This is a genomic window from Chitinophaga niastensis (assembly GCF_003014755.1).
Lineage (GTDB): Bacteria > Bacteroidota > Bacteroidia > Chitinophagales > Chitinophagaceae > Chitinophaga > Chitinophaga niastensis.
Genome location: NZ_PYAW01000006.1, coordinates 288,356 through 335,354 on the forward strand (window position 1 = coordinate 288,356; position 46,999 = coordinate 335,354).

The window sequence follows — 46,999 nt, forward strand, 5'->3', positions numbered from 1 at the left end:
TTCCCGCAAAGGATTGCGGAGCCGCAGGCATTGCCCCCAGGTATTGTATTCCCAGGTGGTTTTGCCGCCATCAGGCAGCGTGATACTATTTAAGTTGAAGTCTTCATCATAAGCCAGCAGGGTATGATTTTCGGTTTCGTCTTCTATTTTACGAACCAGGTTGTTATCGTTATAACGGAAGATGCGTATGCGGCCATCTGCTTCGGTAAGTGTATGCAGCAATCCTGTTTTTTCATAGTAAATATAAGTACGGCTGTTGCCTTCCGGATCAGCACTTAACACCAGTTTGCCCTCCCTGTTATAAGTGGCGCTGGTAGCTGATCCATCGGGAAATACTACACTGGTACGGTTACCCAGTTCATCGTACGTATAGCCGGTAACGTTACCTTCCGCATCTATTACCCGGTATATTTCCATATCGGCTGTATATGCGAAGAAGATGGAGTTGCCCAGCGGAGCTTTGATCTGCGTAACAACAAAATCAGGGGTATAATATAAGGTAGTACTATGTCCCTGTGAATTGGTGATACGATTGAATCCTTCTTTGGGATGATATTCGAGTGTTCCTTCCATTAAGCCGCCATCGCCATAGGTGTGGGTGCAGCGTTTTTTTTGATCATACTCCCAGTAAAAAGATTGTCCGTTGCGGTCTGTCTTTTTTATCATGAGATGATCACGGTATTGGATAAACGTAGTTTGATCCAGTGCGTCGGTGATCCCGGTCAGGTCGCCGGTTTCATTATAAGTATAGCGCACCAGCAAACGCTGTTCCCCACGATGCTGCGCTGTAACCTGTATGATCCGGCCTCCTTCATCGTTCAGTATCAGCAGGTGCCTGCCGGCGCTGTCTATTATGCGCAGCAGATGCCCATTGGCGTTGTAATGAAAGCTGATCATAAACCCGGCTTCATCTGTAATGTTGATGAGCCGGTATTGTTCATCCCGGGGATGTGACAGGCGGAAGGTGTATGTTAATCTGCTTTCATAATCAAACAGCGCGTATTCGTCGGCGTGTGAGCGTGTCAGCAATAGTTTTTCATGACGGTTATATTCACTGTTGCCATTATATGGCAGGGCGTCAAAAACAGCACTGCGGCCATCACCCAGTAATACTACCGTAGCATTTTCCGCAGGGAATTCCTGCACGCGCATATCATAGCAGCCGTGATTGCCATGCCCGAGCAGGCCTTTAAACGGACTGTCACTGTTCCAGGAACGCATCCATTTCAACGGAATAGGTCCTGGCAGCTCAAAGTCAATCCCATCGTAGATAACGATGCCCTGCACCAGGTCTACCGGTTCAAAGCCTTTTTTGCAGAGGGCTTTACTGAGCTTATTACTGCCCAGCTTACCTTTCAGGGCATGATTAAATTTTGTGAGCACTTTCTTGCCTAGCTTGCCTAGTCCTTTCAGGGCAGCACCAAAACCATAAGACATGATAAGATTCATAATCACACCGGCCCAGTCAGGTACAAAAGGACCGCCCACCATTACGGGTTTACCAAAAGACAGCGGGATGGAATAGGAGGTAGGCAGATACAGGCTGGGAATAGGAATGAATTTTTTCCCCGGTGTAAGCGACAAAGGAATACCAATGTCGTTGCACGTCATCAGCATATGCCCCGAAGGACTCATGAGATTACCCTCTACTTTCACCTTTTTGCTACCGAAAAAATTAACGGAATCATGTCCTATCATGGGGGCCAGCAGGAATGGTCCGCCCATAGGAATATGAAACAGGAAAACCAGTTTGCCGTTGGTGTCACTTTTTCCCCTTGGCACATGATTTATTTTGGTGGTAGCACCGATAAACGGTATCCAGTCCATAGGATCTATTACCAGACCTATATACGGGTGTGGCAGTGGAATGGGAAATCCAAACAGGATAACAATGTGTATGTCCAATCCAATAACAGGTATGAAATGTTTATTGCTGACAAGCATGAAGACATGGTTTCGTCGCCCTTAGGCAGGTTTAACAAATATTAATATTTAAACTAAGCGTCAGCTAATATAAGAATTCTTGTTTAATGTGCGATATGTTAGATATACTTATTGTTTAGGTATTTATCGCTCCTGAAACAGGGGATTTTACTGTTTCTTAAATGCCATCATTACCGGCAGCACAATCAGTTTTGCAGCTGCCGGTATGGTTTGTTATTTTCCTGCTAAATAATCTTTAAATTCTCCTTTATCGTTGAGTGTTTCTATTTTCGGATTTCCTTTATCGTCTACGTAAATCTTCATTCTTACTTTTCCGGTCGGATCAGCTAAGAAAAGCCCGGAACTGTTTTCCCTGGTTCTTCCGATGAATAACCTGTTTTTTACGCCAATGGCCTGTGCCAGCGCTTTTAGCTTTTCTGCTCTGACGGTGGTATCCTTTATTTGCTGAATGGCTTTAATTTTCTCTACTCTTTCATAGATATCACCTCCGGCAGGATAGTCGTTGATCACTACTCCACGTTTGATAGTTACTTTATCGTTGTCAAATTCTTCTGCGTTTAAGATCTGTACTACCTGATCTTCATGATATTGATCCATGGTAAAAGACAAATCGTTACTGGCTTTCCCGTTTTTTGTTTCAGCGGTATAAGTGAGTCCTCCACATTCATCTCCTTCATTATTAAAAAAAATTAATCCGGCCGGCCGGTCTCTTTTGGGGAGGTTTTTTCCCACCACTCTTCCGGGATGTTGTCTTACCTCATTACTGATCACCATTCTGTAACTTCCATCTTCTCCAATAACATTAATACGTTTTACGGTTAGTTCATCCAGCTTTTGCTCTTTGTCTTTTTCACGGAAGGAGGATACCATGAAGAAAATGAATACCAGTGAACTGACAACTGTATAACCCATTAAGAAGCTAAGTTTCTTTTCTGTAGTTAATTTCATGATTTTGGTTTAGGTGTTTTTAAACTGTTACGGTCTAAATTAAAAAAAGTGCATCTGTTTTAATTCATCCCTTTAATGGAATTTTGTGATCAATAAACATACAATAAAAAAGTTATCTATGAGAATTGAAAACAGCACATTAGCGGATGTTGACACTATCTTCAAGCTGTATGATGAGGGTACCCATTATCAAAAATCAGTAGCAAAGAAGCATTGGCAGGGCTTTGAGCGATCATTGGTAGAAAATGAAATTAAGGAAAAAAGGCAATGGAAAATAATTGCAGATGAGCAGGTAGTTTGTGTTTTTGCTATCGCATTTAATGATCCTTTGATCTGGAAAGAAAAAGATAACGATCCGGCTGTTTATATTCATCGCATAGCCACCAATCCGCTGTTTCGTGGTAATAGTTATGTAAAACATATCATTACCTGGGCAAAAGAGTATGCCCGGAATATTAATAAGGATTTCATCAGAATGGATACTGGTAGTGGTAATGAGCGATTAAATAATTACTATATCAGTTGCGGATTTACTTACCTGGGTATTACAACACTGGGGGATAGTGATGGTTTGCCTGCTCATTACAGGGGTGGTTCTTCGAGTTTGTTTGAGATAAGATTAAAATGAGGATACTAATAAAAACTCACCCCTCCTGCCAAAGAGAGGTGAGTTTTTAATGATGTTAAGAGAAGATAACATTTTGTGAAGCAAAACTATTTATCTTACAAAAAATTATGAAATAAACGCAGGTGGTGGTGTATCACTTTCGATATAAGCCCTTGTTTTAGGCAAACAATCCGGATAATTTTCTTTGACATATTTGATGAGATTTTCCCGGACATAACAACGCAGATCAAAAGCGTTTCCCGAATTAGCAGCACTCATCAAAGCCCTTACTTCTATGGTACGTTCAGTTGTATTAGTTACCTGCAGTGTATTCACCCGTTTATCCCAAAGGGGAGAAGCATTCAGCAGCCTGTCCAGTTCCATTCTTAGTTTGTCAACCGGAATGGTGTAATCCATATAGAAAAATGCAGTACCCAGTATTTCAGCACCGGTACGGGTCCAGTTTTGAAAGGGCTTTTCTATAAAATAGTTGATAGGTAAAATCAGTTTACGCTGATCCCATATATTCAACACCACATAAGTTAGGGTAATTTCTTCCACACGTCCCCATTCTCCTTCCACTACTAACACATCATCAATACGGATAGGTTGTGTAAATGCGATCTGAAAACCAGCGAGTAAGTTACCGAGCGATTTTTGTGCAGCAAAACCAATAATAATACCGCCTACACCCACACCCGTAAGTAAACCAGCGCCCAACTTACGCATACTGTCAAAGCTCAATAATATAATACAGGCTGTTAATATCAGGATGATGGCAACGGATAGTTTCCGTATAAACTGTAGCTGGGTGCGTATTTTCCGCTCTTTGAGGTTGTTGGCTTTGTTGAGGTCATACGCATGATACACATAATCTTCCATTACTTTTATGATGCCTATTACCAACGCGGCAAATGACAGGGTTAAGGCTATCTCTGCCAGTTTGCTCAATGTGGGGATGTACTGTGGACTTACCCGCATCAAAGGCATCATCATATTGAGTATGAGCAAGGGTAAGAAATAATTGAAAGCCTTGCCCAGGTGGTACATTACACTATGTACCAGGGAAAATTCGCCCTGGGACTGTGCTGGCCGGCGTAAGAATAAAGACAGCAAAAACTTGATCAGCCATCCTACTATTACTGAAATGCCAACCAGCATCAAATCCCACAAAAAATCCGGCAATTGGTCTGTTTTTTCTAAAAATTGAGTCCACATGGCCAGCAGGGCGTCAAAAAAGGTGCCGGTTAATGTTTGTCAATAGAAGAATCCGACACCATTTCATGTTGGTAACCGCACCGTTGCCACTGACCATGATGCATGAAAGCCATCCGCATCAACATCACATTTGCAGCAATAAACAACACAATAGCCAGGATAGTGGCGATTTTTGTAATGGTAGTCAAGGATTTTTTCTTTGAGAATCCTCCGAAAACGTACCCGATAATGAACACCATACAAGTAATAAACAATATTCGTATGATGATGATGAATGCAAATCCCATGGTATGAAATTTTTAAAGATGAATTATTTGTATTTACTCAGGAGCTCCGTATCTTCTGCTTTACCCCAATGTGGGTTAACGCCTGCGGATGCATTTCCCAGATGCTGTAAACTCTCTGTAGCCAGTTGTTTAGCCAGTTGCTTATCTCCACCCCACATTTTTGGTGTATTATATTTTACCCATGCTGCCACATAAGCAGCCCTCGGATTTTGTGGATACAGCTGTGTTGCCTGCCGGAGGTACTGATCTGATAACATGCCATATTTTCTGCCATAAGTCATAGGATTAATGAACACCTTAGTGCGATATACCATGCTCAGCACCGTGTATACTTCAGACAATTCATTTTTCTGACGAACAGTATCCAGCAATGACGCTGCTTTTTTAGCCTGCTCTTCACCACGGTTACTATAGGGTTCAATCTTATCGCCATCATCCTGGTAAAGAAATCCGATTTTGGCATTGCAGAAAGCAGCGTAATAATAAGGCAGCCAGGCATTACTTTGTGCGGCAATACCGGCAAACGTTTTTTCCAGGACTTCGTAATCTCTGGCAGTTTGCGCCTGGTCGAGTTTTGTTACGGCATTTTGCAAAGCATCGGCAGCTGCTGTTGTTTGAGCAAAGCCGGCAATGCTGAATAATACAAGGGCCAGGGCAGTAATGATTTGTTTTTTCATTTTTTTTGTTTTACGATTTGTTATAAATTTTTATTAAGAAAATCATCTGTACGATCTATGCCGAAACTCATCCATAAACCTATAAAAAAGCTTCGTGTAGCCGGTAGGGTTACAGGCACTTTATTAGTGCCATCAAAACTGTAGTTATAGCCAAACACCTGTTTGGTACCCAGCAGGTTATTCACGCCAAAGGCAAACCCTGAGAAGTCTTTTCGTTTCCAGTTTTTAAAGAAAGCGCACAAATAGGCTACATGCAGGTTCATGACGCTATAGGCCCTGGTAGTTCCCTGATCAGAAATTTGTGTGCCCTTGTCGGCGGCATTGTAGCGGATGTCGTAATAGGGCCTGCCGGCGGCCAGCGAATAAGACAGGTTAAAGCTGGTGGAGATATCCGCGAAAAACTTTTTAATGGCTACTGTAGCGGTATGCGGTGCGGCAAAAGAAGGGCGCATCACCTCCGGATAATCCAGGTAATCCCGTTTGGTATCCAGGTAGGTGTACGTTACCCAGTAGTCCAGGTTTTTGACCGACTTTTTATCCCGCCAGAATAATTCCACCCCCTGCGCATATCCCTTCCCGTTATTACTGAGTACCGGAACGGTTTTAACCAGGTTTTTGTACTGCTTATAATAGGCTTCCACTCTAAAGAAGCGGTTGCTGGCCTTCCTGGTGTAATTGAGCACATAATGGGTGGCATTGGAAAAAGTAAGCTGATGGGTTTGATACAGAAAATCGTTCAGCGGTTCCTGGTAAAAAATACCATAAGCCAGATTAAACTGACCACCATCAGGAAGACGATAAGCGAGGCTCAGTCGCGGTGCCAGCACTGTTTTACCCAATACCCCGGAGTATTCCAGCCGTAGCCCTGCTTTAGCGGCCAGGTTATCTGCTAAATAAATATCTCCTTCCACAAAGGCGGCGGTTAAATGATCGGTGAGCCGCAACGCAGTATCATCAGATATGCCATTGTCTTTGGAATAAAAATGTTCTCCACCAAAACGTAATGCCTGGTTACGGGAAAAGAGCCGGGTAAATAACACCCTGGCCTGTGCAAAATCAGATGCTACATGCAGGTGATTATTTTTATCGCTGAATGGGGCATAAGGGATACTGATAGTATGTCCTGCGCCATCCCTGAGGGTGTTGGTTACATCACGCTGGTTATAGCTATAAGCTACGCCTGCATCCATTCTCCAGTCATCCGTGAGATAAGTGCGATAGCTGAGATTGTTATAATTGTTCCTGCCTTTAACCTGGTACCCGGCGCGTAAAGCAGGGCTGTCTATATCAGGATTATTCATGCCAACATTGCTGATGTTCCAGTTGGTATAAAACTTCAGCATACCTGTTTTTCCCGTTTTAATCCGGAAGTTGGCATCGCCTTCCAGGTATTCCGGTCCGCTGAAATAATCAGGCTTTTGAGATACGATGGAATTATAAAGCGATTGATTACTGTAATTAATATTTACGCCATAACTGCTTTTATTATTGGTAGCCAGGTGTTGAAATCCGGTGCCGATGTTAGCAGGGAAGATGTGTAAAGAAGCAGATGTTTTTTCCGGCAGATCAACGCTTTCCAGAATTAAAGCACTGCTCATTGCCTGACCATACAACGCAGAGTATCCTCCGGAGCTGAACAATATGCCTTTAAACAGGAAGGGGTTAATCCGCGCATATTGTTGTATGCCGGGTACAGAAGGATAGTTGGGGTTTTTCAGCAACGTGCCGTCAATGAATTGTTTTGTTTCATCACCGGTACCACCGCGTACAAACAGGCCTTCCTGTTCCCCGATTTGCTGTGCGCCAGGCAACGAGCGCAGTGCCTGGCTGATGTCTCCATAACTGCCCGCAACGGTAACGGCGTCTATAGGTGTGAGAGCGGCGCCTTTGGCCTTGTCGCTCGCTTCAAAAGCACCGGCACTGATAATTACTTCATGTAAGGCATGCGTAGCTTTATGAATAACAGTATCTGCTTTAATAGCAGAATCGGACGGGATCGTATCTTTTTTTATGGAGGTATCACCATTCACGGTAGCTGCTACCTTATGTTGTGCGAACACTACCTGGCTGAAGAAGAGTAGTAAAATTGCCGGTATCCGGTATTGTTTTGCATTTGTTTTCATTACCTGTGATATGATTTACAGGCAAAGCTATAGCGAAGAACAAGCACTATTTTGGAGAATAGACCCGACAGGAAAGTGTAGCGACAAAAAAGGAAATTGCGGGAATTTAATTTTCAAAACGGTTAAGAATACGGGTCACATTTTCTTTATAAAACTCACTTACGGGCACTTCCTTTTTCCCGATACAAACGAAATCACGTTTAACGGTAGTGATCTTTGCAACAGCTACGAGGTAAGATTTATGCGTGCGTATAAAAGCCGTTGGAGAGAGCTTTTCTTCCAGTGCTTTGATGGTCATGCGGGTAAGCACCGGCTGAGGGGAGGAGGATAAATGGATTTTGATATAGTCTTTTAAGCCTTCTATGTATTCAATATCTGCTACTACAATTTTTACCAGCGTGTATTCCACGTTCACAAAAAAATCGGATACTTCATTTGTGGCCGCTGCCTGTACCTGCTTTAACCGGAATAATTCGTTGGCGCGATTACATGCTTTCAGGAAACGTTCAAAGGAGAAAGGTTTCAACAGATAGTCTACCACATGAAGATTAAATGCCTCCAGGGCATATTGTTCGTAAGCGGTTACCAGGATAACCATGGGCGGGTTTTGCAGCGACTGCAGAAACTGCAATCCGTTCAGCCTCGGCATCTGTATGTCCAGGAAAATGAGGTCTACCTGCTCCTCTTGCAGTACTTCGTATGCCTCCAGTGCATTTTTGCATGTTTTGATGAGCTGCAAAAATGGTAGCTGCCGGATATTATCTTCCAACAGTTCACGAACCAGTTGTTCATCATCTATAGCAATACAACGTATCATGTCAGTTCCAAAGTTAAAGTAATATGAAACAAATTATTCTGATCGCTGATGATTAATTTATGCCGGCCTTTATACAGTAAATCCAAGCGGGATCTGACGTTGGAAAGGCCAATACCGGAATTTTCATCTTTACTGCTATCCGGATCATTATCAAATTGATTCCATACTTCAAAAGTCAGTATATCGTTAGCAACAGCTAATTGTATGTTGATCTTTGGTTGTTGAATGTTACCCATCCCGTGTTTAAAGGCATTCTCTACAAAAGGGATCAGCAGCATAGGTTCTATGGTATAATGACTATCTGTATCCTCCAATTGCATATTGTTTTCAATCTGCACATCGCTGCCAAAACGCAGTTTTTGTAATTCAATATAACTGTTGAGATATGCTATTTCTTTGGTGAGCATTACTTTTTTACCCTGTGTATCATACAACATATATCGCATCAGCTCAGAAAGTCTTATCAGCGCAGGTTCCAGCTGATCAGACTTTTTTCTGGCGAGAGAAACCAGGTTGGTCAAAACATTAAACAGGAAATGCGGACTGACCTGCGACCGAAGAAATTTTAGTTCTGTGGTAAGCTGCTCTGCCTGTTTTTCTTTTTGTTCTTTTTCATAATTTATTTTATCAAGCACTTTGCGATAAACAAGGCTGATGATGTATGTACCAATAGAAGGAGCAAAAACAAATTTATAGGCGGCAATATTTCCCAGTAGTTCCGGGAACCAGTGCGCCATTATAAAATATTTCAACTGGAACGATCCCGCAATAAGCAGGATCACACCGGGGATATAAATCCACCAGCGCCGCCGGTTTAAAAAATTAGGACATAAGAAATAGGCATTGGTATAAAAAATAACCATATGGATGACGCCACATACGGTAAAGAATAATCCGGGTAAGCTACCTATTTTATAGGCATGGTCTGCTGAAGAAACAAAATAGGGTAGCGACAACAGGATGCCCCATATCAGAATATGGAGCGAAATACTGATACTTTTTGATTTAAGAAGTCCTTTCATTTGTCGTAGCGATAAAGCTACTGATTTTTTTATACGCTTTACTACAATTGGTACCATCACTTTCCAAAACTACCCGTATCAAATGTTTTTCGGGAAGATGAATCGACAGGAAGGGTAATTGTAGCGACAACCCCTGTAAGTATCAATTTTTAAAATTCAATACCAAACCCCATACATGACGTAATCAGCACCTTAATTTGCCGCTTTCACACCCTATTTGTTATGCATAGGGATACTAGCTTTGTAACAGTTCTTCAGTTGCAATTATTCAAACAGATATCCAATGAATACAAATAGTTTAGTAATGACGGAATTAAAGGCCGGTAGACGGGAATGGCTGGGATTAGCCTCACTGGCTATGCCAACGCTGCTGCTCTCAATAGATACCAGTGTGCTGTATCTTGCGTTGCCGCATCTAAGCACCGACCTCGGGGCCAGTAGCACACAGCAATTATGGATCATGGACATCTATGGATTCATGATCGCCGGATTTCTGATTACAATGGGTACCCTTGGTGATCGTATCGGTCGCCGTAAATTATTATTAATCGGGGCCGCTGCTTTTGGCGCTGCATCTGTGATGGCAGCTTTTTCTACAACAGCCGGGATGTTGATTGCAGCCCGTGCACTAATGGGTGTTGCGGGTGCTACATTAATGCCTTCCACACTGGCTTTGATCAGTAACATGTTCCTGAACGCACGGCAAAGGGCCACCGCTATTTCTATATGGATGAGTTGTTTTATGGTGGGCATGATTGCCGGTCCGTTGATCGGTGGAGCGATGCTGGAAAAATTCTGGTGGGGATCTGTATTCCTGCTGGGAGTACCGGTAATGGTTATACTACTGGCTATTGGCTCCGTTATATTGCCCGAATACCAAAATCCACAAGCCGGGCAACTTGATCTGTTAGATGTTGCATTGTCTTTGGCGGCTATCCTGCCGTTTATATATGGGTTCACGGAAGTAGCCAGGGAAGGTTGGTTGCTTGTGCCGTTGGCTGCTATATTGGTAGGTGGAATTTTTGGTGTGGTCTTCGTTTACCGGCAACTAAAATTAAAAGACCCGCTGCTGGATTTACATCTTTTTAAAAATCATGCCTTTAGTGCTACCCTCATCCTGATGCTGCTTACGGCCGTTCTGATGGGCGGAATTGGGTTTTTTATTGCGCAGTTCCTGCAAATGGTATTGGGGCTTTCACCGTTACAGGCAGGACTATGGATGGTGCCACAATCCATCGGGATGATCATTGGTGCGATGTTAACACCGGTGATGGCACATCGTACGCGGCCGGCTTATGTTATCACCGGTGGATTCTTACTCACCACAGCTGGTATGATATTGCTTACACAGGTACCGGTTAGCGGCGGATTGCCCTTTTTAATAACAGGATTTGTTTTTGCTGCTATTGGCGTTACACCGATCGTAGTACTGGGAACAGACCTGGTGATAGGTTCTGCACCACCGGAAAAGGCAGGTTCTGCAGCATCTATGTCGGAAACAAGTAATCAGTTAGGTATTGCATTAGGCGTGGCCGCTTTGGGCAGCATCGGCATCGTTATATACCGGGCGCAGATAGTACATCATTTCCCGGATGGTGTGCCTGCTGCTACTACAAAGGTCGCGCAGGAAAGTCTTGTTGGTGCTTTATCAGTAGCTGGAAAAATTCCCGGACCATCGGGCAGTTCACTGTTGCTGGCTGCCCGCGAAGCCTTTACTGCCGGACTCCACGTTGCAACGCTGATAGCAGCACTTATTTTTGCGCTACTGGCAGTATTCGCATTTATTTCACTCCGGCATATACGCCCTGGCAGCAAGGCGCAACAATGAGTTTAAAGGAACAGGTCTGCCTGCAATTTTCCACCGGGTGTTACAGCATATTTTTCCAGGTCGGTAATACCTGCTGCCTTCAGCACTTCTTCATCAATGAAATTATTGCCGGTGCAGGTGGCGGAGGGCCTGCTGAGAATATAGGATACTGCATCCGCAATAATTTCCGGTTTGCGGCTTCTGTTAATGAGTGCTTCACCTCCCAGCAGGTTCCTGACAGCCGCAGTGGCAATGGTGGTAGCCGGCCAGAGCGAATTGGCGGCAACACCATACTGTTTTAATTCTTCTGCCCAGCCTAAGGCCAGCAGGCTCATATTATACTTGCTGATGGTATAGGCTACATGTGCACCCAGCCACTGCGGCGCAATGTTAACAGGAGGAGATAAAGTAAGGATATGCGGATTGGTACCCTTTTTTAAATAAGGGATACAGTGCTGGGTTACAAGGAAGGTGCCCCGCACATTAATATCATACATCAGGTCAAATCGTTTGGCGGGAGTTTGTTCTGTATTGGTTAACTGTATGGCAGATGCATTGTTGATCAGTACATCTATCCCGCCAAATTTATCGGCAGCTTGTTGCACGGCTGCCTGTATCTGTGCTTCATCACGTATATCTACCTGTATCGGTAAAGCTTTACCGCCGGCCTTTTCTACTGCTGCAGCTACAGAAAAGATGGTGCCTCCCAGGCGAGGGTCTTCTTCTACACTTTTTGCTGCAATAACTATATTGGCTCCTGCTGCGGCAAGTTTTAGCGCAATCGCTTCGCCGATGCCCCGGCTGCCGCCTGTAATGAAAATAGTACGATGCTGAAACGTCATGTATGCTGCTTTTAAAGGTGAAATAAATTTTATTTTTAAGCCCCAACTTTTAACCGCCAGGTAGCCCTTATTTTGCCCATCTGCCGCATCTTTAATAACTGTGCTTCAGTGGCGTTGGCTGTTAAATGAGTTAAAGCGGAGAGCCTGGAAGGGTCTGCAGCGGCTTCTTTATCAATAACAAATCCTGCTTTCGTAAAAAATGCGGTGGCTGCCTCAAAGCTGTCGAACATCTTTTCATGGATTTGGTGCTGTGCATAAAATTCCTTCCACTGCTCATCTTTTACTGCACTATCTCTTACCTCTTTTCGTTTAATGTAGATATCTGCTGTTATCCAGTATCCGCCGCGTAGCTGCAATATTTTATGAATAATGCGGCAGAGTTTTTCTTTTTCTGCATCGTCCAGGTACATCAGCAGCCCTTCATTTACAATAACAATTTCTCCCTCAGGGAAGCGGTCAACTACGGCTGTAAATGCTGTTTCATCCAATGCATTTAATGGCAGCAATTCCAGGATGCTGGTGGTATGCAGCGTTTTATCCTGTAAAGGAACAATGAAATCCTGCTTGGTAGTCATCAGCTCCGGGAGATCTGTATCGATATAATGATAGCCATCCTGTTTGATGGTTTCCAATCCGCGGAAGGAAAATCCTGATGATAATTCGAGAATATTTTTTATCGGTAATTCCGTCAGCAGCTGGTTGATGCTCCAGTACCTGTTTTCAAAATGTACCACCCTTGCCCAGAAAGGCACTTCTTTGTTACTGAAGTCGGGATGATATTGTTCGGGAGATAACATGAGTGCAGCAGCCTCCCTTGCAAAAGGAATATTTGTAAGCCCTTTCAGCAGCAGTAATGATTTGGCAGAAGGGCTGATTGTACTGTAGTCGCGATGTGTGGTTTCCATACTGTCCAGTTAACGGCGTAAGATAATCATGTCTGTAAATGCTAATGTACTGAATTTGCGCCATTGAGAAATTGCATGCCCTGAACCTTCGGCTACAACCTGCAAATGGTGATCTTCGCATTAATTATACTGATGTGTGAATACGATACGCTTTGTTATTTTCGTTAAATGCAACGCTATTTCACCGGACTGATTAATCATTAGCTGAAACCCTCAAAATAATCAAGCTTATGTCCACATGGAAAACTTCCTTTTCAGGCAGCGGGGATACTGCACCGGGTATTATTATGACCGCTGAAGAAAAAAATACCATCCTTTATGAATTTAATGATACGTTTTGGAATTATGCACCACAGGAAACCCTTGTTTCATTATTTGAAAAACAGGTGAGTAATACACCTGAGCACACCGCAGTAGTATTCCGCGGCTTGCACATGACCTACAAAGAGCTGGATGAGAAAAGTAACCAGGTAGCACATTACCTGCTTTCGCGGGACGTAAAGCCCGGTATGTTTGTGCCCATTTGGCTGGATCGCTCGCTGGAGTGGCTCGCAGCTGTTATCGGTATATTAAAGACAGGTGCTGCCTATATCCCCATTGATCCTGTTTATCCGCTAAAAAGAGCCGTGCATATAATAGCAGATGCACATGCCCGGATTGTTATTACCAGTGCTGCATCAGCAATCCTGTTAAGAGATACGGCGAATGCGGCAATTTTTTGCCTGGATAGCCTTGCTGCGGTTAGTTCGCAGCCGGTAACGTCAACGGGCATACGATTGCAGGAACAATCGCTGGCTTATATTATTTATACTTCCGGTTCTACCGGTAATCCCAAGGGCGTCATGATTACGCACCAGTCAATTCAGCACCTGGTTACCTGGCATAATCAACGGTTTAATGTAAATGAAACATGCAGACTTGCCCTGGTGGCAGGGCTCTCATTTGATCTATCTGTGTGGGAGATCTGGTCTGCATTACTATCGGGTGCTACCCTGTATGTTGCAGACAATGAGGAAAGAACGGATGCTGTTTCCCTGCTGGCATATTTCCGCAGCAACTATATTACACACGGTTTTGCCCCCACGGTATTGGTGCCGGCTATTGTAAAGCACAGCAAAGAGGAAACCGGCTTGCGTTTAAAGTACCTGTTTACCGGAGGTGAACAGTTGAAACCTGTTTATACCAACGGGCTGCCTTACCAATTGATAGATTATTACGGACCTACAGAATGTACCGTCTTTGCTACTTATCGCGAGGTAAAGGAAAAAGACGGACAATTCATTGCTTCCATAGGAACACCTGTTGCCAACACGCAGGTGTATATCCTGAACCAGCAACAGGAAGTGCTGCCGATAGGTGCAACAGGAGAGCTTTGCATCAGCGGAGCCGGTTTGGCTGCTGGTTATCTGAATAATGAAGCACTTACTAAAAATAAGTTTATAACACATCCCTTTCTGCAGGGTCAAAAGCTCTATCTCACCGGTGATCAGGCCCGCTGGTTACCCGATGGGAATATTCAGTTTTTAGGCAGGACAGATAACCAGGTTAAAATAAGGGGATGCCGGGTAGAGCTGGGAGAGATAGAGCGGGCATTGCTCAGGCTCCCTAACATCAGTAATGCTGCTGTCATTGTGAGAGAGAATGCAGGGAATAATAAATACCTCATTGCTTTTATTGTATTTGAAAATTTACAGGAAGAACCTGATATCACCTTTATAAAGCAGCAGCTCAAACTGGAGTTACCAGGTTATATGATCCCGGCAAGATTTGCTGTGATACAGGAAATAGCGCTAACCGAAAACAGCAAGATAAACAGCACACAGTTAGCTGACATAGCAGCACAGTACAGCGCGGAAGCATTTGCGGCTGAACCGCCCACAAATGAAACAGAGCGCGTTATTGCAGCGGTATGGTCGCAGGTGCTGGAGTATCCGGTGAGGAATATCTCTGACAATTTTTTCGATATCGGAGGAGACTCTTTACTGGTGGCCACTGTTGTGGCGGCTATCAATAGCAGACTATCTGTCAAGGTGTATATAAGAGATCTGTACCAATATCCTGTTTTACAGGAATTGGCGGCTGTATTAATAAAGAGGGGAGAACAGGTATTATCCAGTGAAGATGTGGAACCCTATGTAGAATTGCAGCAGGACGTATACCTGGCGCCGGGGACTATCATTACCAAAGAATTTGACGAACATCATTTAAGCCATCCGTCCGCCATATTGCTTACCGGTGCTACAGGTTTTGTAGGGATTCATTTATTGCAGGAGCTGTTAGACAAAACAACGGCTGATATTTACTGCCTGGTGCGGGCGCAGGACGAACATCATGTAATGGAAAAGATTAACAGCTGTTTTACTGAATTCAAAATTACCATAACAGCAGAACACCGGCAGCGGATCATTCCGGTGGTGGGAGATTTCTCCAAAACATGCCTTGGGTTGACGGAAGCACAGTTTAGCTTTTTAGCTGAAATGATAGATGTCATTTATCACTCCGGCAGCTCAGTGAATTTTATTGAGCCATATTCATACATGAAATCACCCAATGTAAATGGGCTACGGGAAATCATCCGCTTGGCTACTGCACGCAAAACAAAATGCCTGGTGCTGTTGTCTACTATTTCTGTATATAGCTGGGGGCATGTGTTCACCGGGAAAACATTGATGAAGGAAACAGATGATATTGCACAGAACTTGCTGGCAGTAAGTAAAGACATTGGTTATGTAAGAAGCAAATGGGTAATGGAGGCTATTGCCGATCTGGCAGCTGCTCAGGGTTTGCCGGTAATCACCTGTCGTCTCGGGTTAGCTATGTGCCATAGTGTATCCGGTGCCAGCGCGCCTTATCAGTGGTGGGCAAGACTGGTAAAGAACTGTATTGAATTAGGATCTTATCCTTTGCTCACGCAGCTGAGGGAAGGGCTCATCACAGTAGACTATATGACTAAGGCCATTGCACACATCTCTAAGAACAAAGCCGCTATAGGCATGAAGTTCAACCTGATCGCTTCTCCGCAAACAAATCTTACACTGGAAGATTTTTTCTGCCTGTTACAGCAATATTATCCTTTCAAATTAAAAGGGCTGCCATATAAAGAATGGAGGAAGCAGTGGGAAGACGATAGCAGCAACCGCCTGTTTCCCTTAACCAGCCTGTTCAGGGATAATATGCATGAAGGTCTTTCTACAATGGAGCTTTATCAGCATACTTATATATGGGATTGTCAGAACGTAATTGATTTTCTTAAAGACACTGATATAAAAGAGCCGGTATTTAATAAGCGCTTGCTGGGTAATTATTTAAAATATTTGGATATTCCTGTCGCCCGGTAGAAGGCTGCTCAATTTAACCCGGTATTTTTTGCTTTGGAGCAGATCAAAACAATGTATTTTTTATTTATTGAACGATTAGTCATAAATTGGCTGCATGAACAAAAAGCAACAGGCAGCTGCTTATGATTCGGGGCATGAACGTGGGCGCCCGCGGGAGTTTGATGTAGATAAAGTGATTGCGGCAACAAGTAATACCTTTTTTCAGCAAGGCTATCATGCCACTTCTATTGATGATCTCTGTAAAGCTACAGGACTGGCACGTGGAAGCCTGTACGGTGTATTCGGCGACAAGAAAAAAATGTTGCTGGCAGCCCTGGAGCTGTTTACACAAGGTGCACTGACGCGGCTCTCCGATAATCTTAAAAGTGAACCCGGAAGGGAAGGCATACATAAAGCATTGCTGCATTATACACGTGTAGCCACCTCCGTTACCCGCAAACGGGGATGCCTGATTACCAATACCGCCCTGGAAATGTTGCCACAGGATGAAGAGATTAGCGGGAAAATTGAAGCAGTTTTCAGGAAGATGTCTGCGTTGCTTGCAGATGCTATCGTACAGGGGCAAACTACTGCTGCGTTTAATGCCGGATTGGATAGCAAGGCCACCGCCAATTTCCTGTTATGTATGATCCAGGGTATGCGGGTAGTAGGGAAGGTATATTCAGAGCGGGAGCTAAAGCAGGTGGTGGCGTTGACATTAAAAATACTCGATTAATTTTTTTCTCTATTTATTGAACGATCAGTCATTAATAGCATAAACTAAATAATAAATGATATGGCAATGATACCAGTATTGGAATACCTCGAAAAACAATTAGCAGGTACATTAACAACGGACATGGAAACATACATGAAATACCCGACAGCCATTTCCCAAACGCTGGGCATCCGGTTGGTTGATATCGGCACAGGAACAGCCACTGTGGCAATTGACGCCAATGATGAGATTCATGGCAATCAGCAGGGAACGGTGCATGGCGGGCTTTTAAGTGAGTTGGCAGATGCTGCCATCGGTACAGCACATTCTACCCTGATGAGTGAAGGCGAATCTTTTACCAGCATTGAACTGAAAATAAATTTTTACCGCCCTGTATGGAAAGCCACCCTTACGGCAATGGCAAAACCTATACAGAGCGGTAAAACTATCACTCATTATTTGTGCGAGATCAGGCGCGAAGACGGCAAAACAATAGCAGTGGTAACCAGTACTGTGATGACGTTAAGAGGAGAAAAAGCAAGCGGCCGATAAAACAATGCTTTAGTAACTATAATTATCCGTATGAAATTTTTATGCATTCAATTTTATTTAAACCTGGCAAAACGTACGGTAGTAGCTTATATGTTTTTCATAGATAATTGAGAAATCATTACAGTATAACAGAAATAAACAGCCATATGATAAAGATCACCATGCTGTGTATTTAGGTTATAGTAATATAATTTTGCCGGATAAAATTAGCGCTATGGGGAAAGCCGGAATAGTAAAAAATCGCAATTATGACTGCTGGCGATGAGATTTAATAGCCATCTACAGTCTTAATAAAATTTTCCCTTGGTGGTGGAAGCTGTTGTAGAAATGAGCGGGGAGAATGTCCGGAAAAGACTTTGAAATCTTTTACCAGGTGCATCTGGTCAAAATAGCCACAGCTATGTGCAATATCTGTCCAGTTTTTATGCGGATGCATTGTTTTTAATAGCAATACTTTATTAAACCTTACTACTCTGGCAAACAACCGGGGTGTAATGCCTACCTGCTCAGCAAAATGTTGTTCAAACCCTCTCAGGCTCATATTTACCTGTTGGGCCAGGGCTTTGATATTCACGGTATCATGATGTCTAAGGATCGTATTAGCGGCAGCGGTAATATTGTCTACAGTATTCTTCGCCTTGTTTTTTAATAATGCCGTTAAAAAATATTGATCAGCAGCGCTTGTCATTTCCTCCATGTTACCAGCTTCCTCTAATTGCTCCTGTAAAAATTGTACATTTTTCCCGATTAAATCATCACTATGTAATAAATGATCACTCAAATGACACATGGGGATGTTGAAAATGCGGAAGAAACCATTTGCCCTGAAATGCACGGTAAAAAAACAGTACTTGCCATTGTAAGTCTGATGCCCCTGAAAGCAACTCGGAATACCCAATAATTGACGCTGCTTAATGTTGATTTGCTGTACACCTTTATCGGTTTCATATAATAACGGGGTATTGCTTAACCAGAAAGTCATAAAGGATTGATCAATAGCATGAATGGCTTTCAGCAGATCTGTACCGTGGGTATCAATTTCACGCAAACAATAACATCGGATATAATTACGCAAAGGTAAAGCTGGCAGGTGTTCTATCGTTGTTACCATATGATTTGCAATATGCTGTATTTTTTTGGGATAGGGGGATTGGTTGACGGTCAGGTAAAAATACAATATTTATTTAGTTTACATACTTGCAACAAAGCACGGGGAGCATTATCTTCCCTTAAAATACGCCCGAATGATCAGATCGATCTCAGGAGTGACTGGCTTTTATCAACCCAAATCAGCTGCTATAATTGGTGATGTGTTTTATGTAGGGACTAAGTACTAATTATTCCCCGATAACAGATCTTCCTTATATTTGAATATTATCTATATAAATTCACTTATGAGGACATTGTCAATAGCCTGTTTCCTGCTCACCATATGCATTACTACCAAAACACAAGCACAACAGCACAACGATTACGACATTAATAAATTCATTACCACACTTAAAAATGCCAACGATTATACAACAGCCGGATCGTGGAAAGAAGCTGCTATGGCCTGGGGAGAGATAGTTACTATAAACCCCCTGCAAGGCGAATACTGGGATAACCTGGGGGAAGCCTGCATGCATGAACATCATTATGAATACGCCATCGTCGCCTATGAACAATCTTACCGGCTGGGGTATGATCTTCCCCATATGGCGCTGTATCATATAGCGGGTTGTTATGCTCAATCGGGGCAACCGGAAAAAGCATTGGACTATCTCGAAAGAGCAATGAAAGAAGGTTCCTACTTGCGGGAATATGCGCAGCATGATACTCTTTTCACCTCATTGCAGCAGCAGCCCCGGTTCAAAAAAGTGCTTGACATCTGTCCTGTCAATAAACTTTCGCGCAGAGAAGGATGGCTGTCGGATATCCGGCTTTTTGCCAAAGAGTACAAAAGGCTTAGCTATGCGCCTTTTCAAAAAATGCCGGAGAAAGATTTTGATGAAGCGATCGCTGTTATTAACGATCATATTAATCACCTCACAGATGCAGAGATCACGATTGAACTGGCAAAGATACTGGGCAAATCAGCGGATGGACACACCCGCTTTTTTGCGTTCTTTAATATGATGAAGATACCGCCACAGCCGGGATTCGATCAATATCTTCCTTTAAAGTTCTTCCTGTTTAAAGAAGGATTGTATGTGATTCAGGCAGATAAAAAGTATGAACACCTCGTAGGTGCCCAGGTACTCAACTTTGATCATACATCAGTCAGTAAAGTCCTGGAGGCAGTGTATCCGCTTATTGCCACCGACAGACAAAACAGTATGTGGTTAAAACGGATGGCGCCCAATTATATGCGTGTAGCGGGTTTGCTGAAAGGATTACATGTCATTGATTCCATTGGTGAAATAACACTCACTATCAAAGATATCAATGGTATTTTGCAAACAGTGAAGGTACAATCGCAGCCGGATGATTTTCTGGCCTTTCACCATACACCGGCAGGCTGGACTAACGTAAACGCCTATCTGAAAGATAAAACACCGTTATACCTGCAACACATCGAAAAGCCATACTGGTTTCAATTGATACCGGAAAATAAAACAGTATATTTTCAGTTTAACCGCGTGAGACAAGACACCGCAGAGGCTTTTAAAGATTTTATAACCAGGCTGTTTAAGTTCATCGATGATAATGATGTGGATAAACTAGTGATTGACCTGAGATGGAATGGTGGTGGTAATACTTTTATGCTGAAGCCACTTATCCAGGGATTGATCAAAAGCAAGATCAATCAGAAAGGTAAACTCTTCGGTATCATTGGCAGGGGAACTTTTTCTGCTGCACAAAATCTGACCACGCAGCTGGAACGTAATACAGAGATCACTTTTGCAGGAGAGCCTTCCGGCTCAAATCCAAATTTTATCGGAGAAGATCATCCGTTTACATTGCCTTACAGTAAACTAATAGTAAATTTTTCTACCTTATACTGGCAATCTTCGCATCCGCTGGATAACCGCACATGGACGGCGCCGGATATTTACATAGAACCTACTTTTGCGGACTTTATCACCGGCCAGGATCGTGCGTTGCAAATGGTATTGAAAATAAAATAATATCAAATGATGCGCAATATATAATCAGCCCAATGCTACTAATCAGTCGTGGGCATGCCATGATATTGGCTTTTCTTTTTACTTTCAGGAGCCGCTGTTTTTTTGCAAATAAGTATCTATGGTTTCTCCTAAACTTTGTATTTGCTCGGTTTCATTGTCTTTACCATCTTCAAACCAATGACTGGCACCTTCATTGTCCTGTCGCCTTACGATATGTATCATTTTTTCAGGAATCCGGACAATAAAAACGTTTTCACTTTGCACCCGGACTTCCAGTTTATTTCCCTCGAAGGTAATTGTGAATGGTCCCATATTGCTAAGTTTAAGAAATAACCACAATCATTGTGCCTGTGTTTTATTAAGAAACCTTAGCAAAGAGGCTTTAAGCATCATGTAAGGGATTTCCTATGCCATCTGCCTTCCAATACACTTTTCAGCATATTATACAGCCCTTCAAACGTATTTGGTTTGGTGAGAAATAATTTGGCCCCAAGTTCCATCACATCATCTATATCCTGCTTTAAATCAGACGTGCTTAGAATGATGATCTGGGTAAATTTTTCACAGAGGATTTTTTTGAGCTCAATGAGGCATTCCTTGCCATTCATTAAGGGCATATTTAAGTCAAGGAAGATATAATCGGGCATGCCGGTTTTGCTGTCCTGGAGCAATGCCAGCGCCTGTGATCCACTATCACAAATATGTGTTTGTTTTATGGATGGTAACCGGCTGACAGCTTCCTGGAAAAAGAACCTGTCATCTGCATCATCGTCAATAATCATCACTGTTTGCGGCTTCATGATGGTTAAAATTTATTGGTTAATCAATGTAGCGAATCGCATTCACCATAATTTATAACATAGGAGGGCCTATGAAATTAAGAAAACATTTGATAACAACCGAATTAAATATATCACAATATTTTTTCGATGTTTAATTGATGCTGTATAAGGAGTTTGCACATATTTGTTTAACTTCAGATATTTTAAATAAGCCGGAAGGGATTATCATCTTACAATATAAATATTCAACCAAACCTATACGAACAACATGTCTGGTCACTCCCACAAATCAAAAACAGCCACTCAGATTGAACGAATGATATTCTTTAGTGATGCAGTATTTGCCATTGCCATTACCTTGCTGATCATTGAAATCAAAGTACCACATCTGCAACCGGAATATAGTAATAAGGCTATCATAAACGCTTACATGGAACTCGGTCCTAAATTCCTGGGATTTTTTACCAGCTTTTTCTTTATAGGATTATATTGGACAGTACATCATCAGTTAATGAGTTACCTGGTGAATTATGATCAGCGATTGTTATGGATTAATCTGCTGTATTTGGTTTCCATTGTATTGCTGCCGTTTAGTACAGCATTGGATAGCGAATACTCAGGAAGTAATTTAAGATCTCCTTTTTTAGTGTATACCTTAAATATATTATTTGCCGGGTATATGATTGCGGCTTTGTGGGGATATATAAGTAATCAAAAACGTAGACTGAGTGAGGGGTTGGAGAATGTTTTATATGTGAAATACATGCAAAAAAGAGCATTGACAGTGCCGGTTGCTTTTTTAATTGTTTTTTTGATAGGTCTTTTAATTCCTTTCCCTTATTTTGGAATGAGTCGCATATTACTGGTGACGATCCCATTTATCATGCTGGCCTTGCGTAAGCAATATGAAAAAAAACCGGCAGTGCCGGTACTACAAGCAGAAGAAGTTTTACCTGATCCGGAATGATTTCGTAAGGCGACGCTTTTTTATTCCCATTTAAAAAGCTTCACGGATAGTATCGCTATTATACCGCCCCATATCACCAAACCCGCCACCTGTACTGGTATTTGCCATATATGCAAACCTTCAAAAGCGATCTTTCGTAGTCCGTCTACAAAAAAAGTGAGCGGTAGCAGCTCGCAGAAAGTGCGCAGCCACACCGGGTAATTTTCTATTGGAAAGAACAGTCCGCATAATAATATTTGTGGCACCGTGAGGGTATTAGCTACCGGTGCAATAGAACTCTCGTTGCGGATCAGACCACTGATAATAAAGCCGATGCCCATAAAAATGATCAGCCCGAAAACAGATAACACCAACATTTCTATGAAGGTGAACAGACCATTGACTAAGGTAAAATCAAAGGCAAAATATCCCAGGCCGGTGATAACGATGAAGCAGATTACCTGGAACAACAGGCGGCTGAGCATTTCTCCCAGCAACAGGTAGGGGCGTTTAATTGGTGTCACAAAAATCCGCTTCAGCACCAGTGTATGCCGCAGGTTAAACAGCAGGAAAGCAGACCCGAAAACCCCTGCCATCAATAAGGAAAAACCTAATTGTCCGGGTAAAATAAAATCAATCTGCCGGTATACTCTTCCCGGTACCTTTACCATTCGCAACGCCGCTGCCACAGGCTGATCAGGCAGCACCTGCCGGTTTACCTGATTGGTGGCTTCCTGCAAGGCAGCTTGTATCAAGGGCAACTTATCTGCCACAGAGCTGGAACTCAGCAGGTCCACATCAAAGCGTGGCAAACCATTTAATTGTGCCGGCGGATGTATATAGAGGATGCCGGCTATCCTTCCCTTTTTTAATTCAGCTATCATGGCAGCAGAATCACTGCCTTGTGAAAGATGGAATATTTTTATGGCTTTTACCGCTTTGTAAACCGGGCTGCTGGTATCACTATGAGGCGACAACATGATCTTTACATTCACGGCAGTGTTATCTACCATCGCACCAAATACTGTCACGAAAATAATGGGAAACAACAACGCAAACACTACGGAGGTAGGACTACGCAAAGTGGCAATCAAACTTGCCTTTGCTAAAACCGAAGCTGCTTTGAACTGACTATACTTTTTGGACATACGTACCAAATCTAAATAATTCTACCAGATAAAGGGTAATAATGCTTTCCGCCCGGCAGGATAACCAGGGAACGTTTGCTGGTACCAGCGATGATTTGCCAATGCCCGAGGTATCAGGTTGGCGCAGGTCCAGATGAAAAAGGCCAGCGCCGGTAAGCTCCAGGTAAGCAGGGTGTAACCTCCCCATTCCATGATTTCTCCCAGCAGGTTAGGAGAGGAGACATACCTGAAAAGAGCACCCGGTGGTATCTTGTAGCCTGTTTCGCCTTTTTTTCGTAAACGTATCAACCGGTAATCAGCGCTCCAGTTGATGATCATCCCTGCAACAAAAAAAGCGCTGCCTGTTATAAATGCAGGCGTAGTATACCAGCTATCCGGATAATGCGCAAAAGCAGTAAACCATATGCCCAGCAACGAGCCGTTTACTGTGTTGAATAATATGGCAGAGAGCATAATCACCAAAGGCATTCTTTTACCTTTGGTACGTATCATGAACGGATATACGAAGCTGCGATGCAGATAGTGGATTACAAATAACAGGATCATCGTACCCGCCGGCGAACACCAATGGTACTGTTGCCATGGAAGCCAGATGAAAAAAGAAACCAGTACCGTGGCTTCCATCAGTAGCCATCCCAGTTTATTGCTGACCATAGGGCCCCATTTTTCGCTGGTATAACGGCCATATGGAGCTTCCCTTTGCAGCAGATAAATGCCGGCACAAATGCCTGTTGCTGCCCAGCAATATATAAATACGAAGTATCCTTGTAGTGGTATATGTGCTATCATTTTAATGCGCCTGTTAATATGAACCAATCAATGGTATCCTGTAAGGTTTCCTTTAAAACACGCGGCCGGAATAGTAATGCAGCACGTGCTTTGGCATTATCAATTTTTTTATTACTGTAGATAAGATTGTATACAGATGTCCGCGTATAAAATGGTGGCCCGCCGCTGATCCTTGCCAGCGCACCTACCAGCGGCAACATACCCATTACGAGCCATACCGGCAGCACAGGCAGCGCAATTTTTTTTCCTTTTATCACACCAATCAGTTCACTGAAAGCAGTCAGCGAATACCATTCACCACTGAGCAGATAGGCCTGTCCGGGTACGCCCATGGTTAATGCATTTGCAATGGCTTGTGCCACATCCCGCACATCTACAAAGTCAACACCACCGGGAAACAGTGCCGGTAATTTACCGTTATAAATATTCACCACCGCTTTACCGATCAGCGAAGGCCGTTGATCGTAAGGACCAATTACTGCTGTCGGAGCCAATACAATTACTTCCATGCCATTGCCATTATGTTCCAGTGCTATGGCCTGTGACACGGCTTTGGAGTGATCGTAGCTGTATTGTTGGGCAGATACCGGCCGGCGGTTTTCATCGAGCCGTTCGTCAAACGGCGACTGATCATATGCGGTAATGGAACTCACATGGATCAATCTTTTTACACCTGCTGCCCGCGCAGCAGCCGCCAGTAAACGGGTGCCGTTGGTATTAACCCGGAAAAGCTGTTCATCCGGGCGATCACTGACAGATATCATAGCGGCCAGGTGTATTACCACATCGGCGCCACTAACCAGCCGGGTCACCGCATCCTCGTCTAACAGGTGCCCATATACGAATTCAACACCTGCCTGCCCAGGTACCTGTTGGCGTACCATTAGTCGCAATTGGTGCGCTGCTGTCTGTAACAGCGGTGTTAATACTGATCCTATATAGCCTGTTGCTCCTGTTATCGCTATTTTCATCTGGAATACGCTTAGCCGGGACTTGCAAATAATTGTAAAATATGATATTTTTCAGAGAGTACTGAGAAACATTACTGAAGCAAGAAAACCGCTTAAATAGTCAAAGATTTATAAAGACAAGAGAAGGGGAAGTTTTCCTGGAAAAGTAAAGAGAGTGAAAAAGAATGTCTAAATTTATCAGTTATAATCTGCTTTTATGAAAATCAATATCCTTACAGTACTCTTTGTTTTTGTGGCCGGCATTGTATCCGCACAGCGGGTTAAGCCAGATGTTATTCCAACCGCTACGGGCTCACTCACCATACAGCCTATTGAACATGCCAGCCTTGTATTGCAGGCAAACGAAAAAACTATTTATGCTGATCCAAGCGGTAGCGCCGAAAAGTATAAAGGCCTGGCGGCGCCGGATATTATCCTGATCACCGATATACACGGCGATCATTTTGATCCGGTTACCATTGCAGCTATCAAAACTGCCAAAACCATCATCATTGTACCCCAGGTAGTGGCAGATAAATTGCCGGCTGCCTATAAAGCCAATGTGGTAGTGATGAAAAACGGTGATCAGCATACGGAATCTGATATCGCTATTACTGCTATCCCTATGTATAATCTCCCGGAAAGTGCTAATGCCATGCATACAAAAGGCAGGGGCAATGGTTATATATTGACTATCGGCAAAAAGTTGATCTATCTTTCCGGAGATACACAAGGCATTCCGGAAATGCGTGCCCTGAAGAATATAGATGTAGCCTTTGTATGTATGAACCTGCCTTACACCATGGATGTAGCCGAAGCAGCAGATGCAGTGCTGGCATTTAAACCCAAAATAGTATACCCGTACCACTACCGTGGAAAAGATGGATTAAGTGATGTAAATAAGTTTAAAAGCCTGGTAGATGCAGGCAACAAAGGTATAGAGGTACGCCTGCGCGACTGGTACAGAAATTAAGCATTAAGCATTTGTGTGGAGATAATAGCGGATGATCTCACGTTTACTATCTGCAATAAAAATGGGGTGTATCGTACTTTTGATACACCCCATTTTTTTATTGGATTACTGCCATAACTTTCCATCGAGTCCCCATGCAGGATTCACAGGAATATTGAGCCAGGTAAGGATGCGCACCGGGATGTCTACTATTTTAGGTACATCACTGGATACCGCATTGCCGCAAATATCTTTGCCTGTTTCTTCCCAGGGCGTATTTTTATCCAGTTGCAGATCTGCTTTTTTAGGGCTGGCATCTTTTAGTACGTTGCCTTTGCCTTCATTGCCTTTCCACCATCCGATAAGATTACTGTAGTAAGGATGATCTGTTGTGATAGTAGTATCGCATTTTGAATAGTCTTTAATTGTTTGTGCATCTACTTCCGCATTCCATAATCTTATATCAGCGATACTAAAAATTGCGTTGCCATTATCATCGCCATAGGTAGTAGTAATGTCTTCCGACATAGTGAGTTTAATGGAGGATCCGGGATCAAGTGTGCTGAAACCTGTCATGTTGCCTGATTTCAGGAAAGCGCCATCCTGATAAAGTTTTACTAAACCGGCACGATTAACGCTTACGGCTATATGATGCCAGTTGTTATCATTGAGAGGGGCGCCGCCGGAAGATACATCTACGCGCTTGCTGCCATCGCCTGCATTAAATTTCCAGCTCTGACCAGCTACGCATATTACCCAGCCTTTGTTCCTTCCGCTGTTCCAGTTTTTATTTGTAATAAATGGCGGATCGCTGCTAAGGCCGCTGCTGCGCACTTTGAATTCAACAGTGAATTGTGTAAAATTATCAAAGTTGTAGAAGGGGTTGCCAGTCCAGGCGCGTTGACCAGATTGCAGGAATTTTACAAAAGTGGATGCTGTCTGTGGTTTTTTTATCTCTTTTGTTTCAAAATTTTTATTGTAATAAATGGTAAAGATATTTTGTTCTTCGTAAGAGTTGCCTCCGTGGCCAGCCATATTGCCTCCATGGTCTGTAGAGAGAATGATGAGCCAATCTTCTTTATCAATATTATTTCGTTTGCCTAAAGCCTGGATGATGCTACCTACATAGTCATCAATTTTTGTAATTGCCTGCAGGTATTGTGGTACGGAAGTATCGAATCCGAATTTATGCCCTGCGTCATCTACGCCGTTGAAATCTACGAACATTACATCCGGGTTGTCGCTGGCTAAATGGGCGACAGCACTGTCTTTTACGGCCTGGTCGTTATCATTTGCTGTAATGGTGACATCCGCATTATTCACAATTTTATCGTTGATAGGAGGCCAGGATACAATAGAGATGGTGCGTAGTGATGGCCTGGTAGCTTTGATGTATTTAAAGATCATGGGATACTGTGAAAAATTGCTGCCGGAAAAGCTGTTATCACTTACCCCATGTTTATTACCCCACACACCTGTTAACATAGATGACCAACCCGGACCACTCCAGGTAGGTGGTTGTGTGAGGGCATCATAACTATACACTGCATGTGGTAGTAAGGCTTGTATATTTGGTGCTGTAGCGGCTTTCAGGGCATTAGCCTTGCAGCCGTCTATTCCTATCAGTAATACTTTTCTTTGAGGCGCTGTGGTTATCTTATATTCTTCCGGTGCTTTTACAGTTTGCATGACCGGCTTGTTACAGGCCATGGTAAAGGCTATCGTAGTTGCAAACAGCAAAGAATGGTGTAGCAATTGTTGGTAGCGGTGAAGCATATTATTGTTTTTGAAATCGTGTGAGATGTGAATTTTGATACATGCGCCTTGTTTAGTGGTGTTAAGTTATGCTAAATATTTGTTTGTGCAAATATCTCCTCTGTACTTTTAATACAAAATGCATTTTTGGTTTTATTTTAGCATTACTATACAATTATCCCCGTTTTACTGTTAATAGTTATAAAAAAGTTTAGTAAAACTAAAATTTGATTATTACATTTGAATCTACCTTGTTTAGTATAAGTGAAATTCTTAACATTGATTTAATCAGCAATATCAACCGGATTATTTTCAGCCAGACTATATTTGATCTGCCTTGTTTAGTAGAAGTGAACAATTCTTAACAGCGATTTAAACAATTTATTAGCCAGACAATTTTTTCTTGACCTTGTAAATTTTCATGCATGACGACTCTGTACACTCATGCATTCAGGGGAGCATTATTAATGCTGCTATTAGCTACTGCTTTGTCCGTTCCTTATGCCTATGGACAGGAAAAAACAGTTAGCCGGAGCAACACTGCTGATACAACTCTCCCTGTAAATGGTACACCCATCGTGCCGGAATCCCCTATTCACGGAACCGTCATGCCAGGAGCCATTTCAGTAATGGATGCATCACCTGTTAAACTATTACCTTATTCCAGCATCGATCAGCTATTGCAGGCACGCATTAGTGGTGTGGAAGTAAGAAATACCACCGGAGAACCGGGTATACCTGGTCTCACTATTATTCGTGGTACTGCTATTCCGCTGAATGGCGCTAAGAGCAGCTATTATGCGCAACCACTGTATGTAGTAGATGGTGTACCATTAGTAATGGAACATCCCTATGCGTTTGATATCAAACAGTATGATTACACACGCCCGGGACCCAATATCAACATGGCTGCTGCCATAGATATAAACAACATTGAATCAATTGAAGTACTGAAAGATTTTGGTGCAACTGCTATGTATGGCCCTCGTGGTGTAAATGGTGTTATCCGTATCACCACCAGAAAACCACAGGCAGGCAAACAAAAGGTTAGCATCAACACGTACTTTGGCGTAACTGCCAAACCATTTGTACATACCATTAACGCTGCATTTGAACGGGATTTTCGTTTGCCCTTTTATAACAAATATGCAAACGCCGGTCAATGGGCCGCATTTCCCCGATACCTCGCAGATTCCATGCAGCCTGCTTATTATGGCCCGTCCAACTGGGATGATACTTATTATCAGAACCGCATGGTGCAGGGTGTCAGCGCAGCTATCAATGGTGGTGGGCCAAGGTCCAACTTTATCTTTGGCCTGGGAGAACAGCATGATCCGGGCATAGCTGATAAAAGTGGCCTCAATAAATACAATGTTTATTTTAAACTGAACATTGAACCGGTGAAAAATATGCAGGTACTTACCAGCATCAGCGGTACACTCATGGATCGAAAAAATAATCATTCGCTGCGCGACCGCTTTGCGGAAGAAGAATACCTGCCTTCCCTCACAGATCCGCTGCCACCCAATAAAGATTATCTCAGTAAGTATATTACAGAATATGATCGTGTGGTAGATAAGAATAAAAGCAATGCCATACAGGCATCTCTATCTGTAAACTATAATTTTATACCACATTTCACTTTCACCTCTTTGCTGGCAATAGATTATAATGATCAGAACCGCGATTATTTTATACCCGGCAGCATCAATGAAGGCAATAGTTATATCTCTTATTATACCGGTCTTAACAGGCGCATTACGGTTGATAACGCTATTGCCTACACGAATAATTTTTCCGCAAAGCATACCATCTCTTTGAAGCTGGGCCAGTCGGTACAGCTGGATAGCCGCAAATATGACTATACCAAAGGGTATCGTGGTCCATCTGATTTTATCAAAATCATTCGCGCAGGAGATAAGGTTACGCCGGAAAACAATACCTACGATGCCCGTATGGTGTATAGTTACAAAGACTATATCAATTTTAACCTGGTATCTTTTTATGGCAGTGCCACCTACGATTTTAATAATAAGCTCAACCTCAGTATGCTGCTTCGCAGCGATGGCTCCTCCAATATTAACGCCAATGGATATACGTGGTTTGTATCTCCTACAATAGCAGCGTCCTATAAATTATCAGAAGAAAATTTCCTGCGTAACAGCAGTACGATCAGCCGCCTTTTGCTGCGTGCCAGCTGGGGACGTGAAGGCAGGTTATTCCTGGATGATAATATTGGTAATGGCCCCTATTATACTGTTGACATTGGCTGGTCCGGTAACAGGAATATTGCAGGTTACAATGGTATTCCCACACTCGGACTTCCTTTCGGAAAAGGCTACAGTGGCTGGGGTACACGCTGGCCTTATACCGATCAATGGAACCTGGGCGCAGACCTTTCCCTATGGCATGATAAAATTGCTATCAGCGGGGACATTTATTCCAAAACCGATAAAAACGGGGTAATAGCTGTACCGGTACCTTCTGAATACGGTTTTAAACAAACGAATAAAAATGGCATGAGTGTACGGAACTATGGCGCAGAACTCAGTATAGCCGCCACCGTTAGTAATGGTGCTTTCTCCTGGCAACCCCAGCTGATCATGCAAACCAACCAGAATAAACTATTGGCCCTGCCTGATAATTTATCATCTATCACTTATGGTAACCGCAGGTTGAAGGTAGGTAAGCCTATAGACCGTTACTGGCTGCTGCAGAACAACGGGATCTATACAAAAGAAAGTGACATACCGGTAAAAAACGGACAGCCACTCAGTTTCAACGGTATTCCTTTCAAAGTTGGTGATCCTAAATGGGAAGATATGACCGGAGATAATGTAATCAATGATGACGACCGTATTATGAAAGGGCATATCAATCCTGCGATAAGCGGAGGCTTCAGCAATACGTTTACTTACAAACAACTATCACTCAATGTTGTAATGGCGTATTCCCTGGGCCGCCAGGTGATTAATGCACGTATGGCCGGTCGCTTTGACTTTGTAAACCGGGAAGGTGTGGATAATATCAATGGTGTAAAAGAACTCACCTTTTGGCAACGCGTTGGTGATTACAGCAAATACCCGATGTATAATCCATGGAGTTATGTAAATCCTTATCAGGCCGATCAGACGTTGTTTCTCGAGGATGCTTCCTTTGCAAAACTCCGCTCACTTACCCTGTCTTACAGCCTGACAGGCATGAAATGGGCACGTAAACGCAGTTTCACACAATGCAAAGTATATGCTACCGTCAATAATCTTTTTACCATTACGAGGTATAGCGGCGCAGATCCTGAACTGGCAGACTTTACAGGTTACGACAACGGCTATGGCATGCCCATTCCTAAAACTTATACGCTGGGCTTTACCCTGGAATTCTAAAAACAGCATTCATGAGAAACAGATTTTCTTTTATCATCCTGCTGACAATTACCTGCAGTGTACTTTCCTGCAAGAAAACGCTCACCACGGATGTTACCAGCCTGGTGCCCGAGGCCAATATGTGGCAGGTAAAGAATGACGCACGTTCTGCCGTATTTGCTACCTATGGGTTATTGCGCGCAGCACTCGCAAACAGCAACGCCTTCATGGCTTACGGAGAGCTACGTGGCGGCGACTTCCGGATCAGCAGCAGACAGGATCTGAACGCCGTACTGTCTAATAACTTAAATGCAAACTATAGCGCACTGGAAGAATGGAAAGATTGGCAGCGCTTTTATGCAGTGATTGCACAAGCCAACCTCTGTATAGAAAAATTGCAACTGGTCAGCAAAAATGATTTCCGTTACCGGCCGGAAGACCTGAAACTCGATATCGCTAATATCCGCTATCTAAGAGCGCTTACCTATTTCTACCTGGCCCGGATATGGGGAGATGTACCGCTCATTACCACTAATGCTGCCGGATATTTTAAAGGGTTACCTGCCACTCCGCAGGCCACTGTACTAGCCTTCGCTGCCAATGAAGCCGCCGCCGCTGTTACTGACCTGCCCTGGCGATATGATGGTACCTGGCCGGAACAACAAGGCAATTACTGGAATCAGAATGATGATTACTGGCATTCGACCGTTGGTACCAAAGCCTCCTGTTATGCACTGCTGGCACATATTGCAGCATGGCAACAGGATTATGCCATGACAGAAAAATACTGCCGGCTGGTAATGGATAATAGTGGAAATGGCGGATACACCGTAGCAACTACCAGTCAGCTTACTGCGGAAGATGGCGTGTTTAAAGGTAAAGGCCTTGATGTGATCTTCTCTCTGAGTTTCTCCGCTGATTATCAGGAAGCTTCTGTTAGTGGTCATGTGGAAGACTGGACATTGAGTGAACCATTTGTACCAAAGAAAACTGCGGATATATATGTGCCTAAAGACAGTGTGCTGGCTATTTTTGATGAAGCAGGAGATGAGCGGTTCTCGTTAAATCAAGATGGAACCTCCAGCGGTAATTTTTTTACCAATTTCAATAACTCGGCTCCCATGTTCAGTAAAATAAAAGTGCGTGCAATAACACAGGCACCTGTTTTACGCAGCTATGAATCTGCTATTATCATTTTCCGCTACGAAGAAATCATCCTGTTACGCGCTGCAGCTGCTATACGTATCAACGACGTGTCGCATGCGCAGGATTATCTGAATATGATCCGTAGTCAGCGGGGCCTCGGAAATCTTGCATCAAAAGATGGCAATGAAATACTGAGCTATATCCTGAAGGAAAGGAGAAGAGAGCTGCTGGGAGAAGGCTGGCGCTGGTTTGACCTGGTTCAGTTTAAGCAGGTAGCTGCGTATACCACCCTGTCTCAGACAGACGTAGATAACGGCGCCACTTTGTGGCCTGTTTCAAAAAGTGCGCTGGCTAATAATCCTACACTGATACAAAATAATTTCTGGAAAAAATAAATCGTTCCTTATGTTTTTAAAACATGTTTTATGCTTTTGCGTGCTGTCGGGAATGATGTTAGGCAACAGTGCATGCAGGAAAGATAATACTTATCGTACCGTGAAAACGGCGGCGAAAGTGAATACAAGCATCTATGATTACCTCAGCAAACAGCAGGAGAATTTTGATACACTTATCTATATCATTAACAAAGCCGGGCTGGCAGATACGCTAAAGAATAGTACGGTCACTTTTATAGCGCCCATAGATCAGAACATCGCTGTAGCTATGCAAAACCTGAATTTATACCGCAGGGCACAGCACCTCGCAAATGCCACGCTGGACAGTGTTGCACCCTTTGTATGGCGTACATTGCTCCTGCGTTATATGATCACCGGGAATAAAACAGCTGCCAGCTTTTCTTTAAAAGATGGGCTGGATGTAAATACACTTAACCGGCGCAGGTTGCATGTAGACGGTGTGCAATCCAATACAGAAGGTGTTGTACAATCCGGCGCCTACCTGCTTAAATACAGCGACATGAACGGTTCCCGTTTTGTGAAAGACTGGATTTTCTCCTATGTCAATACAGCAGATATTCAGTGCACCAATGGGACCTTGCATATACTGGAACCTACCCACGTATTTGGTTTTAAATCATTCGTTGAAAAAGCAACTATACTGCAAAATAAATATTCGGATTATTACCTGGCTACCGGCACGATCTTTTTTCCTACGGGTACTAACCGTCCCTGGTACGACCGGCTGAAAGTGGTAACAGCAGTGGATAGTGTGACCTGCGATGTGGAAGGTGCCGATTTATTGAGCAGCAGTTATATCATCCGCCTGACCGTGGCACCGGATAATACGGTGACGGTTACACCTGCACCGCAATCTGCCAATCATACACTGCGTAACGATGGGAATTGCAAATACGATGATGCATTGCAGGCATTTGTTCTCCATTATAAATATACAGGATCCAGCGGTAAACGTCATATCGATGAAGTCATCAGCCTGCGTAATTTCTAATTTTTTAATTGACAGAAAATTTTTTATGATGCTGAAAAAATATCGCTCAATATCATGTTTGATCTTATGCACAGGGATACTTGCGGGCAGCATTTCATCATGCAAAAAAGCACCGCAGGAAAGAGATTACCTGAGCAATAAAGCAGGATTTGAACAGGTGGATACATACTCGCCTGTCCTTGGCAGAACTTTTTTATATAAGACAAATTTCCAGGCAGATGGTTCCAGTTTTCCTTTACTGTTCACACTCCAGAACCTCCGCCATGCCGATGGTACCCCTGCTCCTGAATTAACACAGAACGTTACGGTAAAAGAATGGGTAAAGGATTATGATGGCGCAGAGAAAACATACCAGGAAATAGAAGATAAAAGAAAAACGGTGCAGCACCCTTTCTTTGAAATACGCCCCGGTGCCGGAGACTTTATCTTCCGCCAGACTACTTCCGCCCAGATCCGGGCTTATCCGGATAGCGGGTATTTATTTGATGTGAAAGTGCAGAACAAAGGTAACGAGCTTTTATTCACAAAGCTACGGCTGCAGCCCCTCCAGGAAGTGCCCTATGAACCATATGAGTATGATTATGCTACCCGTCAGCGTAAAACAGAAACGCGTACAGATGTCCGTGGTAACAACTACAATGCACCATTTTCCATTCACCCTAACTTAGTGAATGTGAATGTGTCTAAAGATACCCTGATGGCCGATTCTGCGGCAGTGGTATATTTCCGTAAAACCGGAAATGGTCATTCGCTTACCTTCAAATTCTACGACCAGGACTCTATGCCTATAGATCCGCTGAAATTAAACGCTACCAAATGGGATGTACTGCTACATGGTTTTGATGCGCAGTTTACCAAAACACAGGTGACTTATAACGTAGCTTATCCTATCCCTTTAACATCACTGGATACCAAATACGCTGTTGCCGGCAATGCAAATGTAACATTCGGCTATACCCGCAAGGGAACCGGAGGTTTCCGTAACACTTCTTCCTTCGGGCTCAGCTTTGCAATATGGCAGGAGGGTGATTGGGAGATGATTTTCCGGTTTTATCGCACACCGCGTTTCCAGGACGAATGATCAAAACTGCAACAGACGCAAATCAATTTTTTAATTACCTAATCATTCCATATGCTGTTAAAATTTACAATACGCAGGTGGCTATTCATAGCAGTGTTGCTGACGCTGCCGGCGTTACTGCATGCACAGGCAATTATAGTAACCGGTAAAGTGTTGACAGATGATAATGCTCCTATGCCGGGCGTTACTATCATGCTAAAGAAAGACGCTACACACAAACAGGGTATAGGTATTACTAACAACAACGGTGAATTTACCGTGAGCGTATCGGCTACGGATATACTGGAATTTACCTACGTGGGATTTGAATCCAGGCAGATACCGGTAAAGGGAAAAGTACACCTGGTTGTAGCCATGAGGCCTTCCTCTAAAAGCCTGAAAGAGGCAGTGGTAGTAGGCTATCAGCGCAAAACAAAAGAAGTGATAACGGGATCGGTTACACGTATTACGGCTGATGAGATTAAAGATGTACCGGTATCTAATGTAGAGCAATTATTGCAGGGTAAAGTAGCCGGACTAAGTATCCAGAACAATACCGGTTCTCCGGGGTTCAGGGGGAGCACGGTTTTGCGTGGCCTTTCGCAGATTGCTGTTTCCGGTTCCGGCAATAATGCCTATCTCACACCTGCCTCCCCGTTGTATGTGATAGACGGGGTACCGGTGGATGCCAATGCGGGTTATGAATACGGCTTTCAGTCCAAAGGACCTGGTACCAGCCCTTTATCTATGATTCCGCCTGAAGACATTGCTACCATAGACATTATGAAAGATGCCGATGCTGCTGCACTTTACGGTTCACGTGGTGCAAATGGTGTCATTGTTATCACTACCAAACGTGGTAAATCTGCGGTACCTATTGTAAGGTTATTCAGCAGTTTTTTTATGAACACCACACCACCGCTGCGCAAAACTGTTGGCGGGCTTTCAGAGCGCGATTTTTTGGTGAACGAGATCCTGTCTACCTACAGCCAGGATGAGATTAACAAGATTTCCAAAACACCTTTTTTATCAGATAGTCTGAACCCGTTTTTTAATAACTCTACTAACTGGCAGGCACTATATTACAAGCCTACTTTCAACCAGACACATAACCTCTCCGTAAGTGGAGGCACGCAGGTATTGAGTTATAAAACCAATTTTAATTATTACCGGGAACGTGGGGTGATAAAAAATACCGGCTTTGACCGTTATGCTGCATCACTGAATCTTGATTACAATCCCAGCGAAAAATTTAAGATTTCCGGATCCGTTACTGCCGGTCTTGGTAAAAAACTGAAAGGTAGTGGCAATGGTTTGACAGATGTGGGAGCGGGCTCCGGTGTGGCTTCTTCTCTGTTGCCAGGGCCATCTTACTTTTTGAATGTATCACGTTTTACCGGGGCTATCAATCGTAAGAGTGATTCCAAAACGTATAACTTCCGCACTTATATTGATGGTACCTATGAATTTCTGCCGCATGTGCGCATAGGTAATAATATCAGTTACGACTATACGGATGATACGGAAGATAATTTTATTCCGGCACTGGCAAATGGTGATCAAAGCGCTGTGTATGGTTACAGCGGACATACTGCCAACTTATATGACCGCAGTTCTCTTACGTATTCAAATACTTTTAAAGAGAAGCATACATTATACGCATCTGTCTTTTCAGAACTGATTGTTGGCCAGACACAGGCCAGGGAAATTAATCTTAATAATGGCCCTAATGATGTGTATCATGGTCCGTTAGGTTTTTCCTCTTATTATGGTGGTTATTCCGGAATAGAAGTGAATGGGGGATACCTGGAAACACATTCTGTGGGCCTGGCGGCTAACCTTACCTATGACTTTAGCAAGAAGTACGTCATCAACTTTAACTATCGCGCTGATGGTAATTCTTATGCCGGTGTGAAAGATCGTTGGGCAAAAAGCCCTTCCCTGGGGTTGAAATGGAATTTTGATAAAGAAGAATTTATGAAAGGTTTGAGCTGGCTGGATTTTGGAGATCTGCGTGCTACCTATGGCGTAAACTTACGTCCTTCCACGAATGTATTTGCTTCCCTTGGTTCTTATCTCGTTAATGGAAATTATAACAACGTTTCGCGTATCACACCCAAACTGGGCATCATGCCAAACCCTTACCTGAAGCCGGAAAGAGTGGAGCAATATAATCTGGGTATAGATCTGAGCCTGCTTAAAGGACGTTTTGCTTTTACCGTAGAAACTTATCAGAAAGTCATTTCCAATATGTTGTATGACAGGAATCTGTCTACTTCTACCGGTTTTACCAAAACAGTTACCAATGAGTCATCTATGATGAATAAGGGGTACGAAGTGACTATCAGTATCCGCCCGTTACCCGCATCCTCTAAATTTTTCTGGAACCTTAGCCTCAACTGGGCGGTTTCAAAAGATATCCTGCTGGAACTGCCAGGAGGCGCCACACAGGTAATTTATTCTTCTGATAACGGTCCTGTTATTAATAAAGTAGGACGTAATACCCTCAGTAACTTTTTGTACTTAACAGATGGTGTGTATAGCAGCAATGATGATGTGCCCATTGATCCGATTACAGGCCTGCGTATGCGGAGTAGCAGCGGTGGCTATTTTCACGCCGGTGATACAAAATACAAAGATGTAGACGGAAACTATATTGTTGATACCCGTGATCTGCAGATAGCAGGAAACCCGGTACCACGTCTGAATGGAGGATTTTATTCTACCATGACCTATAAGAATTTCAGCTTTGCTGTCAGCGGTACCATTTTGTATCATCGTGATCTGCTAAACAATGCATTGTCTGAGCGTTTAGGGAACCTGTATTACCCGTTTGGCAATAAGCCAAATACTGACGGGCCGCTTACCTTACCTGATGTGAGCCAGTATAACTATTGGAAGAAAGCAGGTGACCAGGCAAAGTATCCGAACCCGCTTAATTACAATGGGAACACAGATAACTATAATCCTTCCCAGAGCTTATTCCAGGAAGACGGATCTTTCTTCAAAATTAACAGCGTTACGCTTGGTTACACCTTTAACAGGGAACTGATCAAAAAAGCAAAATTGAATAATGCCCGTGTATACTTTACCGGCGCTAATGTGCTCATGTTATCAAAGTATTCAGGACCTAATCCGGAGAATGTAACTACGTTGGGTCGCGACCGTCTTGATTCTTATCCCTCATCACCATCTTATACCCTTGGTTTAAATCTTGAATTCTAAACTATTACCGTTATGCATAGCAAAAAGTGGATATGGACTTTGCTGTTGACCGGTACTTGTGTACTGGTAAGCTCCTGCAAAAAATTCCTGGAGGTAGAACCGGTTGACCGCCTTGGCGCCAACTCATTCTGGAAAACACAGTCTGATGTAGAATCCGCCGTAGCAGACACTTACGGCCTGATTTACGATAAACTTACCTATGGCCCTTTTCATAATATTAATGGAGACATCAGGGCCGGAGAATTTAATGGTAACTGGGTAGTATCATTTAAGGCAGTAGCTAAAAATGACCTGATGAATACCACTGATCTCAAAAATCCGGAACGTTACAAAGTGTATCAGCTGGATGACTGGTATCCTTATTATCAGTCTATTGCTGCCTGTAATATTGCTATTGACCGTATTCCGGGTGTAAGTAGTTTGTCGGATGCAGACAGAAAACGTTATCTCGCGGAAGTCCGTTTTGTAAGAGCGTTTACCTACTTCTATATTGTACGGATTTATGGAGATGTACCGTTGTATACATTGCCTTACGATGCAACAGCTCGTCCGCGCAGTAGTTTCATTGATGTATTGAAATTCTGTATCAAAGAAATGAATGAGGTAAAAGATGATCTGCCCTGGCAATATGATGATCCTACCAACTGGGGCGTGCGTGCATCACGCGCTTCCGCCTATGCACTGATTGCTAATTGTTATATGTGGATGGCAGGCTTTGATAAAAGTAATTTGCAGGAGTACTGGAAACAGGCAGCGGAGGCGGCATTAGCCGTTAAGAATAGTGGCATGTTCCAGTTATTGCCAATTGAAGATTTCAAGAAAGTTTTTAAGGGCCGTACGCGTGAAAGCATCTTCGAATTTTCTGTAAATAAGAATTATGGTACTGAAACCAAATACGTCTCACTCGGACAATGGACTACCCACGATCCGATTGTGGTATATGGTTCCAATAGTGATTGTTTTTATGAGGCAAATTATCTGACGAGATTATACCCGCCTGCTAATCCGGATAAACGCCGCGACCTGTGGTTTTATCTGCCGTATGTAAACAATACCACTGCTATGTTCCTCAAATATTCCAATGTTACCAATCCACAGACTTTTTATTTTGATGATGATATGATCATCTTCCGCTATTCCGGTGTACTCTTACTGGGAGCAGAAGCACTGGCCAATCTCAACAGGGATGATGAGGCAACTGCATTGATGAATATGGTACGTGACAGGGCGGGTGCTTTACAGTATAGTCCTGCGGAGGGAAATCTTAAAGATGCCATTTTCCTGGAAGAACAAAAAGAGCTGATAGGGGAAGGGGTAAGATGGTATGACCTGGTACGTACCGGCAGGGTCACTGATCCGGCGCAGTGTAAAAATTATCTCACACCTGACCAGTTTAAACAAGGTGCATGGACATGGCCTATTTCATCGGCTGCACAGGTAAATAATCCCAATATTGTATTAAACAAATATTGGGTTAAATAAAAAAAATAAATGTTGTGATATGAAAACAGGAACACGTTTATTCCCTTTACTGGTAGTGGTGTTGATGGTGCTCACCCTATCCTGTAAAAAAGATAACTATTATAAAGACAGCGGAAAACAGGTTGGTGTGTACGATATAGGTGCCTATGATTTTCTGAAAGCAAGACCGCTCTTTTTTGATACGCTGATCAATATCATTGACAGTGCCGGATTACAGGATGTGCTGCAAAAGGAAACGGTTACTTTTTTTGCACCTACCAATCATGCCATTAAGAAAACAATGGATGTGCTGAACAGCGCCCGTTATATGCAGAACAAGGATTCTGTGTATATCCGGGATATTCCGGGTGATATCTGGAAGCGGTTTTTATCACATTATATTTTTCGTGGCAGGTATATGCTGAAAGATATAGCCCGCCGCGATAAGCTGCAACTACCGGTTTTTCCTGGTCAGAATATGGAATCATATAATGGCTATATCATGAACCTGGGTGTACAATTCAGCGACTACAGCAAAACAAAAGATGTAGGTCCCCGCACCGTAGTCATCACTGCCATTGGAGATCTTGCTAATCCGGCAGGTATCACTAACCTGGTAGCAACTTCTGATCTGCAATGTAAAAATGAGGTTGTACATGTGCTGGATGATGATCATTTTTTCGGTTTTGATGCTTTCGCTTTTACGCAGGCTGTACAGGATTATTTACAGCAATCCGGCAGGCATTAATTGTTTAATTCAAATTTATGCGCATGAATAAAAATATGTTAGCGGTGCTGTTAGTCTTGTTTTTACTGGGAGCAGGCGCCTGCAAAAAAGATACATCCGTAGGAAAAGATCCTTATGGAGACGCAAAAGAACAGCTGAAGATAAAACTCAATACTACCGCAGCATCGCCGGGAGCGGGCAGCTACGGAGATGTTATCAGTTTGACCGGTAATGGGTTCCTTAAGTACAAGGATAGTATTGTCATAAAATTTAACGGGCAGCCGGCTATTATTAAAACAATGTCAGATACCACCCTGCAGGTGCAGGTGCCGGAGCTGGCCAGTAGTGGCATGGTTACAATGAATGTAGGCAACCAGGTGTTCCCTGGGCCGTTGTTTACCGTTAATGGTCTGATGCAGGTGGATAACACTTTCGCCTCTTTTGTAGGAGCAAACAATGGTATATACCGGATACTCCCGCTGCCGGACGGCAGGTATATTATTGCAGGTGCTTTTACGGATTATAACAATGGGGGCGCGCGTGCCGGCAACAGTGGTATCGCCGCTATTCTGGCTGATGGTAACCTGGATAAATCATTTAAAACGGAAGGCAGGATAAAAGGTATTGTTAATGATGTGCAGCTCATGAAGAGTGGGCAATTGCTGATATGCGGCACTTTTAACGTGAACGGTTATACGGCAGGTATCGTGAGCGGCCTGGCGTTGCTCACCTCAAAAGGAGCTTTGGTATCAGGTAGTGGTAGTCATATCAATAAAAATGGAGATCCTGTTATAGATACGGTGCCGCTATTCAAAGCCGCTTTTGACGGAGCTGTATACCAGCTGCGTGTACAATCCAATGGTGATGTGATTGCGATAGGAGGGTTTAACTACTACCTGGGCAAACATTATTATCCGGCAGGCAAGGATACCGTGATTACTGATTCTGTGCGTGTATCAGGTGTAGTGAGATTGCATGCAGATGGCTCATTTGATTCTACTTACAACTATGACCTGGCGGCGCACCGTGGAAAAGAAATGATGAACGGGTATATCAGTAATACCTATCTGCAGGCGGATGATAAACTGATTGTATCCGGCAGCTTCACTAAAAATGGGGCCACTACGGTGAATAATTTATTCCGTATTAATGCCGATGGTACACTGGATCCGTCTTTTCAGATTGGTAGCGGGCCTGATGATGTAGTCAATTATGTATCTCCTTTGCGCAATGGCAAATTCCTGATTACGGGCAGATTTCTGAAATACAATGGCGCGTCCCGCAATAGAGTTGCTGTGATCAATGCAGACGGTTCACTGGATACAGGCTTTGATACCGGCACTGAAACTGGTCCGGATGGATATGTATACAAGTCGATGGAGCTGGGCAATGGCCGTATCCTTGTTACCGGCGATTTTCAGCATTACAACGGTATTAACAGATACGGTTGTGCTATACTGGAGCCCACCGGTAAACTCAGCACAGTATATAATAATATCGGGGGATTCGGCTTTACACAGCCTTTTTTCACTGTGCCGCTTATGGATGGGGTGAATGCTGATGACGGGCATTCTACTATCCTGACAGGTAGTTTTAATAAGCTGGATCTTAAACAGAATAACCGTTTGGCAAGAATTAATTATTAAATGCGGGAGATAATATATCGGTAGCAAAATAAAAGTTTTCCCCATAGGATAGCTCATGTTATATTCATGATTTTGCTACCGATATATTGTGCCTGCGGTAACAAGAAAAACACAGACAGTTAAAACCAGATACTATGCATAACAGAAGGAAATTCGTGCAACAGCTTAGCATGGGTGCTGCTGCCATGATGTTACCTTTTACATCTGTAGCTCTAACAGGCCAATCCGTTGCCCGTTCGCTGAAATTTGGAATGGTAGCTGATCCTCACCGGGATCTCATTCCGGATGCCGACAGGCGTCTTGATGCATTTATGGAACAGGCAGATCTGGAAAAACCTGATTTTATTATCAACCTGGGAGATTTCTGTTTCGGAAAAGAAAAGAACAAATCCTTCCTGCAACGTTTCAGACAGTTTACAGGCCCCGGCTATCATGTACTGGGTAATCACGATATGGATATGAACACAAAGGCAGAAATGGTGGGATTCCTGGGAATGAGTAACCGGTATTACTCTTTTGATTGCAAAGATTATCATTTTGTAGTGTTAGATGCCAACCATTTGTACCAGGATGGAAAATTTATCGATTATCAACATGGTAATTTTTATGTGGATGATGCCTTTCGTGAGTTCATTGACGACCAGCAAATAGAGTGGTTCAAAGCGGATATTGCTGCAACCGGGAAACCTGTTATTGTATTTTCTCATCAAAGCCTGTCCCATTATCTGTACGGCGTGAAGAACAGACTGGCATTGCAGTTAATAATGGAAGAAGAAAACCGGAAAGCCGGCTTTAAAAAAGTATTTGCGTGCTTTAACGGGCATGATCATATTGACCTGCACCGGGAGATGAATGGAATAAATTATTTTGAGATCAACAGTTTATCCTACCAGTGGTTTGGTGTTAAAAACCTGGACCGTTATGAGAAGAAACTGTATGAGGAATATAAATCCTTACCGAATATTGCCATGTACAAAGATCCCCTGTATGCTTTTGTGACCATCAGTAACAGTACGCTCACTGTTAAGGGAGTACGCAGTACCTGGGTACCTCCTTCGCCCTATGACACAGGTGTTCCAAAGGATATTTACGGAAATGAATGCACACCGGTTATCTCAGATTACAGCATCAAAAGATAAGGACGGTCAGACACGCTGAGAAAAAAAGGAACTTAAATATGAAACTGATAAAGAATAGTATTGTGCTGATAATAGCTTGCATTGCTTATTATAGCAATGTCGCTGCACAGCAACCGGCATACATCCTGGATTTTGATAAATATAGTTTTAAGAAGGTTGTTACACCTGAGGCGGAAGCAGTATACACCGTTGATCTGCAGCAGCCACAGTTTTCAAAAGGACTCGCTGGATATGCGCTGGACCTTTCTGCAAATGCTATTTTAAGACGGCCGGTTAAATTGGAAAAAGGGGCGCTGCCTTCCTTTAATGAAAAAAATTCATTCTCAGTTCAGATATGGCTTAAAACCCTACCCGGAGCACTAATGGGTACGCCTGTAATGGGCAATAAACTAGCAGATGATCTTACGACAGCAGGATGGCAGATCTATTCACAGGAAAATGGAGCATGGGCGTTGATTTTAAACGATGGTAAAAACCGATATGATTATAAGCCTACTGCCCAACGGCAAAAGATCAACGACGGCCAATGGCATCAGATTGTTTTTACGGTAAACAGGGCAAAGCAGGAAGTATGGATTTACCTGGATGGAAGGAATATGGCTGTGTATAATACACCCGGTGCAGGCAGTTTTGAAAGTGATCTGGCTACTGTTGTTGGTGGATCAGATGAGAAATGGGAATATGGGTCCAATGCACAATGGAATGCTTTTAATGGTTACATAGATGACGTAAAAATATGGGATACTGCCATTGCTCCGGATGAGGTACATCAGCTTTATACAAAGTACTTTCCGGACACAGCTGCCAGCGAACCATATGAACCAAAGCATTTGAAGGTCTTATCCTGGAATATATGGCATGGCGGTCACAGGTACGGCCAGTATCTAGGATTGCAACGGCTCATTGAAACTATAAAATCAACCAATGCAGATATTATTGGCTTAATAGAAACATATGGTTCCGGCGAAGTTATTGCAGACTCTTTAGGATATTATTTCTATCTGATCAGCGCGAATCTTTCTATCATGAGCAGGTATCCGATTGTAGAAACGATTACTGCTTTTAGGCCATCTAATTTTGGTGGGGTAAAGTTGAAATTAGATGCCAACAGAGATCTTTTATTTTTTGATACCTGGTTACACTATCTGCCGGATTATGCTGATAGCATCGTCAGCGGGAATAAGACTGCTGCAGCATTGATGGAGGATGAAGCACCAACAAGACAAACTGAAATCACCACCATACTTAAATATGTTCAGCCAATCGTTAGGAACACGGATAAAACACCTGCTATCATGGTCGGCGATTTTAATAGTGGCTCACATCTGGATTGGATAGCTGCCACCAGTGCCATTCACTATGATCGGGTGATAGAATGGCCCGAAAGCAAGGCAATGATGAATGCCGGGTTCATTGACAGTTACCGGAAATTGCACATTAATCCCCTCCTGGATCCGGGCTTAACCTGGACACCGAGAGCAGCCACTTCTTCCACCAAATACGGTGTAAGGGATCGGATTGATTTTATTTATTATAAGGGAATAAACCTGCAACCAATAGAATCACGTGTAATTGATTATCACCCGGTAATGTTCCCATCGGACCATGCAGCGGTTATGACGGTTTTTGAATTGAAGAACTAACCTTTAAACTGTAGAATGCGAGTCGAGCTAAAATAATACGGTAACCATATTTTAGTTATCAAGCCATCTATATTCATAATTCTAACTTCCAGCGCCGATTCGCTTTATAAATGATCCTGCTCGTCCTATCCGGGTGGGAGGAGGTCAATACTACTATTTATGAGCAGTTTTGGTAAAAAACTAAGAGAGTGCAGGGATGATAAAGGCTTATCGCAGGCCGAACTGGCCAGACAACTAGGCGTACATCATTCTATAATAGGCAAGTATGAACGTGATGAAGTAAAGCCCACTATTGATGTGGTTAAAAATATTGCCAACGTCCTAGAGACAACAGTTGGCTTTCTACTGGGGGAGACTAAAAAGCAGGATGTACTTAAAGACCAGGCTATGCTTAAACGCCTGAACGATATTGCTGGTTTCCCGGAAGAAGATAAACAACATATTTTATATACACTGGATGCTCTTATTAAAAGTGTCAAACTTAAACAGATGTAAATAAGCCGCAGGCATTGCCTACGGCTTATTTACATCTGTAAACTCTATCTCTATTAATCAATTCCCAGTACCTATTTTAACAGGCTCTAATATTGCAGGCAAACAGATATTACCAGTCATTAGCGATTTAAGGGTATCCTTTGATAAAATATAACTAGCATTTTTAAACCCACAGTCATTCGGCAAAGGAGCAGATACTGTTAATAGGATGGTATCATTCTTATTTACCCAAGTGCCTAAAAAATCTGATTCAGTTCCTTTCTTATAACGAGTATCCTCCTTACTAAACTTGAGGCTAAATGTACCATGCTCCTTCAAATTCAGGCTCCATTTCTTTTTTATTGTATACCATACGGAACATTCAGTTTCTGTATGAGAGTATAATTTATCCTGAGTTACAGGATTAGACTGCATTATAAAATATAAAAGTAGAATATTCATAATATTAATTAATATGCTGAAATCGCTATTATTTGTTTTGTTGGAATTGGGGCGACTAAATCTCCCCCCATTCTGCCCTCGACTAACTTCGAACGTTCAAGAGCTTGTTTGGCTGAGAACGAAAAAGGTAAATAATTTACCCCATTAATAGACATCGGAGAATAAGATGATCTTTGTCCCCAGTCAGACCCTGTGATAGCACTCATTTCCTGACGTATTGCATTCCCTTTGATATCGAGCATATCAATCTGCCCAAATCTAGACAAAGTCTGCGGCCCGTGAAAGTCTCCCCCTCCAGCTTTTGTATGACCAAACTCATGAAGGCCAACCATACCAAAACTTAGTGTGAGAGGATCTAAATCAGATGACGTTCCTTTAACTATTGATCCCACTTCTGAAGGATTAATAAAAATATTATTTCCGCTAGTGTGAGAACCATCGCCTGTAGAAAAGTCAACTGTTACTTGCCCTTGTCCGGTTACCAACGCCATAACTTCCTGTCTGCCTGTCTCGCTATATTTCCCCTTAGCATTCCCTTTAAATTCAACTTCTCCTGTCGTGGCATTTATTCCAAGTTTAACACCCCCTATCTTACTCCATTCCTTTACAGTTTTTTGTGCTAGATCACTTCCATTAACCTGTTTCCCATTATATGAAAATGCCTGGCTTAATGAGGCTCCAAACCTAGCCGTATCTCCAAGAAAATCCGCTTTCGAAATCGGATTATCATTCATTGCTGAATATGGGCTCCACATATAATCTGGTTTCGGGTCAATCTGCCACCATCTTCCCAACTGCGGATCAAGGGTACGGTAAAAAGCATCATATTGATTCATATCTAAATCCGTCGTATGCTCTATTCCGTTAAACTCTTTCCTGTTCTTTGAGTAATTCGCCCCCTTCAACGCATTCGAACTAATCCCTGCCATCGTCAACCCAAACGGATAGTAATGTGTCTCTTCCCACAACGGCCCGTCAGCATTTTCACTGATCGCCTCCCGTCAGCGACACATTTTTTTTCAAAGACCTGC

At 43.1% G+C, this 46,999-nt stretch carries 38 protein-coding genes (1 of these 38 only partly in view); 19 read left to right on the forward strand and 19 right to left on the reverse strand.

From position 1 onward, the window contains the following. Both CLV51_RS23970 and CLV51_RS23975 read right to left on the reverse strand, forming a co-directional pair. A protein-coding gene (locus CLV51_RS23970; protein WP_106530631.1) for an RHS repeat-associated core domain-containing protein crosses the window boundary here: on the reverse strand, window positions 1–1,944 show its 5' end (the start). It extends 2,199 nt beyond the left edge of the window; the window shows 1,944 of its 4,143 coding nt (coding positions 1–1,944); its start codon is at window positions 1,942–1,944; its stop codon lies beyond the left edge, outside the window. A 213-nt stretch (window positions 1,945–2,157) separates the two neighbouring features. Further along, window positions 2,158–2,892 carry a hypothetical protein gene (locus tag CLV51_RS23975; protein WP_106530632.1) on the reverse strand — a complete coding sequence of 245 codons (735 nt, stop codon included), beginning with the start codon at window positions 2,890–2,892 and terminating at the stop codon, window positions 2,158–2,160. A gap of 118 nt (window positions 2,893–3,010) precedes the next feature. Between CLV51_RS23975 and CLV51_RS23980 the strand changes: the two genes are divergently transcribed. Continuing rightward, window positions 3,011–3,520 (forward strand): GNAT family N-acetyltransferase, encoded by a 510-nt coding sequence (locus CLV51_RS23980; RefSeq protein ID WP_106530633.1) that lies wholly within the window; start codon window positions 3,011–3,013, stop codon window positions 3,518–3,520. A gap of 105 nt (window positions 3,521–3,625) precedes the next feature. On the opposite strand, the gene CLV51_RS23985 is transcribed toward CLV51_RS23980, so the two are convergent. From CLV51_RS23985 to CLV51_RS24010, 6 genes are all read right to left on the reverse strand, one after another. Continuing rightward, window positions 3,626–4,684: a mechanosensitive ion channel family protein gene (locus tag CLV51_RS23985; protein WP_245898926.1), complete on the reverse strand. Its 1,059-nt coding sequence runs from the start codon at window positions 4,682–4,684 to the stop codon at window positions 3,626–3,628. Between the two features lie 62 nt (window positions 4,685–4,746). Further along, window positions 4,747–5,004, reverse strand: a complete 258-nt coding sequence (locus CLV51_RS23990) for a hypothetical protein (RefSeq protein ID WP_106530635.1) — start codon at window positions 5,002–5,004, stop codon at window positions 4,747–4,749. A gap of 23 nt (window positions 5,005–5,027) precedes the next feature. Continuing rightward, complete coding sequence (locus CLV51_RS23995) at window positions 5,028–5,681, reverse strand: hypothetical protein (RefSeq protein ID WP_106530636.1); 654 nt, start codon at window positions 5,679–5,681, stop codon at window positions 5,028–5,030. Between the two features lie 20 nt (window positions 5,682–5,701). After that, a complete protein-coding gene (locus CLV51_RS24000; RefSeq protein ID WP_106530637.1) occupies window positions 5,702–7,804 on the reverse strand; it encodes a TonB-dependent receptor plug domain-containing protein in 2,103 nt (700 codons plus the stop codon). Window positions 7,805–7,910: 106 nt separating this feature from the next. Beyond that, on the reverse strand, window positions 7,911–8,621 hold the full coding sequence (locus CLV51_RS24005; RefSeq protein WP_106530638.1) for a LytR/AlgR family response regulator transcription factor: 711 nt from the start codon (window positions 8,619–8,621) through the stop codon (window positions 7,911–7,913). Beyond that, window positions 8,618–9,643 (reverse strand): sensor histidine kinase, encoded by a 1,026-nt coding sequence (locus CLV51_RS24010; RefSeq protein WP_106530639.1) that lies wholly within the window; start codon window positions 9,641–9,643, stop codon window positions 8,618–8,620. Before CLV51_RS24010 ends, CLV51_RS24005 begins: the two co-directional genes overlap by 4 nt. Before the next feature lie 283 nt (window positions 9,644–9,926). Here CLV51_RS24010 and CLV51_RS24015 point away from each other — a divergent pair, with 283 nt between their 5' ends. Next, complete coding sequence (locus tag CLV51_RS24015) at window positions 9,927–11,471, forward strand: MFS transporter (protein ID WP_106530640.1); 1,545 nt, start codon at window positions 9,927–9,929, stop codon at window positions 11,469–11,471. A gap of 2 nt (window positions 11,472–11,473) precedes the next feature. Here the strand turns inward: CLV51_RS24015 and CLV51_RS24020 are convergent, their stop codons facing one another. Together CLV51_RS24020 and CLV51_RS24025 are read right to left on the reverse strand one after the other, a co-directional pair. Further along, window positions 11,474–12,292 (reverse strand): SDR family oxidoreductase, encoded by an 819-nt coding sequence (locus CLV51_RS24020; protein ID WP_106530641.1) that lies wholly within the window; start codon window positions 12,290–12,292, stop codon window positions 11,474–11,476. Between the two features lie 35 nt (window positions 12,293–12,327). Continuing rightward, entirely contained in the window at window positions 12,328–13,197 is an 870-nt protein-coding gene (locus CLV51_RS24025) for a hypothetical protein (protein WP_106530642.1), read from the reverse strand. Window positions 13,198–13,427: 230 nt separating this feature from the next. On the opposite strand from CLV51_RS24025, the gene CLV51_RS24030 reads away from it, so the two are divergent. The 3 genes from CLV51_RS24030 to CLV51_RS24040 all read left to right on the forward strand — a co-directional run bounded on the left by CLV51_RS24030 (window position 13,428) and on the right by CLV51_RS24040 (window position 17,784). After that, window positions 13,428–16,535, forward strand: coding sequence for a non-ribosomal peptide synthetase family protein (locus tag CLV51_RS24030; protein ID WP_106530643.1), 3,108 nt, complete (start codon window positions 13,428–13,430; stop codon window positions 16,533–16,535). 94 nt (window positions 16,536–16,629) lie between these two features. Then, a complete protein-coding gene (locus CLV51_RS24035) occupies window positions 16,630–17,250 on the forward strand; it encodes a TetR/AcrR family transcriptional regulator (RefSeq protein ID WP_106530644.1) in 621 nt (206 codons plus the stop codon). Window positions 17,251–17,310: 60 nt separating this feature from the next. Next, window positions 17,311–17,784, forward strand: coding sequence for a PaaI family thioesterase (locus CLV51_RS24040; protein WP_106530645.1), 474 nt, complete (start codon window positions 17,311–17,313; stop codon window positions 17,782–17,784). A 268-nt stretch (window positions 17,785–18,052) separates the two neighbouring features. Here CLV51_RS24040 and CLV51_RS24045 read toward each other — a convergent pair whose 3' ends face one another. Further along, on the reverse strand, window positions 18,053–18,895 hold the full coding sequence (locus CLV51_RS24045; protein WP_146151369.1) for a helix-turn-helix domain-containing protein: 843 nt from the start codon (window positions 18,893–18,895) through the stop codon (window positions 18,053–18,055). 283 nt (window positions 18,896–19,178) lie between these two features. Here CLV51_RS24045 and CLV51_RS24050 point away from each other — a divergent pair, with 283 nt between their 5' ends. Then, a complete protein-coding gene (locus tag CLV51_RS24050; RefSeq protein WP_106530647.1) occupies window positions 19,179–20,894 on the forward strand; it encodes a TPR end-of-group domain-containing protein in 1,716 nt (571 codons plus the stop codon). Window positions 20,895–20,978: 84 nt separating this feature from the next. Here the strand turns inward: CLV51_RS24050 and CLV51_RS24055 are convergent, their stop codons facing one another. Together CLV51_RS24055 and CLV51_RS24060 are read right to left on the reverse strand one after the other, a co-directional pair. Beyond that, window positions 20,979–21,206, reverse strand: a complete 228-nt coding sequence (locus tag CLV51_RS24055) for a hypothetical protein (protein WP_106530648.1) — start codon at window positions 21,204–21,206, stop codon at window positions 20,979–20,981. A 77-nt stretch (window positions 21,207–21,283) separates the two neighbouring features. After that, window positions 21,284–21,694, reverse strand: coding sequence for a response regulator (locus CLV51_RS24060; RefSeq protein WP_106530649.1), 411 nt, complete (start codon window positions 21,692–21,694; stop codon window positions 21,284–21,286). 250 nt (window positions 21,695–21,944) lie between these two features. Between CLV51_RS24060 and CLV51_RS24065 the strand changes: the two genes are divergently transcribed. Beyond that, window positions 21,945–22,643: a TMEM175 family protein gene (locus CLV51_RS24065; RefSeq protein ID WP_106530650.1), complete on the forward strand. Its 699-nt coding sequence runs from the start codon at window positions 21,945–21,947 to the stop codon at window positions 22,641–22,643. A gap of 20 nt (window positions 22,644–22,663) precedes the next feature. On the opposite strand, the gene CLV51_RS24070 is transcribed toward CLV51_RS24065, so the two are convergent. From CLV51_RS24070 to CLV51_RS24080, 3 genes are read right to left on the reverse strand one after another with little or no spacing between them, the layout of a single operon-like run. Next, a complete protein-coding gene (locus CLV51_RS24070; RefSeq protein ID WP_106530651.1) occupies window positions 22,664–23,770 on the reverse strand; it encodes an ABC transporter permease in 1,107 nt (368 codons plus the stop codon). Between the two features lie 21 nt (window positions 23,771–23,791). Then, window positions 23,792–24,559, reverse strand: a complete 768-nt coding sequence (locus CLV51_RS24075) for a 3-oxo-5-alpha-steroid 4-dehydrogenase (RefSeq protein ID WP_106530652.1) — start codon at window positions 24,557–24,559, stop codon at window positions 23,792–23,794. After that, the gene (locus tag CLV51_RS24080) at window positions 24,556–25,530 is read right to left on the reverse strand and encodes an NAD-dependent epimerase/dehydratase family protein (protein WP_106530653.1); all 975 of its coding nucleotides are present in this window, start codon (window positions 25,528–25,530) and stop codon (window positions 24,556–24,558) included. Before CLV51_RS24080 ends, CLV51_RS24075 begins: the two co-directional genes overlap by 4 nt. Window positions 25,531–25,726: 196 nt before the next feature. On the opposite strand from CLV51_RS24080, the gene CLV51_RS24085 reads away from it, so the two are divergent. After that, a complete protein-coding gene (locus CLV51_RS24085; protein ID WP_106530654.1) occupies window positions 25,727–26,482 on the forward strand; it encodes an MBL fold metallo-hydrolase in 756 nt (251 codons plus the stop codon). Between the two features lie 105 nt (window positions 26,483–26,587). Here CLV51_RS24085 and CLV51_RS24090 read toward each other — a convergent pair whose 3' ends face one another. Next, window positions 26,588–28,237 (reverse strand): alkaline phosphatase family protein, encoded by a 1,650-nt coding sequence (locus tag CLV51_RS24090; protein WP_106530655.1) that lies wholly within the window; start codon window positions 28,235–28,237, stop codon window positions 26,588–26,590. Window positions 28,238–28,641: 404 nt separating this feature from the next. Here CLV51_RS24090 and CLV51_RS24095 point away from each other — a divergent pair, with 404 nt between their 5' ends. The 11 genes from CLV51_RS24095 to CLV51_RS24145 all read left to right on the forward strand — a co-directional run bounded on the left by CLV51_RS24095 (window position 28,642) and on the right by CLV51_RS24145 (window position 45,527). Next, on the forward strand, window positions 28,642–31,599 hold the full coding sequence (locus tag CLV51_RS24095) for a SusC/RagA family TonB-linked outer membrane protein (RefSeq protein WP_106530656.1): 2,958 nt from the start codon (window positions 28,642–28,644) through the stop codon (window positions 31,597–31,599). A gap of 11 nt (window positions 31,600–31,610) precedes the next feature. Further along, a complete protein-coding gene (locus CLV51_RS24100) occupies window positions 31,611–33,119 on the forward strand; it encodes a RagB/SusD family nutrient uptake outer membrane protein (RefSeq protein ID WP_106530657.1) in 1,509 nt (502 codons plus the stop codon). Window positions 33,120–33,129: 10 nt separating this feature from the next. Next, window positions 33,130–34,131, forward strand: a complete 1,002-nt coding sequence (locus CLV51_RS24105) for a BT_3044 domain-containing protein (RefSeq protein ID WP_106530658.1) — start codon at window positions 33,130–33,132, stop codon at window positions 34,129–34,131. Window positions 34,132–34,189: 58 nt separating this feature from the next. Continuing rightward, entirely contained in the window at window positions 34,190–35,212 is a 1,023-nt protein-coding gene (locus CLV51_RS24110) for a DUF5007 domain-containing protein (protein ID WP_158267136.1), read from the forward strand. A 51-nt stretch (window positions 35,213–35,263) separates the two neighbouring features. Beyond that, on the forward strand, window positions 35,264–38,416 hold the full coding sequence (locus CLV51_RS24115; RefSeq protein WP_106530660.1) for a SusC/RagA family TonB-linked outer membrane protein: 3,153 nt from the start codon (window positions 35,264–35,266) through the stop codon (window positions 38,414–38,416). A gap of 12 nt (window positions 38,417–38,428) precedes the next feature. Next, a complete protein-coding gene (locus CLV51_RS24120; RefSeq protein WP_106530661.1) occupies window positions 38,429–39,898 on the forward strand; it encodes a RagB/SusD family nutrient uptake outer membrane protein in 1,470 nt (489 codons plus the stop codon). A 19-nt stretch (window positions 39,899–39,917) separates the two neighbouring features. Then, a complete protein-coding gene (locus CLV51_RS24125) occupies window positions 39,918–40,625 on the forward strand; it encodes a fasciclin domain-containing protein (protein WP_106530662.1) in 708 nt (235 codons plus the stop codon). Window positions 40,626–40,648: 23 nt separating this feature from the next. Then, window positions 40,649–42,250 carry an IPT/TIG domain-containing protein gene (locus CLV51_RS24130; protein ID WP_158267137.1) on the forward strand — a complete coding sequence of 534 codons (1,602 nt, stop codon included), beginning with the start codon at window positions 40,649–40,651 and terminating at the stop codon, window positions 42,248–42,250. A gap of 134 nt (window positions 42,251–42,384) precedes the next feature. Next, on the forward strand, window positions 42,385–43,389 hold the full coding sequence (locus CLV51_RS24135; RefSeq protein ID WP_106530664.1) for a metallophosphoesterase family protein: 1,005 nt from the start codon (window positions 42,385–42,387) through the stop codon (window positions 43,387–43,389). 38 nt (window positions 43,390–43,427) lie between these two features. Beyond that, window positions 43,428–45,032: a LamG-like jellyroll fold domain-containing protein gene (locus CLV51_RS24140; RefSeq protein ID WP_158267138.1), complete on the forward strand. Its 1,605-nt coding sequence runs from the start codon at window positions 43,428–43,430 to the stop codon at window positions 45,030–45,032. A 159-nt stretch (window positions 45,033–45,191) separates the two neighbouring features. Beyond that, entirely contained in the window at window positions 45,192–45,527 is a 336-nt protein-coding gene (locus tag CLV51_RS24145) for a helix-turn-helix domain-containing protein (RefSeq protein ID WP_106530666.1), read from the forward strand. 57 nt (window positions 45,528–45,584) lie between these two features. Here the strand turns inward: CLV51_RS24145 and CLV51_RS24150 are convergent, their stop codons facing one another. Beyond that, entirely contained in the window at window positions 45,585–45,968 is a 384-nt protein-coding gene (locus CLV51_RS24150; RefSeq protein ID WP_106530667.1) for a hypothetical protein, read from the reverse strand. Window positions 45,969–45,976: 8 nt separating this feature from the next. Then, window positions 45,977–46,936: an RHS repeat-associated core domain-containing protein gene (locus CLV51_RS24155; RefSeq protein WP_281261537.1), complete on the reverse strand. Its 960-nt coding sequence runs from the start codon at window positions 46,934–46,936 to the stop codon at window positions 45,977–45,979. Window positions 46,937–46,999 lie beyond the last annotated feature (63 nt).

Coding starts and splice junctions, on each gene's coding strand:
- CLV51_RS23975 (WP_106530632.1), bottom strand. CDS start 2,892: ATGAAATTAACTACAGAAAAGAAACTTAGCTTCTTAATGGGTTATACA.
- CLV51_RS23980 (WP_106530633.1), top strand. CDS start 3,011: ATGAGAATTGAAAACAGCACATTAGCGGATGTTGACACTATCTTCAAG.
- CLV51_RS23990 (WP_106530635.1), bottom strand. CDS start 5,004: ATGGGATTTGCATTCATCATCATCATACGAATATTGTTTATTACTTGT.
- CLV51_RS23995 (WP_106530636.1), bottom strand. CDS start 5,681: ATGAAAAAACAAATCATTACTGCCCTGGCCCTTGTATTATTCAGCATT.
- CLV51_RS24000 (WP_106530637.1), bottom strand. CDS start 7,804: ATGAAAACAAATGCAAAACAATACCGGATACCGGCAATTTTACTACTC.
- CLV51_RS24005 (WP_106530638.1), bottom strand. CDS start 8,621: ATGATACGTTGTATTGCTATAGATGATGAACAACTGGTTCGTGAACTG.
- CLV51_RS24010 (WP_106530639.1), bottom strand. CDS start 9,643: ATGAAAGGACTTCTTAAATCAAAAAGTATCAGTATTTCGCTCCATATT.
- CLV51_RS24015 (WP_106530640.1), top strand. CDS start 9,927: ATGAATACAAATAGTTTAGTAATGACGGAATTAAAGGCCGGTAGACGG.
- CLV51_RS24020 (WP_106530641.1), bottom strand. CDS start 12,292: ATGACGTTTCAGCATCGTACTATTTTCATTACAGGCGGCAGCCGGGGC.
- CLV51_RS24025 (WP_106530642.1), bottom strand. CDS start 13,197: ATGGAAACCACACATCGCGACTACAGTACAATCAGCCCTTCTGCCAAA.
- CLV51_RS24030 (WP_106530643.1), top strand. CDS start 13,428: ATGTCCACATGGAAAACTTCCTTTTCAGGCAGCGGGGATACTGCACCG.
- CLV51_RS24035 (WP_106530644.1), top strand. CDS start 16,630: ATGAACAAAAAGCAACAGGCAGCTGCTTATGATTCGGGGCATGAACGT.
- CLV51_RS24040 (WP_106530645.1), top strand. CDS start 17,311: ATGGCAATGATACCAGTATTGGAATACCTCGAAAAACAATTAGCAGGT.
- CLV51_RS24045 (WP_146151369.1), bottom strand. CDS start 18,895: ATGGTAACAACGATAGAACACCTGCCAGCTTTACCTTTGCGTAATTAT.
- CLV51_RS24050 (WP_106530647.1), top strand. CDS start 19,179: ATGAGGACATTGTCAATAGCCTGTTTCCTGCTCACCATATGCATTACT.
- CLV51_RS24055 (WP_106530648.1), bottom strand. CDS start 21,206: ATGGGACCATTCACAATTACCTTCGAGGGAAATAAACTGGAAGTCCGG.
- CLV51_RS24060 (WP_106530649.1), bottom strand. CDS start 21,694: ATGAAGCCGCAAACAGTGATGATTATTGACGATGATGCAGATGACAGG.
- CLV51_RS24065 (WP_106530650.1), top strand. CDS start 21,945: ATGTCTGGTCACTCCCACAAATCAAAAACAGCCACTCAGATTGAACGA.
- CLV51_RS24070 (WP_106530651.1), bottom strand. CDS start 23,770: ATGTCCAAAAAGTATAGTCAGTTCAAAGCAGCTTCGGTTTTAGCAAAG.
- CLV51_RS24075 (WP_106530652.1), bottom strand. CDS start 24,559: ATGATAGCACATATACCACTACAAGGATACTTCGTATTTATATATTGC.
- CLV51_RS24080 (WP_106530653.1), bottom strand. CDS start 25,530: ATGAAAATAGCGATAACAGGAGCAACAGGCTATATAGGATCAGTATTA.
- CLV51_RS24085 (WP_106530654.1), top strand. CDS start 25,727: ATGAAAATCAATATCCTTACAGTACTCTTTGTTTTTGTGGCCGGCATT.
- CLV51_RS24090 (WP_106530655.1), bottom strand. CDS start 28,237: ATGCTTCACCGCTACCAACAATTGCTACACCATTCTTTGCTGTTTGCA.
- CLV51_RS24095 (WP_106530656.1), top strand. CDS start 28,642: ATGACGACTCTGTACACTCATGCATTCAGGGGAGCATTATTAATGCTG.
- CLV51_RS24100 (WP_106530657.1), top strand. CDS start 31,611: ATGAGAAACAGATTTTCTTTTATCATCCTGCTGACAATTACCTGCAGT.
- CLV51_RS24105 (WP_106530658.1), top strand. CDS start 33,130: ATGTTTTTAAAACATGTTTTATGCTTTTGCGTGCTGTCGGGAATGATG.
- CLV51_RS24115 (WP_106530660.1), top strand. CDS start 35,264: ATGCTGTTAAAATTTACAATACGCAGGTGGCTATTCATAGCAGTGTTG.
- CLV51_RS24120 (WP_106530661.1), top strand. CDS start 38,429: ATGCATAGCAAAAAGTGGATATGGACTTTGCTGTTGACCGGTACTTGT.
- CLV51_RS24125 (WP_106530662.1), top strand. CDS start 39,918: ATGAAAACAGGAACACGTTTATTCCCTTTACTGGTAGTGGTGTTGATG.
- CLV51_RS24130 (WP_158267137.1), top strand. CDS start 40,649: ATGAATAAAAATATGTTAGCGGTGCTGTTAGTCTTGTTTTTACTGGGA.
- CLV51_RS24135 (WP_106530664.1), top strand. CDS start 42,385: ATGCATAACAGAAGGAAATTCGTGCAACAGCTTAGCATGGGTGCTGCT.
- CLV51_RS24140 (WP_158267138.1), top strand. CDS start 43,428: ATGAAACTGATAAAGAATAGTATTGTGCTGATAATAGCTTGCATTGCT.
- CLV51_RS24145 (WP_106530666.1), top strand. CDS start 45,192: ATGAGCAGTTTTGGTAAAAAACTAAGAGAGTGCAGGGATGATAAAGGC.
- CLV51_RS24150 (WP_106530667.1), bottom strand. CDS start 45,968: ATGAATATTCTACTTTTATATTTTATAATGCAGTCTAATCCTGTAACT.